Source organism: Streptacidiphilus sp. MAP12-16, from assembly GCF_041262165.1.
Taxonomy (GTDB): Bacteria; Actinomycetota; Actinomycetes; order Streptomycetales; family Streptomycetaceae; genus Streptacidiphilus.
Genome location: NZ_JBGCBY010000001.1, coordinates 114758 through 169751 on the forward strand (window position 1 = coordinate 114758; position 54994 = coordinate 169751).

Below are 54994 nucleotides of genomic sequence, written 5' to 3' on the forward strand. Positions count from 1 at the left end.
ATTCGCCCCGGACCAGGTTCAGCAGGCCGTCAGGGGTGAAGGCCTCGGGGGCGGCCGAGAGGCAGCGGGCGTAGGTGTCGTCCCAGGATGTGCCGGGCTTGATCTTGAGGGTCACGGTGGCGCTCCTGTCGGTGAGGGGAGAGGAGGTGCGCGTGCCGGGCAGAACGCTTCGAGGAGAACACGTCAGAAGGAACTTCAAGGGGAACACAGACTCGCACGGGCGGCGTCCGCGGCGGTATGGCGCCTGGCCGGCGTGTGGCCCTTCTCACGGAGGCCGGCCTTACGACCTGGGGGAGCGACAGGGCTCAGGCGCCTACCGCCCGGCACCTCCGCTTGCCGCGTTGCCGGCCCTGACATCAGCGGCCGGCGCCGCGGGCCCACGTAGCTCCGCTGCAAGGGCGTCCCGGCGCTCTGCCGTGTCGCTCCCCGGGTCGCTAGACCTCGGTCGTGGGCTTGCCGATGCGTTCGGCGATGTCCAGCGCGACGGTCAGGGCGACGGCCCTGCGAATGTCCTCGTCCGGGAGGTCGGGGAGCAGGGCGGGGTCCTCGGCGCAGGCCTCGGCGATGAACTGGGTCACGTTGATCGCCATCAGCGAGATCGCCGCGCGCACCCGGTCCTCGAAGGTCGGCTCCGGGCCCTGCATCAGCCGGGACAGGGTGATCATGCGCTCCTTGAACCGGGTGCCGACGCTGAGCTCGCGGATGGTCGGCTGGTTCTCGTGGAAGAACCGCAGCAGGGGCTGGCGGTCGGCCATGCCCTCTGCGAACCGGCGCACGATCTCGTCCCGGACGGCGGGGCTGTAGGGCTGCTGCTCGCCCCAGGCGATGGCTTCCTCGATCGGGGCGGACATGCTGTCCACGATCCCCGCGAGGATGTCCTCCTTGGTGCGGAAGTGGTAGTACAGCGCGGCCTTGGTGACGCCCAGGCGGTCCGCGATCTCCCGCAGCGAGGTCTTCTCGTACCCGTGCTCGGCGAAGAGCTCCAGGGCGATGTCGAGGATGCGCGCCCTGGTGTCTCCGCGAGGTGTCTGGGTGGTCATCGCTCCGCCTGTGTGCCTGTCCGGTGAGGGGGTGCTGCCGTGCTGTCGCGGTCGTTGTCGCAGGTCCCGCCGGGGGCGGCGAAAACCGGGTTGACGACCACTGGGAACTGAGCTTACCGTGCGGCTGACAAGGGTACTAGCCGGGCGGCAAGTAAGTTCGGGTGTGGGGAGAGTTCTGATGGCTCAGGACCAGGTTTCACGGCAGGGGCAGGGGCACGGAGAGGGGAGTCCGGCGGACGGTGGGACCGACGCCGATCCGGACGCCCAACTGATCCGGACGCCGCGCGAGATCCGGATCGTGCTCAGCGGTCTGCTGATCGCGATGCTGCTCGCCATGCTCGACAACATGATCGTGGGCACGGCCATGCCGACTATCGTCGGCGACCTGGGCGGCGTCAACCATCTCTCCTGGGTGGTCACCTCCTACATCCTGGCGACCACCGCCTCCACCCCCATCTGGGGCAAGCTCGGCGACCTCTACGGTCGCAAGGGCATCTTCATGGCCTCGATCGTGATCTTCCTGGCCGGATCCGCGCTGTCCGGGCTCTCCCAGAACATGAACGAGCTGATCGCCTTCCGCGCCGTCCAGGGCCTGGGCGCCGGCGGCCTGATCGTCGGCGTGATGTCGATCATGGGTGCGCTGGTCCCGCCGCGCGACCGCGGCAAGTACCAGGGCATGTTCGCCGCGGTGATGGCCGTCGCGATGATCGGCGGACCGCTGGTCGGCGGTGCCATCACCGACCACCTCAGCTGGCACTGGATCTTCTACATCAACCTGCCGCTGGGTGCGTTGGCCCTGGTCGTCATCGCCCTCACCCTGCATCTGCCGCAGTACCGGTCCAGCGCGCGGATCGACTACGCCGGGGCGGGACTGCTCACCGTCGGCATCGTCGCCCTGGTCCTGGTCACCACCTGGGGCGGCCAGACCTACTCCTGGGGGTCCTGGCAGATCGCCGGGCTGCTGGTGCTCGCGGCGGTGACCCTGGCCGGATTCCTGCGGGTGGAGCAGCGGGTGCAGCAGCGCGGCGAGGAGCCGGTGCTGCCGCTGCACGTGTTCCGCAGCCGCAACTTCAGCCTGATCTGCGGCCTCGGCTTCGTCGTGGGCTTCGTGATGTTCGGCGCGATCACCTTCCTGCCGCTGTATCAGCAGAGCGTTCAGGGTGCGTCCGCCACCAACTCCGGACTGCTGCTGATGCCGATGATGCTGGGGATGCTGGTGGTGTCGCTGGTCGTCGGCCAGGCCGTCACCCGCACCGGTCGCTACAAGATCTACCCGGTGGTCGGCACGCTGGTGATGACTGGCGGGATGCTGCTGCTGTCCCGACTGGACGTCGGCACCAGCCGCGTCGTCTCGGCGCTGTTCATGGTGGTGCTCGGGGCGGGGATGGGCTTCCTGATGCAGATCACCATGCTGGTGGCGCAGAACAGTGTCGCGCTCCGGGACATCGGCGTCGCCTCCAGCAGTTCCACCTTCTTCCGCACCATCGGCGGATCCTTCGGGGTGTCGCTGTTCGGCGCACTGTTCAGCTCGCGGGTGACCCACACCATGTCGGCGCGGCTGGGCACGGGCGGCGGCAAGGCCGTCGCCGGGCACGCGCAACTGACGCCCGCGATGCTCGGACACCTGCCGGCACCGGTACGGGACGCGTACAACCATGCTGTGGCGAGCGGGGTGCAGAGCATCTTCCTCTGGGGCGCGCTGATCAGCGCGGTGGGCATCGCGCTGGCGGTGTTCCTGGTGGAGGTGCCGCTGCGGTCCGCGCCCGAGCCGGCCGCGGACACCGTGCCGGTGGTCGCCACCGCGGAGGCATAGCCGGCCACAGGCAGCCGGGGACAGGCCGGGCTCACCCCTGCCTCAGCCCGGCAGGCGGTACACGCCGGGCCCGATCGGCTCGACCAGCCCGTCCGCGACCAGGCCGTCCAGGGCGCGGGCGCGCTGCACGGCGTCCGGCCAGACCGCGTCCAGCGCGGACTGCGGGACCTCGGCGTGTGCCTCGCGGAGTACCGCCAGCAGCTTGCCGCGCACCTGACGGTCCGTCCCCGCGTAGGTCTGGCCACGGCGCGGAGGACCGTCGTGCGCCGGGCGGCCGGCCAGCAGCCAGGCGCAGCTCGCCGCCACCGGGCAGCGGGCGCAGTCCGGCGTGCGGGCGGTGCAGACCAGCGCGCCCAGTTCCATGACGGCGACCGCCCAGGTCGCGGCGGTCTCCGGCTCCTCGGGCAGTAGCTCCGTCGCGGTACGGCGCTCGGCGGCCGTGGTCGCCGTGGAGGGGAACTCGCGGCCGTCGACCAGGCGGGCGAGGACGCGGCGGACGTTGGTGTCCAGGACGGTGTGCCGCTGCCGGTACGCGAACGAGGCCACGGCGGCGGCGGTGTACTCGCCGACGCCGGGCAGGTCGAGCAGCGCGGCGTGGTCGGTGGGGACCAGGCCGCCGTGCTGCTCGGTGATCGCCGTCGCGGCGGCGTGCAGCCGCAACGCGCGGCGCGGGTAGCCGAGGCGTCCCCACGCACGGACGGCCTCGCCCGGCGCCGCGGCGGCGAGCGCGGCCGGGGTGGGCCAGCGCTCCATCCAGTCCGCGTACATGGGCAGCACCCGCTTCACGGGGGTCTGCTGGAGCATGAACTCACTGACCATCACCGCCCAGGCGCCGGCGGCTGGCTCCCGCCAGGGAAGTTGCCGCGCGTTCGCGGCGTACCAGGCGAGAACTGTGCGATGGAGGCGTTGAGTCCCGGTCGAGGCTCGTGTCAGGGCTTCAGTCATGGCGACTCCGATCCTCGCACACGCGCGGTCAGTGCTCGGTGACCGGAATGGCCCTGGTAAACCATCCGAACGGACGATCCGCACGATCATGTGAAAGAAGGGGCCGCAGGTACGGCGGTGTTGCTCTGGCCGGGGGTTGATCTCTCGTAAGGTTTGCTCGTGCCTTCCTTGCGCAATCCCGTCGGGCCGCTGCCCTCGTCCATCTACTGGCGGCGGCGCCTTGTCGTGCTGGCGGTCTTCGCCGCCGTGCTGGCCCTGCTCGTGTGGCTGCTGACCGGCGGTGGCGGAAAGAAGTCCGGAGCGACCGCTCCGACGTCGCACCCGATCACCTCGATCACACCGGGGCCGACCGGCTCGGGCGGCGGTGGTTCCAGTGACGGGTCCACCTCGGCCGGAGCGGGCAGCAGCGGGAGCCCGTCCGCGAGCGCCTCGGCGAGCGCCCCGGCGGGGACCAACGGCGGCACCGTCGTCCCGGTGACCGGCGGCGGGTCCGGCGGCAGCGGTGGCACCGGCAGCACCGGCGGCGGCAGCACAACCAAGGGGAGTGGTGGCAGCGCGAGTGGCGGCAGCGGGTCCGCTCCGCCGGCGAACGCCGCCGGAACCATGAACCTGCCCGTCTGCGCCGCCGCCGACGTGGAGCTGTCGCTGACCAGCGCCGAGCAGACCTACAGCTCCTCCCAGTGGCCCACCTTCCAGCTGGCCATCACCAACACCAGCGGTGCGGCCTGCCGGGTCGACCTGGGCGCCAAGTCCGCGGTGATCACCGTCAGCAGCGACGCCAACAGCCATGTCTGGTCATCCGGGGACTGCCCGAAGGTGTCCGCGGCGCAGTGGTACGCCGTGCCCGCCTCCAGCACCCCGCTGACCGCGGTGTTCCAGTGGGCCCGCACCACCTCCGCCCCCGGCTGCGTGCCGGGTAGCGGTGGCAGCGCGGCGGGGGCCGGGACGTATGTCGCCCGGGTCGGCGTCCAGGGCGTGACGGTCCAGCCCTCGCACCAGTTCAAGCTCGCGCCGTTCGGCAGTTGACGCTCCCCGGATCGTCAGGTCCGCCGACCCCGGCGGCGGGACCTCCGCCGGGGTCGGCGGGACGTCAGACGTAACGCTCGAGGATCGACGACTCGGCGAGCCGCGACAGGCCCTCCCGCACCGAACGGGCCCGCGACTCGCCGACTCCCTCGACGGTCTGCAGATCGTCGATGCTGGCCGCGAGCAGCTTCTGCAGTCCGCCGAAGTGCTCGACCAGGCGCTCGATGACAGTGTTGGGGAGCCGGGGGACCTTCGCCAGCAGCCGGTAGCCGCGCGGGCTGACGGCGGAGTCCAGCGCTTCCGGGGTGCCCGGGTAGCCGAGGGCCTTCGCCACCGTCTGCAGCTCCAGCAGTTCGGTGTGGGTGAGCGCTTCCAGGCCGTCGAGGACCTCCTGGACGGTACGGCCGCGCTTGGCGGCGCGCTCGGGGAAGTAGTCGCGGGCGACGAGCTCACGCTCGGGCTCGACGCCGGCGATCAGCTCGTCGAGCTGGAGCGACAACAGCCGCCCGTCCGTGCCCAGTTCCAGGACGTAGCCCGCGATCTCGCCGGCGATCAGCCGGACCATCTCCAGCCGCTGTACCACCGCCGCCACATCACGGACCGTCACCAGGTCCTCGATCTCCAACGCGGACAGGGTGCCCGCGACCTCGTCGAGCCGCAGCTTGTACCGCTCCAGTGTGGCCAGCGCCTGGTTGGCGCGGGACAGGATCGCCGCTGAGTCCTCGATGACCCGGCGAACGCCGTTGACGTAGAGGGCGATCAACCGCATGGACTGGCTGACCGAGACGACCGGGAAGCCGGTCTGCTTGTTGACGCGTTCGGCGGTGCGGTGCCGAGTGCCGGTCTCCTCGGTGGGGATGGTGGCGTCCGGGACGAGCTGGACGCCCGCGCGGACGATTCGGGTGATGTCCTTGTCGAGGACGACCGCGCCGTCGAGCTTGCAGAGCTCGCGCAGTCGGGTCGCGGAGAACTCCACATCGAGGACAAAGCCGCCAGTGCTGAGCGACTCCACCGTCTTGTCGAAACCGACGACGATCAACCCGCCCGTACGGCCGCGCAGGACGCGCTCCAGGCCGTCGCGCAGGGGGGTGCCAGGGGCTACGGCGCTGAGCGAGGCTCGCATCAGGGCCTCCTCGCGGGAGGAGCGATCCGCCCGGTCGTTGGCTGCCACGGGGACGACTCCTCCGGTGGGGTGCGGTGTGCGCGTATGAGTTTACCGGTGGGTGCGCCGAGGCGTGCCTGGTTATTGACGTGAGCCTGCAGCGAGAGGTCAGACCGGGTCGATCGGGTCCCATCCGTTCATCAGTTCGGCGGCGTCGTCGGGGATGTCGGCGGCGACGTCGGCATAGGCGGCCACGGCGCGCTGGGCGGCGTCCTTCGGCCGTGCGCCGTTGCGTCCCCCCTCTGCCTTGGCGCGCGAGCGGGCCCGGCCGCCGCTGCCCGGGATCGCGGACAGGGCCTCGGCGATGTTGGCGACCTCGGTCACCCGCATTCCCGCGGGGACCTTGCCGGGCTCCGGTGGGACCAGGGCGTGCGTGAAGCCGAGCCGGGCCGCCTCGGCGAGCCGACGCTCCACCCCGGTGACCCGGCGCACTTCGCCCGCGAGGCCGACCTCGCCGATCGCGACCAGATTCGGCGGCAGGGGCGTGTCGGCGGCGGAACTGGCCACGGACAGGGCGATGGCCAGGTCGGCGGCGGGCTCGGTGAGCTTCACCCCGCCCACCGTCGCGGTGTAGATGTCGAGTTTGCCCACGCGGACCCCGCCGTGCCGCTCGACCACGGCCAGGATCATCGCGATCCGCGGCGACTCCAGACCCGAGGTGGTGCGCCGGGGGGACGGGATCTGCGAGTCCACCATCAGCGCCTGCACCTCGGCGACGAGCGGGCGGCGGCCCTCCAGAGTGACGGTCAGGCAGGTGCCGGGGACCGGTTTGTCACGCTTCGTCAGGAAAAGTCCGGACGGATCGGCGACACCGGTGATCCCGGAGTCGTGCAGCTCGAAGCAGCCGACCTCGTCCGTCGCCCCGTAGCGGTTCTTGACGCCCCGGATGATCCGCAGCCGGGCGTGTCGGTCGCCCTCGAAGTGCAGGACCACGTCCACCAGGTGCTCCAGTAGGCGCGGGCCGGCGATCGAGCCGTCCTTGGTGACGTGGCCGACCAGCAGCGTCGACATCGCACGGGCCTTGGACACCCGGATCAGCGCGGCGGTCACCTCGCGGATCTGGGCCGGGCCGCCGGGGGCGCTCTCCAGCTGGGCCGAGGAGATGGTCTGCACCGAGTCCAGGATCAGCAGCGAGGGCTGCACCTGTTCGATATGGCCGAGGACGGCGGCGAGGTCGGTCTCCGCCGCGAGGTAGAGGTGCGGGGAGAGGGCGTCGATCCGGTCCGCGCGCAGCCGGACCTGGCTCGCCGACTCCTCCCCGGTGATGTAGAGGGTGCGGTGGGCCTCGCTGGCGGCCTTCGCGGCGACGTCGAGCAGCAGCGTGGACTTGCCCACGCCCGGCTCGCCCGCGAGCAGCGCCACCGCCCCGGGGACCAGGCCGCCGCCGAGCACGCGGTCGAGCTCGTCGATGTTGGTCGGCCGGGAGGCGGCGACCCTCGCGTCCACCTGCCCGATCGGGCGCGCGGCACTGGTCACCGGACCGGCCGCGGTCGTCCGGACCGGCACCGCGCCGTACTCCTCGATGGTGCCCCAGGCATTGCACTCGGTGCAGCGACCGGTCCACTTGGGCGGCGTGGAGCCGCACTCCGTACAGCGGTACGAAGCGCGGGTCTTGGACGAGGACGATCGGGCTGCCATGCGCTGAACGCTACAGCCGACCACTGACATCGATGGCCGGTCACCCGAAAGGGGTATCCAGGACGCATCCGCCCATCAGCGCCCATGTTCCGCTCTAACGTCGAGGAGTGACCACCGACTCGCAGGCCAGAGCCGTTCCCCGGCCCCGCGCCCCACTCGCCCCGCCGAGCGGTGGCGGACCTGGCGGCGGCCTTCGGGACAGCCAGTACGGAACCGACCAGTACCGAACCGACCAGGACAGACGAGACCAGGACAGACGAGAGCACGACAGACGAGAGCACGACAGACGAGAGCACGGCAGAGCCGAGCAGAGAGCGGGGAGCCCGCGGTCGACCGGCGCCCGCGCCCTGGAGGAGGCATGGGAGCGGCTGGGCGACGCCCTCTTCACCTACTGCCTCTCGGTGCTCTGCGACCAGGACGAGGCGCTGTCCGCGGTCCGCGAGGTGCGGCAGCTGTCGGTCCGGCACCGCCGGCGGCTGCGCCGCCCCGAGCTCCAACGTGCCTGGCTGTACGCGCTGGCACGGCACGTCTGCCTGCTCCGGATGGAGGCCGAGCCGATCCGGGTCACGCCCGCACGGATGACGGGCCGTCACACCACGCAGCACTCGCGGCTCGCTCGCCTGTCCTGGCCCGAGGCCGCCGGGGTGGCCCCCGCGCAACGGGAGGCGCTGGAGCTCGCCGGACGGCATGGTCTGGACACCCATGAGCTGGCGGCCGTCGTCGACCTGCGCCCCGATCAGGCCGGCGCGCTGCTGGCGCAGGCGGTGTGCGAGCTGGAACGTACGGCGGCGGCACTGGCCGTGCTCAAGGCCGGGGACTGCCCGGAGCTGGCCCGGCTCGGCCGGGAGCGCGGCGCCGTGCTGGGGGCCGCGCTGCGCGGCGAGTTGGTGCGGCACGTGGACGACTGCCCGACCTGTCGGGGTACGGCGGAGCGGGCGGCGGCGGCCGGGCCCTGGCCCGGTACCTTCCGTGCGCCCGGAGCGCTGCGGCTGGTCGAGGCGCCTGCGGAGGCCTGGCAGCAGGAGGCCGCGGAGGGCTTCTTCGCCTCGCTGGGCGCGGGACGACTCGGCACGTCCTCCGGGGTACGGTCCGAGGCCGCGTCCGCAGCCGCCGAGCCGCGCTTTGACCGTCGTGGTTTTCCGGTCCACCGCACCGTCCGCTCGGAACGGGCGACGATGCTGAGGCAGCGGGCGATGACCAGCTCGGTCATCGCCATGGTGGTCGCCGCCCCGGTGGTCGCCATGTGGGCGACACATCACGGCCACGCGGGGGCGCAGGCCCCGGTGTCGCCGGTGTCCTCGGTGCGGGTCGACACCTCGGCGGCGGACAACCCGTCAGACGCCAGAGCACCGTACGGGAATGGAGCCGTGCTGCCGCCTGCCGGGCCGAGGTCGGCCCCGACGGTCCAGGGCCACCACGGGGCCGATCTCGGCCTGCCCGATCCCGGCGGGGCGACGGCCCCGGCCGGTTCCGCGGTTCCCCCCGCCGCCGGCCCCGGGCCGGTCGCAGCCGCTCCGGGACGGCTGACCGTCACCGCGGGCGAGATGGGCGGCCGCACGGTCATCACCCTCGTCAACACCGGTGGCACGGAGGTGAGCTGGCGGGCCGCCGCGACCGCGCGCTGGCTGCGGCTGAGCCGCGCCTCGGGGACGCTCGCGCCGGGCGAGCGGCTCACCCTCCTGGTCACCGTGGACGAGGCGGCCACACCCGCCGACCCCTGGTCCGCGCAGGTCACCATCGGACCGTCCGCCGGCCCCTCCACGGCCGTGGTCACACTCCAGGGGCCCGGTACGGGCGGTGGCCGCCGGGGAGTACCGCCGCCGACCGCGCCCCCCTCCACTGCTCCCCCCTCCGCCACACCCACACCGTCGCCCACCGACCCCTCCCCCTCCGGTTCGCCGACCCCCAGCACGCACCCGACGCCGACCCCCACCACTCCGGCGGGCACTCCCACGGCCGCCCCGACGCCGACGACCGCGGTCTCGCCGACCGATCGCGGACACCGCCCCGCGCATTGACCGCCCCGCGCATTGACCGTCCCGGGCATTGACCGTCCCGCGTATCGACCCACCCGCGCGTTCACGGGTCCGGTGACGAGAGGGGCGGCACGAGCGCCGGAGGTCACGGTCCCGTAACGGATGCGATCCTGGTGCAGCAGGGTGATGCCTTCTTCCGTCTGGTCGGGTGCGAGCCATGACCGATACGGGCTCCTGGCCCAGGGGGAGGACGCGATGCGTGCCACGGACATGGCCGAGTTCGCCGATTTCGTCCAGGCCAGGTCGTCCGCGCTGTTCCGGACCGGGCTGCTGCTGACCGGGAACCGGGACCAGGCTGACGACCTGGTGCAGTCCACCCTGGAACGGGTCTGCCGCCAGTGGGCGCGCGTCGGCCGGGCCGAGTCCCGGGACGCCTACGCGCGCCGGATCATGGTCAACCTGGCCAACGACCGCTGGCGGGGGCTGCGGGGGCGCCGGGAGGTCCCGCTCGACGAGACCGACGCCAGGCTGGCCCCCGGGACCGGAGTCGCCGGAGCTGCTGATCCGTACCGGCAGGTGCTCCTGCGGGACGAGTTGATGCGGGTGCTGCACACGCTTCCGGTGAAGATGCGGACCGTGCTGGTCCTGCGCTACTTCGACGACCTCTCCGACGAGAGCATCGCCGATCTGATGCACATCTCCACCTCCACGGTCCGCTCGCAGGCGACCAGGGGACTGGCCAAGCTCCGCGCCGCCGTCCACGGCACAACCGACAACAGGGAGGTGCCCAGTGAACGAACCCAGTGACTCCGGTACCGACGCGCTGGAAAGAGAGCTGGTCGTGGCCATGCACGAGTTCGCCGACAGCAGTCCGGCGCCCGCCTACGACGCCCGCCGGTGGACCGCGGCGCGGCGCCGCGCCCCGCAGCTGTGGGCCCTGGCAGCGGTCGTCGTCGCCGTGGCGGCGATCGGCACCGGGCTGGCGCTCCTGCCGGGGAGCGCGAGTCCTCGGCCGATCACCGCCCCGGTCGCCCGCCCGTCCGCGAGCGCGGCGTCGCCGACCTCTCCGGCCGGCGCCCTCGACGGGTACGCGGCCCAGCGGCTGGCCCTGCGCTCCGTGGTCACCGCGGCCGAGCTCTACGAGAACCCGGCGACGCGCGGCACGGTGAAACTCGGTCAGGTCGAAGCACGCTTCACGGACCGCGCGGCGTTCACCAGGGCGTGGGGGAAAGGCGGCCTCGGAGTGACCTGCGGCGCCGTCGCCAGCGGTGCGCTCAGCAGCGACGAGAGGAACGTCCTGCTCTACACCGGGGCGATCCCGCTCCCCCGGCACGCGACCTTCGCCTTCGACCCGGCCACGCACACGGTCACCGGCGTGACCTGCGGGACGGGCAGTACCGGCCACGGCGACCAGACCGTGGTGGCCTTCTACGGAGCGCAGGTGTCGGGCGGCAAGTCCGGTGACGGACTGCTGGGTCCGGCCGTCACCGGTACCGGTACCTGCGGCCAGGACCAGGCGAAGACCTGGTTCGCGGACACGCCGGGCGCCGGTGCCGGACTGGTCACCTGGCAGGTTGGCCTGGACGGCGGAAAGCCCTTCATCGTCGGCATCGACCGCACCGGACTCATCAGCCAGGTGACCTGCCCGGCGTGATCGGGCTGCCGGGCCTACCGGTAGACCTGGAACGAGTCCATGGAGAAGGCGAGGGCAGCGGCCGACGCGGGCGGGGGGTAGTTCGAGCCGTCGTCGACGGAGAGGCTGATCACGGGGTATGCCGCGAAGCTCCGGCCCACGCCGCGGTTGTCGTGCCAGACCGCCCGCATGCCGGCGCGGGTCGTGCCCACGTACCAGGTGACGTGGTCCGCGCCCAGGCGGACGCCCAGGTAGAGCCAGGCGCCGGGCGCGACCAGCGGCGAGGACCAGAGGTTCGCGGCACCGCGCTTGTGGTTGACGAACTCGAGCCGGTGCGGTGCGCCGGCGTGCCACTCGAAGAGATCGACCTCGTTGCCGCCTGCACGCCAGGACCACACAGCCGGCCATGCGCCTGCCCTGCCGTCCGGTAGCCGGACATGCGCGACGACCAGGTCACCGGTGCGCTCCAGGAAGCCGCTGCCGCCGGAGGTGCAGGAGTCACCGGTAGTCAGCAGACCGGTGTCCCAGTGCCGGTCGGACCGCGGCCTGGCCGTGATGGTGAGCACGCCGTCCCTCGTGGCCGCGGCGGCGCGGGTCAGATGGTCGAGCTTCTGCTGGCCCGGGTTGGTGACGCAGCTCGCGAACGCGGCGGTCTGCCAGCCCCACACCTGATGCGCCCCGATCGTCATCCGGTGGAAGTCGGCCTGGAAGACCACGCGTTGGCCCGCGACCGACGGTGGGGCGCCCGAGACCAGGACGGCGCGGGCGGCGGGCGCGACGGCACCGACGACACAGCAGAGCGCTGCGGTGAGTGCGGTCAGGAGGCAGCGCGCGCTGTTCATGTCTCCACGGTCGGCCCGTTGCCCGCGCCCCGCACGCCCGCGGCGGGATCCGCCGCTCGGACTACTCCGAACGGCGCCGGACGCACCCTCCTAGGACACCTCGTCGGCCGGGTGGGGGGCCACCGGTCCGCCGGGCGAGGCGAGGCGCTGCTCGCACAGCTCGGCCAGCACTGCGTAGCCGCCCGCGCCCATCAGCTCGACCAACTCCGGGCGGTAGCTGACGTACACCGGGTCGGGGCCGACGTGTGCGTCGGGGCTGCCGGTGCACCACCACTGGAGGTCGTGGCCGCCGGGGCCCCAGCCCCTGCGGTCGTACTCCCCGATGGTGACCTGGAGGTAGCGGGTGCCGTCGGGGCGGTCGATCCAGTCGTAGGTGCGGCGCACCGGAAGCTGCCAGCAGACGTCCGGCTTGGTCTCCAGCGGTTCGAGGCCCTCGGCCAGGGCGAGCGTGTGCAGGGAGCAACCCTCGCCGCCGGGGAAGCCGGGGCGGTTGAGGAAGATGCAGGCCCCGTCCACCCGGCGGGTGCGCAGATCGCCGTCCTCGTCGGGCTCGCTGATGCCCTTCGGGCCGGTGCCCTGCTTGTGGTACTGCCAGGTCTCGGGGGTGAGCCGGGCGGCGTGGCCGAGGACGCGCTTCTGGTCGTCCTCGTCGGACCAGTGCGCGCCGAGGGTGCAGCAGCCGTCACTGGCCCGGCCGGGACGGATGCCGTGGCAGCCCCGCCCGAAGATGCAGGTCCAGCGAGAGGTCAGCCAGGTCAGATCGCAGCGGAAGACCTGTTCGGCGTCCTCGGGGTCGGCGAACTCGACCCAGGCGCGGGCGAAGTCGAGCGGGACCTCGCGCTTGCGGGCCGCGGCGGCGGCCTTCTTCGCAGCCTTCTCGACTGTCTTGCGATCGGTGAGCGTCACGTCTACAGCTGGCACCTTTCCACCCTACGGCCTGCGCCGGGCTGACCTCGGCCGCTGCTGCTCCACCCGGCTCTCGAAGCGCGGCCCGACCCGCGGCCCGACTCGCTCGCCCTTCTGCTGCCCGAGCCACTACTACGGCGGGGGATGATCGGATTCGCCGGATCGCGTAGCGTGGCGAGGTATGCGACTCGGCGTACTCGACGTGGGATCAAACACCGTTCACTTCCTGGTGGTGGACGCGCATCCCGGTGCCGCTCCCCTGCCCGCGTACTCGCACAAGATCGAGCTGCGCCTGGCCGAACTCCTGGACGACACCGGTGCGCTCAGCGAGGAGGGCGTGGAGCGCCTTGTCGCCATGGTCGCGTCGTCGATGCGGGTCGCCGAGGACAAGGGCGTCGAGGAGGTCCTGCCCTTCGCCACCTCCGCCGTGCGGGAGGCCGCCAACGGCGAGGAGGTGCTCAAGCGGGTCCAGCGGGAGACCGACGTCGAGCTGCGGGTGCTGTCGGGCGGCGACGAGGCTCGGTTGACGTTCCTTGCGGCGCGCCGCTGGTACGGCTGGTCGGCCGGTCGACTGCTGCTGCTGGACATCGGTGGCGGCTCCTTGGAGATCGCCTGCGGCCTGGACGAGCAGCCGGACGCGGCGGTGTCGCTGCCGCTAGGCGCAGGCCGACTCACCGCGGGCTGGCTGCCCGGCGACCCGCCCGAGGAGGCCGACGTCCGCCGCCTGCGCCGCCACGTCCGGGCGGAGATCGCCCGCACCGTCGCGGAGGTCGTCAGGCTCGGATCGCCCGACCGGGTGGTCGGAACGTCCAAGACCTTCAAGCAGCTCGCGCGGATCACCGGAGCGGCGCGCGAGACCGAGGGTCCCTACGTGCCGCGCAAGTTGACCCGCAACTCGCTCGCGACCTGGATGCCCCGGCTGGCCGCGATGACCACCGAGCAGCGGGCGCTGCTGCCCGGCGTGTCGCCGGGTCGCGCGAGACAGCTGCTCGCGGGCGCGCTGGTCGCGGACGGCGCGATGGACTTGTTCGGAGTGAACGAGCTGGACATCTGCCCCTGGGCGCTGCGGGAGGGCGTCATTCTGCGGCGGCTGGACCAGATGTCGGCAGAGCAGTGACCGGTCGGAGCTGTCGTCTGAGCCGCCACGGCGTGCGGTGAGTCGTCCGGGAGCGTGTCTGGATGACGACGGGGAGCGCGGGGCATTGTGCCGCCAGGTGGCCGACACGCATACGCTGTCTCCCGTGGCGGAGCCAACGGACGAAGATGTGACCCCGGAGGACCGCGCCGAGGAGCCGGCCGCCTCGGGGCGGCCCCGCAGGGCGCGCGCGGCCAAGGCGACAGGTACGGGTGGTGGCGCGGGCGTGGGCGCCGCGAAGCGGGCCGTCGCGGTGAAGAAGGCGGCGGTGAAGAAGGCTGCGGGGACCAGCCGCAAGGCCGTCGCCAAGAAGGCCGCGGAGAAGACCGCCGCCCGCGCCGAGAAGGACAAGCAAGACCGCAAGGGCACGCAGGCGGCGCCGGCAACCGCATCCGCCAGACCGGCCGTCGCTGCTCCCGCTGCTCCCGCCGAGCCCTCGGTCCCCCACGCACCCACGCCGGCGGCACTCGCCGGCGCCCGCCCGCACCTCCAGCTGCCGGCCGGCCGGACTGCCCCGCTGCTCGTTCCGGATGCCAAGGTCGCCCTCTCCACCGCCTCCGTCTACCCGGAGAACACCGCCGCCGCCTTCGAGATCGCGGGTCGCCTCGGCTACGACGGCGTCGAGGTCATGGTGTGGACCGACCCGGTCAGCCAGGACCTGGAGGCGCTGCGGCGCCTCTCCGACTACCACGGTGTGCCGATCCTCGCGGTCCACGCGCCCTGCCTGCTGATCACCCAGCGGGTCTGGGGCACCGACCCGTGGTCCAAGCTGGTGCGGGCTCGAGCGGCCGCCGAGAAGCTGGGCGCGTCCACCGTGGTGGTCCACCCGCCGTTCCGCTGGCAGCGGCAGTACGCCCGCGACTTCGTCCAGGGCATCTGGCAGATGGCGGGCGAGACGGACGTCCGCTTCGCGGTGGAGAACATGTACCCCTGGCGCTACCGGGACCGGGAGGTCGCCGCGTACGCACCCGACTGGGACCCGACCACCGAGGACTACCGGCACTTCACCGTGGACCTGTCCCACGTCTCCACCTCCCGCACCGACGCCCTCGCCATGGTCGAGCGGATGGGCGACCGCCTCGCCCACGTCCACCTCGCCGACGGCTCCGGCTCCGCCAAGGACGAGCACCTGATTCCAGGGCGGGGCAATCAGCCCTGCGCCGAGTTGCTGGAGCGCCTCGCCCGGACCGGCTTCGCCGGCCATGTCGTGCTGGAGGTCAACACCCGCCGCGCCCCCGGACCGGTCGAACGCGAGGCCGACCTCGCGGAGGCGCTGGCCTTCACCCGGCTGCACCTGGCCGCCGCCGCCCACGTCGGCTCCGGGCGATGACAACCAACAAAGGCTGACACCCGGGCGGAGGGACGCCGCGACGCCGCCGTACCGCATTCCGGACGCGATGTCCGAGGGACGGGCGGGCGGCGTAGGCTCGTTCGTCACAGACGAAGGAGTTGAGCACAGTGCCCCAGCTGAGGTCTCGAACGGTCACCCACGGTCGCAACATGGCAGGGGCACGCGCCCTCCTCCGGGCCGCAGGCGTAGCCCGCGAGGACTTCGGCAAGCCGATCATCGCCGTCGCGAACAGCTTCACCGAATTCGTGCCGGGGCACACGCATCTCCAGCCGGTGGGCCGGATCGTCTCCGAGGCGATCCAGGCCGCAGGCGGCATCCCACGCGAGTTCAACACCATCGCGGTGGACGACGGCATCGCCATGGGCCACGCCGGGATGCTGTACTCGCTGCCGTCCCGCGACCTGATCGCCGACTCGGTCGAGTACATGGTCGAGGCCCACTGTGCGGACGCGCTGATCTGCATCTCCAATTGCGACAAGATCACCCCCGGGATGCTGATGGCCGCGCTGCGCCTCAACATCCCCACCGTGTTCGTCTCCGGCGGTCCGATGGAGGCCGGCAAGGCCACCCTGGTGGACGGCACCGTCCGCAAGCTGGACCTGGTCAACGCGATCTCCGACGCCGTCAACGAGAACGTCTCCGACGAGGACATCGCCCGGATCGAGGAGAACGCCTGTCCGACCTGCGGGTCGTGCTCGGGCATGTTCACCGCCAACTCGATGAACTGCCTCACCGAGGCCATCGGCCTCTCGCTCCCCGGCAACGGTTCGGTCCTGGCCACGCACACCGCCCGCAAGGCGCTGTACCAGGCGGCCGGACGCACCGTCGTCGAGATCACCAATCGCCACTACGGCCAGGACGACGAGACCGTCCTGCCGCGCAACGTCGCCACCTGCGCGGCGTTCGAGAACGCGGTCGCGCTGGACATCGCGATGGGCGGCTCCACCAACACGATCCTGCACCTGCTCGCCGCCGCGCAGGAGGCCGAACTCGACTTCGACATGGCCGACATCGACGCGCTGTCGCGCCGCCTGCCCTGCCTGTCCAAGGTCGCGCCCAACGGCTCGTACTACATGGAGGACGTGCACCGCGCGGGCGGCATCCCGGCCATCCTCGGCGAGCTGTACCGGGGCGGTCTGCTGAACGAGGACGTGCACACCGTGCACAGCGCCTCCATGGCCGACTGGCTGAAGACCTGGGACATCCGCGGCGGCTCGCCGTCCGCCGAGGCGGTGGAGATGTTCCACGCGGCGCCGGGCTGCGTGCGCTCCGCCAGTGCCTTCTCGCAGTCCGAGCGCTGGGAGACGCTGGACACCGACGCGGCCGGCGGCTGCATCCGCGACGTCGAGCACGCGTACTCCAAGGAGGGCGGCCTGGCCATCCTCTACGGCAACCTGGCGGTGGACGGCTGCGTGGTGAAGACGGCCGGTGTCGACGAGTCGATCTGGACCTTCCAGGGCCCGGCCGTCGTCGTCGAGTCGCAGGAGGACGCCGTCGAGGCGATCCTCACCAAGCGCGTCAAGGAGGGCGACGTCGTCGTCATCCGCTACGAGGGCCCCAAGGGCGGCCCCGGCATGCAGGAGATGCTCTACCCCACCTCTTACCTCAAGGGACGCGGTCTGGGCAAGGCGTGCGCGCTGGTCACCGACGGCCGCTTCTCCGGTGGCACCTCCGGCCTGTCGATCGGCCACGCCTCGCCCGAAGCGGCGTCCGGCGGCACGATCGCGCTGGTCGAGGACGGCGACCTGATCACCATCGACATCCCCGGGCGCTCGATCCGGCTGGAGGTCTCGGACCAGGACCTGGCCTCGCGCCGCGCCGCGCTGGAGGCGGGACCGGGCTACCGCCCGAAGACCCGCGACCGGAAGGTCTCGGCGGCGCTGCGGGCCTACGCGGCGATGGCGACCAGTGCCGACAAGGGCGCGGTGCGGGACGTGTCCCGACTCGGCTGACGGCGCGGGCACCAACGCCGGCGTGGGCGCAGGGCCGGCCGGCGGCGCGGGCTCGCGCTGCGGTCCGCCGGCGTGGGCGCAGGGCGGACTGCCGCATAATCGGAGGCGTGTCCGGAAACCCTGCGTCCACCCAGCCGTCCCAGAAGCCCGTCCCTGCCCCCGACCCCGTCCGGTTCTTCGGCACAGGGTGGGTCGAGCACGACCCCGCCTACTGGCTGCGGCGCGTCGGCGTGAGCGCGGGCGCGCTGGTCGCCATGGGCGCGGGGGCGGTGCTGATGCGCCTCGGGGTCCAGGGCGTGTTCACCTCCCAGGCCGGCTCGCTGATCAACCTGCTGCTGGTGGTCGCCGTCGCGATCTGCACAGCCGTCGCGGCCGTCCGCACCTGGAACCTGCTCAGCAAGGGCAGGGCGTCGCTGCGCGGCTGGATGGCGGACGAGAAGTCCGTCGGCCCGATGCTGCTGATCGGCTTCGTTGGCGCGCTGGCCGCCTACTTCATGCGCAGCCTGCTGGAGGCCCCGGGCGAGGGCGAGGCGCGCTCGCGCTACGAACTCGCCCTCGCCGCCCACGCCCGCCGCGCCCCCGCCCGTGCGGGCGCCCGAAGCGGCGGCCGCAAACGCCGCTGACGCGGAGTCAGGTACGGGAGAGCCGCCCGCAGGTTCCCGGTGCCTGGGTCGACGGCGCCCTGCTGCGGTCGTACGGGTCGCTGGCCGGGCCGGACGGCAGGATGCCGTTGCCCGTCCCCGCTCCGGCGGAGTCGGGGAACTGCGGGTTGACGTAGCCGTTGTAGACGCCGCAGGCGCTGTTGGCGATGTCCGGGTTCCACTGCTGGATCCACAGGGTGCCCGGAGTGTGCTGGTACGACTGCCCGTCAGGGATGTCGATGTCGATGACCCGGCGGACGATGCTCCGCGCAACGTTCGTGTCGTTGCCGTCGATCCGCCAGGAGGCCAGCTGTGCGGTGGCCGGGCCGGCGGCGGTCGGCATCGGGAGGTCGGGGTGCGGCCCCGGACGCAGCGGGTAGACGAAGGTGTAGTCGGCGTGGATCGCGAGGCCGCCCTTGCCGTCCCCCTTGAAGGTCATCTCGCCCTGGACCTTGATCACCGTCCCGTCGATCAGCGCCTGGTCCGGATTGAAGCGAGTGAACAGCTCGGTGCCGTCGCCGCCCTTCGCCGAGGGGCCGGCGATCTCCTTCTTGAGGGCGGAGACCAGGCTCTCCCGGGGGTCGATCAGGGCGAGCGCTGCGGTGGGGTATCCGCCTGCCAGAACCCGGGGATCGAGGTTGGAGTCGATCAGGAAGTCCCTGGTGTGCTGGAGATACGACGCGACCGAGGCGCTGCTGTAGACACCGACGGAACTGGCCGCGGGGACGTTGATGGCCTTGGCCCCCTCCGGCCAGGTCTCGGCGGGCGAGCCCGCGAAGGGGTGTGCGACGGTGGGGACGGCCGGGTCGGGCACGACCGAGGGTGCGACGCTGGGCGGCGCGGTCTCGGGAGCCTGCAGGCTCGGCTGCGCCTGCGGGGAACTCGGGGTGGTACCGCCGAGGTGGCCGCGCACCCAGCTGTTGACCGCGCCTGCGTTGAGACCGATCAGCACGAGCACGGCGGCGATCAGGACGATCAGCGGTGTCTGGAACCGGCCGCCGGACTTGGCGGTCCCGACCGCCGACAGCTCGGGCCGCCGCCGGTACCAGCGGCGCTTGGCGACCGGGGCGGGGCGGAAGGAGGTGTCGCCCGGAGGCTCGTGCTTCCACTTCTCGGCGAGCATCCGCGCGCGGGCGGAAGGCTCCTTCTGCTTCGCGCCACGCACGAAGTCCTCGTCCAGGACGAGCCCTTCGAAGGCGTCGGAATCGTCGGGGGCGGGGTCGTGTGGATCTTCCAGGGTCGGCACCGGAACAGTATCCCGACGGCCAAACGTGCATACGGCAAGAGTCCAGTAAGAGTGCGCGCGCTCCCGCCCGCTTGCGGCGGTTCTGCGGTGGTACCGGCAGCGGTCAGGCGTTGTCGCGGCGGCGGGCGCCGGCCACGGCCCCGACAACGCCGATCACGACACCGAGGATCGCGGCGTGCCACAGCCCCGTGAGGATGCTGGCGAAGACGCCGTCGCTGCTCAGCAGGAACTGGGTGATGGTGTTGGTGACGGCCAGGGCACCGGCCGGCGCGAGCGCCGTCTGCCACGGGTGCTCCGCCGCCCAGCGGCGCAGCCTGCGCTCGCCGCCCCTCCGGCCGACGACCGAGCCGACTCCGCCGACCAGGAAGAAGAGGAACAGGGCAATGCTCGCCGGGCCCGCCAGGATGCCCAGCGACCAGTGCAGGGTGATCAGGTCCACGCCGAGGGCGGCGGCACCGCCGACGACACCGACGGCACCAGCGGTACGCCACGGGCCGAGCGTGGCCGAGGCCACGGCGAGCTGGCGCGATTCGCGGGGCGAGACATCACTGCTAGTCATAGCTCAACGGTGCGCTTCTGACGTCCTGAACGCTATAGGGGACAACCCTGAGTTTCGGCCGTCCGTACTGCGCTCAACGCCTGCGCTCCGCCGCCCTCTGCGCGGCACGGCGACGGAACAGCCCGCCCCTCCTACGCTGAAGGCCAGTCCGGACGTGCATGTCAGGAGGCCGCCCCCATGTTGTCCCGTCAGTTGCTCCTGGCCGCCGCACGCAGCCCAGCCGCCCGCAGGGCCGTGCTGACCGCCCCGGTGAGCCGGGCCCTGGTGGAACGTTTCATCGCCGGGGAGGACCGCGAGGCCGCCGTACGGGTGACAGACGAGCTGATCGTGCGCGGGCTGCACGTCAGCGTCGACTACCTCGGCGAGGACACGACCGACCAGGCCCGGGCCGACGCCGTCCGCGACGAGTACACCGCCCTGCTCGCGCGCCTCGGCGCGGCCGGGATCGGGCGCCGTGCCGAGGTCTCGGTCAAGCTCTCCGCGCTCGGGGCGAACCTCGGCCCGGACGGCCGGGAGGCCGCCCTCGACCGCGCCCGCGAGGTCTGCGAGGCCGCCCGCTCCGCCGGCACCACGGTCACCCTCGACATGGAGGACCACACCACCAGCGACGACACCCTCGCCGCCACCGCCGAGCTGCGCGTCGACTTCCCCTGGGTGGGCGTCGTGCTGCAGTCCTACCTGCGGCGAACCGAGGGCGACTGCCGGGAGCTGCTGCACTCGGGCTCGCGGGTCCGGCTGGTGAAGGGCGCGTACGCCGAGCCGGAGACCGTGGCGTTCCGCGACAAGCTGGAGGTGGACCGCTCCTATGTGCGCTGCCTGCGACTGCTGATGGAGGGCCACGGCTATCCCATGGTCGCCACGCACGACCCCCGGCTGATCGAGATCGCCGGCGCGCTGGCGGTACGGGCCGGACGGGCGCAGGACACCTACGAGTTCCAGATGCTCTACGGCATCCGCGAGGAGGAGCAGCGCCGCCTCGCCGCCGCCGGGGAGACCGTGCGGGTGTACGTCCCCTACGGCGCGGACTGGTACGGCTACTTCATGCGGCGGCTCGCCGAACGCCCGGCGAACCTGGCCTTCTTCCTGCGCTCGCTGGGCCACGGCTGACCGGCTGGTGATGACCGGCTGTCGGCGACCGGCTGGTGGACGGATCGGCGGACCTGCCGGTACCCGGTGCGAGGATGTGGGCAGCACCAGTCAGCGCAGCTGCACGGAGGTCCCCATGACGCAACGAGTCGCCGTCCTCGGCACCGGCAAGATCGGCGAGGCCTTGGTCTCCGGGCTGCTTCGGGCCGGCAAGTCCCCGTCCGACGTGGTCGTCACCGCCCGCCGCCCCGAGCGCGCCGCGGAGCTGCGCGAGCGCTACGGCGTCGAGGCCGTCGGCAACGCCGAGGCGGCCAAGACCGCCGACACCCTCATCCTCACCGTGAAGCCCCAGGACATGGGCGCGCTGCTGGACGAACTCGCGGAGCATGTCTCCGCCGACCGCCTGGTGATCTCCGGTGCCGCCGGTGTGCCGACGGCCTGGTTCGAGGAGCGCCTCGCGGCCGGAACCCCCGTCGTCCGGGTGATGACCAACACCCCGGTCCTGGTCGACGAGGCCATGAGCGTGATCTCGGCTGGCTCGTACGCCACCGAGGAGCACCTGCTCCGTACCGAGGAGATCTTCAAACCGGTCGGCAAGACCCTGCGCGTCCCCGAGTCGCAGCAGGACGCGGCCACGGCGCTGTCCGGCTCGGGACCGGCGTACTTCTACTTCCTGGTGGAGGCGATGACGGACGCGGGCATCCTGCTCGGACTGCCCCGCGCGGTCGCCCACGACATGATCGTCCAGGCTGCGGTGGGCGCCTCGGTGATGCTGCGCGACTCCGGCGAGCACCCGGTGAAGCTCCGCGAGGCCGTCACCTCCCCCGCGGGCACCACGATCTCCGCGATCCGCGAGCTGGAGAACCACGGAGTGCGGGCCGCGTTGCTCTCCGCGCTGGAAGCGGCCCGCAACCGCTCGCAGGAGCTGGCCTCCGGCGGGAAGTGAGACAGCCATAGGGTGGGCGTGTGCGCTACGACCTGGTGATCTTTGACAATGACGGTGTGCTCGTGGACAGCGAGCCGATCTCCAACCGGCTGCTCGCCGACTACCTGACCGAGCTGGGCTTCCCCACCACGATCGAGGACTCCTACCGGGACTACATGGGTGCGGCGGCCCACACCGTGCATGACGTGATCGCCGAGCGCCACGGCGGTGCTCGGCTGCACGACAGCTTCGACGAGGACTTCCACGCCCGCGTCTTCGCGGCCTTCCGAGAGCAGCTCACCCCGGTCCCCGGCGCGGCGGATCTGCTGAAGCGGGTCAGCGAGTCGGGGGTGCGCTACTGCGTCGCGTCCTCGGCGCACCACAGCTGGATCCGCACGGCGCTGGAGACGTGCGGGCTCTCCTCGTTCTTCGCGGAGGAGCAGCTGTTCAGCGCGCAGGACGTGGGTCGGGGCAAGCCCGCTCCCGATCTGTTCCTGCACGCGGCTCTGACGATGGGCGTGCGGCCGGAGCGCTGCGTCGTCCTGGAGGACAGCCCCCTCGGCGTCGCGGCCGCTCGCGCGGCGGGGATGGACGTCTTCGGCTACACCGCCCTGACGCCGCGCGAACGCCTCGCCGGTGCGACCGGTCTCTACGCCGACTCGGCTGAGGTGGCGGAGCTGATCGGCCTGCGTTGAGCGCCTGAACGGCGTCGGTCTTAGTCCGGGAGGACGAGGCGTCGGCCGCGCAGCGGATCGCCGCGGAGCCCGGTGAGGCGGAAGGGCAGTCCCACGCCGCCGCCGGGGGCGGCCTGTGAGGTACGGGTCTCGGCACGGAGGTGGAGGGCGGGCTCGGCGCCGTCGCCGGAGTCGCCGACGGCGGCGACGGGCGTACCCGCCGTGACGTGCTGGCCGCGCCGCACCCGGACGCTGTCCTGGCGCAGCCAGCAGAGCACGATCAGGGCCCGGCCGGTGTCGATGGCGACGTGGTTCCCCTCCGGATGCTCGACGGAGGGAGCGTAGGGGTCGTGGTCGGGCAGGCCGTCCACGGCAGCGACGACCACGCCGTCGCAGGGGCTCAGCACGGGATGCCCGAAGATCGCGTAGCGCTCGTTGGTGGCCGGTGCCAGACCCAGCGCCCGCCGGCCGCGCCACTGCGGGCCGTCGCCGAGCTGGACGAGGTCGACGGCGTAGCGGCGGTGGCGGTGGGAACCGGGCGTCAGCGACTCCTGCGCGTACCGGTTCACGGCCGGTCCGCCGCCCTCGACGAGGGTGAAACAGCCGCCGCGCAGGGGTGGACCGAGCGTCAGCGGGTGCGCACTCGGGGAGGGCTGGATCGGTCTGGTGCGCCGGTAGGTCCAGCCGGCGAGGCCGAGCACGGCGGCGAAGAGGACGATCTCCAGCAGCCCTGGCATCGTCCAGGGCAGCCCGGGTCCGAACGCGGGCAGCGCGCGCAGCCCGGCCAGGACGGCGAGGCCGACGGCGACCAGCGGCAGCACGCGGAACCAGGGCGGGAGCGCGTGGGTGGGTCCGGTGCGCAGCGCGTACCAGGCCAGCGCGGGCGTGGTCGCGGTGAGCAGCAGCCAACCGGTCGCGGTGCCGGTGAGATACGGCAGCAGCGCGGCGGCGAGGGCGGCGGCGAAGTACCCGGCGGTGAGGCGCTGCAGCGCGACGGCGCTGGGGGCGCGCGGCGCGCGGGCCACGGACGCCACCGCGGCGGGCGGGGGTGGGGGCAGGGGCGGAATGGTGGGCGGATACGTGGGGCGGGGCGGCACCAGCAGCTCGGCGACAGCCTCGACGGTGGTGGCAACGGCGGCCCTGGCGGGTGTGGTGGTGGCACCGCTGGTGGCCCGTGCGGCGCTGTCACTGGCGTTGGTGGCACCGGCGGTGGCGGGTGCGGCGCTGGCTCCGACAGCGCTGGCATTGGCGTTGGTGGCACCGGCGGTGGCGCGTGTGGCGCTGGCTCCGGCGGCGGCACCGGCCCTGGAGGGTGCGGTGCTGGCATCGGCCCTGGCGGGGGCGTGGGCGGCTCCGGCGGTGGCACCTGCGGCTGGCGCGAGGGGGCCGACACCGGTCGGTGCGGCGACGGCCGCGGGTACGCCCGCTGACGCCGCGTCAACCGCGTCCGCCGTATTCGCCACGTCCACCACGTCCACCTCGTCCACCACGTCCAGCCGGGTCTGTGACGGCACCGCGCCCGCGCTCTGACGTGCCGTCAGTGCGCCGGGCCCGGTGACCAGCGTGGTCAGCCGCCCGGCCGTGTCGGTCCGCGCCCAGACCAGCTCCGCGCCCTGCGCGAACTGCAGCCGGTACAGCTCCCGCTGCGGCCGAACGCCCCGCAGTTTGCCGTGGCGGTCTCGGAGTGCGTCCACCGTCGCCTGCAGCCGGTCCAGCGGTACGCGGACGAGCAGCTCGGGGCCAAAGGCGTCGGCGCTGAGCAGCTGCCTGCCGAACACCACCGCCAGCGCCCGCGCCGTGGGGTCCTGGGGCGCGCTGCGGCGGAGCGCGTTGCGGCGGAGCGGGAAGAGGAGTCGGTCGCGCGTACCCATCAGTTCCCCTTTCTGGGGTGTGCCTGCGTACGGGTCGGCAGCGGTGGCCCCCTGCTGTCGACGGCCACCCGCTCTCACGGTAGGCAACGAGTCGGGCGGGGAGCGGGACCGACGTGGGTTGCGGGTTGCGATCTTTTCCCCGGAGGGGGTTCCCGTCCGCGAGCGGAGTCCGTACGCTCGCGCCAATCGTTCGAGTACTGGCCAGTAAGGGCGTGCGGGGATGTCAGCAGGGATCGCGCACACATCGGCGCAGATGCCGTCACGGCTGCGGCAGGCGCGCCTGGCGCTGCTGGTCAGCTATGTCGCCCAGGGAACAGTCTTCGCCCTGCTGGTGACCCGGATCCCGGACATCCAGACGCAGTACGGCATCAGCGACGGCACCCTGCCGATCTTCCTGGCCGCTGTTCCCGTGCTCGCCGGAGTCGGCAGCATCTCGATGGAGTGGGTCGTCAAGCGCACCTCGCCCAGGGCGGTGCTGCGCATCGTCCAGCCGGTGGTGTGCCTGACCCTCGCGGGCGTCGGCGCCGGCGACCGGATGTGGGAGGCCGCCGTGGCGCTGGCAGCCTTCGGTCTGATGGTGGGCGGGCTGGACGCCAGCCAGGCGATGTCCGCCGTCGCCCTGCAGCACCGCTTCGGCCGCAGCATCATGCAGGGCTTCTACGCCGCGTTCAGCCTCGGCGGCATCCTCGGTGCGCTGCTCGCCTGGGCCGGCGCCAACTGGCACATCAGCCAACTGGCGCTGCTGGGGACGACCGCGCTGGTGACGATCCCGATCGTGGCCGCGGCCGGGCTCCGCTACGCCGGTCCCGCCGAGCTGGGGGACGCGGTGGAGGAGGCCGTGGCGGCGGCTGCCCGCTCGATCCCCTGGAAGCCGTTGCTGCCGCTCTGCCTGGCCATGTGCGTCGCCTACATCGCCGACGCGACGGTCTCCAACTGGAGCGCCAAGTACATGCAGGACCTGCTGCACAGCTCCGCCCGGATGCACTCGATGCCCTACGCCGCCTACATGGTGGTGATGCTGCTCGGCCGGCTGTTCGGCGACGGCCGGGTGCAGCGCTGGGGCAGCGTCCGCACGGTGCAGCTGGGCGCGGTGGTGTGCGCGGTGGGCTTCCTGCTGGTCGCGCTCGCCCCCGGTGACTGGACCGCCGTGGTGGCGTTCGCCGTCGTCGGTCTGGGCATCAGCGTGGTCGTGCCGCAGGTCTTCGCGGCCGGTGGACGGCTGTTCCCCGGTGCGTCGGACGCGGCCGTCGCCCGCCTCAACATCTTCAACTACGTCGGCTTCCTGGTCGGCTCGCCGCTGGTCGGCGCACTCGCGGGCGGCCTCAGCTACCGGATCGCGATGCTGGTGCCGATGGTGCTGGTGCTGGCGATCCTCGCGGTCAGCAAGGCGTTCGGGGCACCGGCGGTCGTTCCGGCTGAGGCCGATACCGTTGCGGTATGACATCGCAGCCCTCCTCTGAGCACTCCTCACCTGCACCGCTGCAGCTCCAGTGGGACGACGCCGTCACCCGTTACGACTTCGGCCCGGACCACCCCATGGACCCGGTGCGGCTGTCGCTGACGATGTCGCTGGTCCGCTCCTTCGGCCTGGACCGGCTGCCCAACGTCACCGTCCACGCCGCCCCGGCGGCAGGCGACTCGACCCTCGCGCTCGTCCACGACCCGGCGTACGTGGCGGCGGTCCGGCAGGTCGCGGCGACCGGCGTCCCCGACCTGGCACGGGGACTGGGCACCGAGGACAACCCGGCGTTCGATGCCATGCACGATGCGTCGGCGCTGATCGCAGGTCAGTCGGTGGCGGCGGCGGAGGCGGTCTGGAGAGGCGGCAGAGCCGTAAACTTCGCGGGCGGGCTGCACCACGCAATGCCCGGCAGCGCCTCCGGCTTCTGCGTCTACAACGACGCCGCGCTCGCCGTCGCCCGCCTGCTGGAACTCGGCGCGGAGCGGGTCGCCTACGTGGACGTCGACGTCCACCACGGAGACGGAGTCGAGCGTGTCTTCTGGAACGACCCCCGGGTGCTCACCATCTCCCTGCACGAGCACCCCCGCACCCTGTTCCCGCAGACCGGCTGGTCCGAGGAGATCGGCGGTCCGGAGGCGGCGGGCACCGCGGTGAACCTGCCGCTACCCGCCGGCACCGGCGACGCCGGATGGCTGCGCGCGTTCCACGCCGTCGTCCCCGAGCTCCTCGCCGCCTTCCGCCCGCAGGCCCTGGTCACCCAGCACGGCGCGGACACCCACATCGAGGACCCGCTGGCCCACCTCGCCGTCAGCCTGGACGCGCAGCGCACCGTCGCCGCCGCCCTCGCCCGACTCGCGGACGAACATGCCCAGGGCCGCTGGCTGGCCCTCGGCGGCGGCGGGTACGCGGTGGCCGACGTCGTCCCCCGCTCCTGGACCCACCTGGTCGCCATCGCCGCAGGCCACCCCGTCGCGCCGGAACAGGAGACCCCCGAGGACTGGCGGGCCGAGGTGCTCCGCCGCACCCGGCAGCACGCTCCCGAGCGGATGACCGACGGCATGCCGGCCCTGTGGAAGGACTTCGACGGCGGCTACGACCCGGCCGACCGCCTCGACCAGGCCGTCCTGGCGACCCGCCGCGCCGTCTTCCCCCACCACGGCCTGCTGCCCTGACCCGGCCGTACCGACTCGCCCGCACGGCGGCCGCATCGCTGCGACACTGGCGGCGTGATCGATGCCGAGGAGCTGTACGCCCATATCGTGGCCAACCGCATCGCCGGGCAGGTCGCCACGCCCCGCGAGGACAACCTCAGCAAGTACGCCCGGTTCGCGCGCCGCGACCCCGAGGTGCTGTTCGGCCTCGACCCGGAGGGCGAGTGGACCGAAACGGACGTGCTGGCCCTGATGGCGGAGCGCTGCGGAGTGTCCCCGGACCCGGCGCACCGGCACGGTCAGGACGTCATCGACCCGGAGTTGACGATCCGTGCCCTCGACGCCCTCGCCGAAGTCGTGGCCAGGACGGCCGCCCGCGGCGGCTCGGTCCTTCTCGGTACGGGGCACCCCAGCCGACTGCTCGAATTCCACGCCGCCATCGGCGAGGGCCTGCGCTCCGCCGGCTGCGCCCTGCTCACTCCGGCGCGCAACAGCCCCTTCCTGATGCACTCCGCTCGCGGCACGCGCGCCTGCGCGCTCGACTACGTGCAGCGCGTGGGAGTCGTGAGGGTGTATGAAGGGGCGCCCCCGAATGGAGCGCGGGACTCCGCCGCGGCCGACCCGGGGGCCCTGTCCGAGCCGGTGCACACCCATTCGCCGCAGCCGGTCAGGATCGCCCTCGCGGCACTCGCCGAGAGCGGCGAACCCCTGCCTGACCTGGTGCTCGGCGACCACGGCTGGGCCTGCGGGGCGGGCCGGATGGGCGTGCCGGCGGTCGGTCTCGCCGACTCCAACGACCCGGGCGTGTTCGTCGGGGAGGCGGAGGGGGAGGTCGAAGTGGCCGTCCCGCTCGACGACGGTGTGCGATCGGACTGCTACGGATTGCTGAGTGCCTACGTACTGCAACAGGCTGGTATGTCTCGGTAGTGCTGGGTCGCTCCCCCCTCTTCCCACTAGTACCACCCGCACCTACTCTGGGTATACGCGTGTGCTGGCTGGAGTCACCGGAGGGGAAGCCGGTGCCCGTCACACGGATAAGGGTCGGTGTTGTCATGGCGTCTGGAGAGCGGCCTCTGAACGAGGTCAACTTCCTCACCGTGGCGGAAGTCGCCTCGGTGATGCGAGTGTCGAAGATGACCGTGTACCGCCTGGTGCACAGCAGTGAGCTGCCCGCGATTCGTGTGGGCCGCTCCTTCCGGGTTCCGGAGCAGGCGGTCCACGACTATCTTCGCGAGTCCTACGTGGGACGGGAGACCGCGTAGGCACGAGTAGCCGGTCGGGCGGCCGAACGGCCGGGCCGATCAGGACGAGAGCACAGCGCCAAGCGGTCCGGTCGGGGGTGCAGACTCCCGGCCGGACCGCTGTTCTGAACACGGATTACGCCCTGGGGCCAGGTTTCGGTACGCTGGTGGCTTACGTCAGTCGTTTGGACTCTGACTCCCGCTCCTGCGGGTTTGTCCAGTGAGTGAGGGTTGTCAGTGGGTTCCGTAATTAAGAAGCGCCGCAAGCGTATGGCCAAGAAGAAGCACCGCAAGCTTCTCAAGCGCACGCGCGTTCAGCGTCGCAACAAGAAGTAGGACCCCCAGGGGTCGCCGCCGCCCGCTCCGACGCTACTGTCGGAGCGGGCGGCGGCGTTTGCGAGTGTCGTGCGGGCAACGCGCAGGTGACGTAACCGCACACAGACTCACGTCGACCTGACATTCTCAGGCAACAGGCGCGATGTAGCCTCAGCCCTTGAGAGGTCTCGAGAGGTCTCGGAGCCTCCGCGCCTCAGGCGGGAAGGGACTGTCCGTTGGGAAAAGTCGTGCTCGTGACCGGGGTCGCCCGGCATCTGGGAAGCCGCTTCGTCCAGGCGATCCGCAGGCAGCCGGGAGTCGACCTGGTCGTCGGCGTCGACCTGCAGCCCTCCACGCACGACCTGGCCGGGACGGCCGACGGCGCGCCGCTCGCCGACTACATATTCGTACGCGCCGACATCCGCCGCCCGACCGTGGCCCGCTTCATCGCGGAACACGTCGTCGATACCGTGGTCCACCTGAACGTCAGCACCACCACGCTCGGCTCCACCAGCCGTTCCACGGTGAAGGAGACCAACGTCATCGGCACCATGCAGCTGCTCGCTGCGGTGCAGAAGGCGTCCAGCGTGCAGCGCCTCGTCGTGAAGTCGACCACCAGCGTGTACGGTTCGGCGCCCCGCGACCCGGCGGTGTTCCACGAGCGGATGCAGCCCAAGGTGTTCCCCACCGGCGGCTTCGCCAAGGACGCGGTCGAGGTCGAGGGCTACGTACGCGGTTTCTCCCGGCGCCGCCCGGACGTGGCCGTCAGCGTGCTGCGCTTCGCCAACATCGTGGGCCCGCACGCCGACACGCCCCTCAACGAGTACTTTGCGCTGCCCGTGCTGCCGACGGTGCTCGGCTACGACCCCAGGCTCCAGTTCATACACGAGGACGACGCGGTCGAGGTGCTCCGGCTCGCCGCCATGGAGCCCAGGCGCGGCACGACCAACAGCGGCACCTTCAACGTCGCGGGCGAAGGTGTGATGGTGCTGTCGCAGGCGGCACGCCGACTCGGCCGCCCCACCGTGCCGATGCTGCTGCCGGCCGTGAGCTGGGTCGCCGGAATGGCAAGGCAGACCCGGCTGCTGGACTTCTCGCCGGAGCAGATGCGGCTGCTCACCCACGGCCGGGTGGTCGACACGACCATGCTGCGGGAGACCTTCGGCTACACCCCCGGCTACACCACCGAAGAGGCACTGGCCGATCTGGCCCGCAGCACCCGTTCGGGCCTGCTGCCTCCGGGGCAGGTGGCCAGATGGACATCAAGGGTGGCGGAACTGCTGCCGATCAGCGGAGGGAAGAGGCGATGAGCTCGGCGAGGGAGCAGGCCGGTACGGGCAAGGCCGGTACCGGGAAGGCGGGGCGCGGCAAGGGCGGCAGGCGCCGCACCGCCGCGGCTGCGACCGTGGACGACGGCCGGGCCAAGGTGATCCCGATCGGTGCCGGACGTGTCGGCAGTGCCCCGGCGCGGACCCGTGGCGGGAGTGACGCGGCGGACCTCGCGCCGACGCCGCCGGTCCCGCTGCGACCGGCTCCCGTCGCCCGGGCCGCCGGCGACGAGCCGTCCGTCCCGCCCGCGCGCGCTGCTGACAGCGGTGCCGGAGCCGGTGGCGGCGTCGGTGGCGGCGTCGGCGTCGGCGATGGCGCTGGTGCGGCAGAGGCTCCGCAGGCGCACCGCGGGGTCGCCGACGCCGTCGCGGGAGCGGTCGGCCACGCGCTCGCGGGGCCGCTCGGCGGGATCGCCGGCCGGCTTCTCGGCAAGGGCTGGGAGGAGCGGGCCGCCGGCGGGCTGGAGTTCCTGCGGCGCCGGCTCACCGGCGAGTACGAGGTGGACGAGTTCGGCTTCGACTCGGAGCTGACCGAGAAGGTGCTGCTCACGGCGGTGCGTCCGCTCGCCGAGAAGTACTTCCGGCTGGAGGTGCGCGGAGCGGAGAACCTGCCCACCAGCGGGGGTGCGCTGGTCGTCGCCAACCACTCCGGGGTCCTGCCGCTGGACGCCCTGATGACGCAGATCGCGATCCACGACCACACCCCGACGCAGCGTCATCTGCGGATGCTCGCCGCGGACCTGGTGTTCGTGCTGCCCGGCGTCAACGAGCTGGCCCGGAAGGCCGGCCACACCCTCGCCTGCAACGAGGACGCGCAACGGCTGCTGGAGCTCGGCGAGATCGTGGGGGTGTGGCCGGAGGGCTTCAAGGGCATCGGCAAGCCCTTCGCCGACCGCTACAAGCTGCAGCGCTTTGGCCGGGGCGGCTTCGTCTCCTCGGCGCTGCGTGCCGGGGTGCCGATCGTGCCGTGCTCCATCGTGGGCGCGGAGGAGATCTATCCGATGATCGGCAACGCCAAGACGCTGGCCCGGGTGCTCGGCCTGCCCTATGTGCCGATCACGCCGACCTTCCCGTGGTTGGGGCCGCTCGGTGCGGTGCCGCTGCCGACGAAGTGGACCATCCAGTTCGGCGAGCCGATCCCGACGGACAGCTATCCGCCGGAGGCGGCGGACGACCCGATGCTGCTGTTCAACCTCACCGACGAGGTCCGCGAGACGGTGCAGCACACGCTCTACAAGCTGCTGGTCCAACGGCGTTCGGTGTTCTTCTGACGCAGTGAGAGGCGGGGCCCGCTACCGGGCCCCGCCTCTCGCGTACGCGCACGCTCAGCCGACGTTCAGTCGGCGTTCAGCCGCCGATCAGACCGATGCCGATGCTCGGCAGCAGCCCCGGGATGAGCGGCGGCACGGTGACGCCGTTGCCGCCGCCCGGGGTCGCCGAGGGACTCCCGCCGCCCGCACCCGCGGAGGTCCCCGCCGAGGGTGTGCTGGAGGGTGTGCTGTTGCTGCCGAGCAGGCCGCCGGTCAGGCCGCCCACCAGTGCGCCGTTGCCGCCCCCGGTCGGACTGGCGCCCGGTGCGTTGCCGTGCAGGGTGCCGGTGCCGGTCGTGGTGCCGCCCTGGGGAGTGCTGCCGGTGCCCTGCACGGAGCCGTCGGCGCCACCGGTGGCGGACGCCGAGCCGTCGCCACTGGGCTGGGCCGACGTCGAGTCGCTCACGCTCGGCGCGGGGGTCAGGTGCAGCGGTGCCAGATCCGCGCTTATCCCGGAGAGCAGGCTCTCCACCCGGCCGGCCACCGGGTCGAGCTGGGCGTCGAGCTTGGGTTCGATCGCGGCGAGACGCTGCTGCTGGGAGTCGGCGAAGTCGGCGAGCTGCCGCAGCGGGGCCAGCGAGTGGTTCTGCTGGTAGATCGCCCTGAGCAGGTCGCGCCCCTGGGAGCCCTCGGTGTTCATGTCCGTGAGCGCCCGGGAGACTTCGGCGACCATGTGCGGACTGAGCGCCTGCCCCGGCTGCTGATGGGACATCAGCAGCTGCGCCTCGGACATACGCTGGGTCGCGTGGTCGAGCAGCAGCCGACCCCGTTCCTCGTCGGAGCCGGCGAAGTTGAGCTGCCAGTCCTCGAGGCCGCGCTTCATGCCGTAGAGGGAGTCCCCGGGGACGGACGAGGAACTGGCCGCGGCGACACCGCCGAGCGCGCCCATGGCCATCCCGGCGGCCAGGCCGCCGACGGCCAGCCGACGGCCCCAGCGGGAGTTCGGGCGGAACCTGCGAGCGGCCTCGGTCGCGCGGTGGGCGCCGCGGCGGCGCTGCTCGGGGACTGCGGCCCCGCCGCCGCCGGCGAAGGCACGTTCGAACTCGGCCATGAGCTGCGCGCGTTGGGTGAGCTTCACGGCGGCGTCGAACACGGGCACCGGAACGGCGCCCAGCGCGTCCACCGCCGCCATCATCGGTGCGAACTGGCCCTCGGACAGGGCTCCTTCGGTTGAGGGCCCCTGGGGGGCCGCAGTGCTGGGGCGGTCCTCCACAGCGTCAGCGAAGGCTCTCGCCCTGCGGTGCTCGAGCACGTTGGCTGTCATGGGCAGCACCTCCTCTCGTCGTTGTCGACAACTCGGCCGACCGGACGGTTGCGCAGTCGTGCCTGGGACCACCCCAAAGGGTGACGCTCGGCCCCGAAGGGGCTTTGCACTCTGCGCAACGAGCGGCGGGGATGCTCGGTTACGCACGCGCGATCATGAATGGGTGCGTGAGGGTGACAGGTCATGGGTTGGGTTGACTACCTGGCGTCGCTCGGAAGGAGCCGGGCCAGGGTGCGGACGGCCCGGTACTGGAGGGTCTTGATGGCGCCCTCGTTCTTGCCCATGATCCGTGCGGTCTCGGCGACCGACAGGCCCTGCAGGAAGCGCAGTCGTACGCACTCCTGCTGCTGCGGATTGAGCCGGTGGACCGCGTCCAGCAGTGCGGCGTTGGACAGCGACTCCAGGACCGAGTCCTCCGGACTGCGCTCGCACTCGTTGGAGTCGAGCATCTCGCCGGTGGTGACCTCCAGCCGGAAGCGGCTGGACTTGAAGTGGTCGGCGACCAGGTTACGGGCGATGGTGACCAGCCAGGCCCCGAAGTCCCGGCCCTGCCAGGTGAAGGTGCCGATCCGGCGCAGCGCGCGCAGGAAGGTCTCGCTGGTCAGGTCCTCGGCGGTGGCTCTGCTGCCGACCCGGTAGTAGATGTACCGGTAGACGGTGTCGGAGTAGTGGTCGTAGAGCCGACCGAAGGACTCGCTGTCACCCTCCTGGGCCCGTTCGACCAGCTTCATGATCGGGTTGTCGGCGCTGGTGGCGGTCTCGTCCCGGTCCCAGGAGGAGTTCCGGGTACGGGAGGAGGCCGGGGAGGTGCGGGTGCGCAGCGCGACCGAGGTGCGTGGCGGGCGGGCGGCGACCGTGGGGCGGAGCGGGCCGTCCACCCCTCCGGCGACGGCGAGGGCGTTGAGGGGGGACAACTGCTCGCGTACCAGGGTGCGCAGCAGCTCCAGGCCGCCGGCGGTGCCGTCGGGGGCCAGGGAGGGTGCAGGCGCGTCGTTCCGGACGTGTGGGTACACGGGACTCCCAGAGGCAGAACTGTTTACGTGCAGTGCGGGCCCGCTCGCCCAACGTGGGACACCTGGGCTCCGGCGTGCGTCTGACGAGAATAACGCTTCGTGCAACAACAGCTACACCCTGTTGCTGAATTCGCCGCTTGAGTCACATCAGTTACGGGTTGGTGGCACTATGTGATCGGCTGTGCCCAGCAGAATGATCACTCATCCGCCGCGGTTTGATCACTTGTCAGCGAACGGTGAACGATCGGTTGACGTTTCCCTCGCGCCGACGCGCCAACCCACGAATTCAGGACGCCTCGAGGCGATCAGAAACGGTCAGCCCGCCCGATCGGGCCGCTCTGATCGGGCCGCCCTGATCAGCTCAACCCTTGATCAGCTCAACCCTGGATGAGCTCGGCCCCTGATCGGATCCGGCCCCGTCGGCTCCGCCCCGATCAGCTCCGGCGGTGGTGGGCGCGGTTGCGGTACAGCGCCAGCGCCGCCGCGGTGCCGCCGGCCGCCGCCCCCAGACCGGCCGCGGCGGGGATGCCCACCCTCGCGGCCTTGCGCCCGGTGCGGAAGTCGCGCACCCGCCAGCCCTGCTCGCGGGCGTGTCGGCGCAGCTCCGCGTCCGGGTTGATCACATACGGGTAGCCCACCAGGGACAACATGGGGATGTCGTTGGAGGAGTCGCTGTACGCCGCACAGCGGTCCAGGTCCAGGCCCTCCTGCGCGGCCAGTGCCTTCATCGCCTCCGCCTTGGCGGGACCGTGCAGCGGCTCGCCGACCAGTCGCCCGGTGTACACGCCGCCCAGTGCCTCGGCGACCGTGCCCAGCGCGCCGGTCATCCCCAGCCGCTTGGCGATCACCCTCGCCGCCTCCTGCGGTGCGGCCGTCACCAGCCACACTCGCTGCCCGGCCTCCAGGTGCATCTTCACCAGAGCCCGGGTGCCCGGCCAGATCTTCTCGGCGATGTACTCCTCGAAGACCTCCTCGCAGATCGCCTCCAGGTCGGCCACCCGGTGGCCCTGGACGATCGAGAGGGCGCTCTCCTTGGCGTCCGCCATGTGCCCCGCGTTCTCCGCGCCGTGCAGCCGGAAGTAGGCCTGCTGCCAGGCGAAGCGCAGCAGCTCGCGGTGGCTGAAGAACTTGCGCTTGTACAGGCCGCGACCCAGGTAGAAGATCGCCGCGCCCTGCACGATGGTGTTGTCGCAGTCGAAGAACGCGGCCGCGTGCGGGTCCGGCGCCAGGTCGGACGGCGGAGCGGCCCGCCCGGTGTCGGGGCCCGTCCCGGTCGAGACCGAGGCGGCCGAGTCCGCCTCGGCCGCCTGCGCGGCGGCCGTACCCGCCAACACGGCGGAGGAACGCTTCTCCTGGGGGAGCTTTCGCAGCCTGGACATACGGCGAGCATAGCCAGCGGAGCGTTGCGGGCAGGCATCGGCAGCGAGGCAGAATGGGGAGCGTGAGCCCTCTGCTGCGCCGTGAACCCAGGAAGAGCCCCGCCGACCATCTGATCACGCTGATCGGCAAACCCGACTGCCACCTCTGCGAGGACGCCCGCGCGGTGGTGGCCCGCCTCGCCGACGAGCTCGGCTTCAGCTGGGAGGAACGGGACATCAACCAGGACAAGGAGCTGTTCGACGAGTACGCGGAGCAGATCCCGGTCACCCTGATCGACGGCAGGCAGCACGACTTCTGGCGGGTCGACGAGAGCCGGCTGCGCAAGGCGCTCGGGGCCTGAGAGGCCTGCTGGGGCCCCTGAGGGACCTGAAGGGCCCCGAGCTGACTCCGCAGTCGCTTTATGGGATCTGCTGGTTGTCTGCTTAGCATCGAGATGTTGTGTGCCAAGGGGGGCGGAGCACGTCACACCGGACGTGCTCCCCGAACCCGAGGAGTGGAAGCGTGTCCCCCTTGCCGGACCCCCCTCCGGGCCTGATCGCCGCCGCCCCCGTCGTCGCCCTCCTCGACGTCGCCGCGGCCCACCCGGAAGCGACGCGCGGCACCCTGACGGGGTGTGCGTGATGCGCGTCACTCAGCGGGGACAAATCGGACACCATCTTTGTGCACACGTTCACAAACGCATAGCCTGGCGTTCGCAGCCCAGCTTCACCCACAGGAGCACCGTGGCAACTGGACGTTCCACCCCAGCCTCACCGCCCCCGGGCGGCGCCCAACGGCGCGTCCGCGGACGCGGGATTCCCGACGCGACGGTCGCGCGGTTGCCGCTGTACCTGCGCGCGCTGACGGCGCTCTCCGAGCGGTCGGTGCCGACGGTCTCCTCGGAGGAGCTCGCCGCCGCCGCCGGGGTCAACTCGGCCAAGCTGCGCAAGGACTTCTCCTACCTCGGGTCGTACGGCACCAGGGGCGTCGGCTACGACGTCGAGTACCTCGTCTACCAGATCTCCCGCGAGCTCGGCCTGACCCAGGACTGGCCGGTCGTCATCGTCGGCATCGGGAACCTGGGCCACGCCCTCGCCAACTACGGCGGTTTCGCCTCCCGCGGCTTCCGGGTCGCCGCCCTGCTGGACGCCGATCCGGCCCTGGCCGGGCAGACGGCGGCCGGGCTGCCGGTGCGGCACATGGACGAGCTCGAGGACATCATCCAGTCCGAGCACGTCTCCATCGGCGTGATCACCACGCCGCCCGGCGCCGCCCAGCAGGTCTGCGACCGCCTGGTCGCGGCCGGGGTCACCAGCATCCTCAACTTCGCGCCTACTGTGCTCTCCGTGCCCGACGGCGTGGACGTGCGCAAGGTCGACCTGTCGATCGAGCTGCAGATCCTCGCCTTCCACGAGCAGCGAAAGTCCGGTGAGGACCACCTCGTGGACGAGCCGCCGGCAGTAGTCTCACGGCCTGGGTCCGGAGCGAAGGCGGTCGCCGCCGCGGCCGCCCGCAGCGTGTCCCGGGCCCGACGGGGCAGGGCGCCCGCCTCGTCGGAGGCGGACCGCGGCGAGGACGGCGAGCTGCCGGCGGTGATGCCGGCATGACTCCGGTGGAGAGAGCAAGCGCAGCGAGTGGGGCGAGCACGGTGAACCTGGGAAGCGAGGCAGAAGCATGAGCCTGCTGGTACTGGGCCTCAGCCACCGCACGGCCCCGGTCGGGCTGCTGGAGCGGGCCTCGCTCACCGGGGACGCGCCGGAACGGCTGTTGCACGCCGCCGCCGCGGCCGTGCCGGTCGGCGAGGCCGCGCTGGTCGCCACCTGCAACCGGATCGAGCTGTACGCGGACGTGGACAAGTTCCACGCCGGCGTCGCCGACCTGTCCGTGCTGCTGGCCGAGCACAGCGGAGTCGACCTGGAGGAGCTGACCGCCCACCTCTACGTCCACTACGAGGACCGCGCCGTGCACCATCTGTTCTCGGTGGCGTGCGGGCTGGACTCGATGGTGGTCGGCGAGGGGCAGATCCTGGGCCAGCTGCGGGACGCGCTGTCCCTGGCACAGGAGCAGCACACCGCCGGGCGCGGGCTCAACGAGCTGTTCCAGCAGGCGCTGCGGGTCGGCAAGCGGGCACACAGCGAGACCGACATCGACAAGGCCGGGCAGTCCCTGGTCACCTTCGGCCTGGAGCGGATCGCCGAGGGTGCGGGTCCGATCGAGGGCCGACGCGCGCTGGTCGTCGGCGCCGGGTCGATGAGCTCCCTGGCAGCGGCGACGCTCGCCCGCGCCGGCGTCGGAGAACTGGTCATCGCCAACCGCACACCTGAGCGGGCGGAACGGCTGGCGGCGACGCTGGCCGAGTTCGGCGCGCGCACCGTCCCGTTCGCCGAGGTGGCGACCGCGCTCGCCGAGGCGGACGTGGTCATTTCCTGCACCGGGGCGGCCGGGATCGTGCTGTCCGCGCAGGACATCGCCGCAGCGGCGGCCAAGCGCGCGGGGAGTACCCCGCTGGCGGTGCTGGACCTGGCCCTGCCACGGGACGTCGACACCGCCGCGCACGGCCTCGACGGCGTGCACCTGGTGGACCTGGAGACTCTCGCCGAGGCGGCGCAGCACAACGACGACGCCGCCGGGGCGCTGGACGTCGACGCGGTCCGCCGCATCGTCGGCGCCGAGGTCGACGCCTTCGGCGCGGCCCAGCGCGCCGCCGCGATCACCCCGACCGTGGTCGCCCTGCGCGCCATGGCCTCCGAGGTGGTCAGCTCCGAGCTGGAACGCCTCGACGGCCGGCTTCCGGAGCTGGGGCCCCGGGCCCGCGCAGAGCTGGCGCAGACCGTCCGGCGCGTCGTGGACAAGCTGCTGCACTCGCCCACTGTGCGGGTGAAACAGCTGGCCGGGGAACCCGGTGGGGCCTCGTACGCGGAGGCGCTGCGCGAGCTCTTCGACCTCGACCCGGGGGCGGTCCAGGCTGTCGCGGAAGCCCCCGCGAGACTGCCGCTGCAGCCGACGGCCGGCGGTGATTCGGCGTGACGGATCGTCAGCAACAGGGCGGCGAACGGCTGTCGGCGAGGCAGCCGACGCCGTTCGGAGGCCTGCCCAGCACGCTAGCAGTGGGCCCGCGCGGAGCCGTCGGCGGGGGTCCGCCCACGCCGTCCGCACAGCAGGACCCGCAGAACATCCGAACCGAGCACGACCGGGATGATCATGTCATGAGTGGCCAACTCAGCACCGCAGCACCATCCGAGACGGGAACGAGCGGACCCCCGCTCCGCCTCGGCACCCGTCGCAGCGCCCTCGCGACCGCCCAGTCCGGGCAGGTCGCCGAGGCGGTCTCGGATGCCACCGGCCGCCGGGTCGAGCTGGTGGAGATCACCACCTACGGCGACACCTCGCGCGAGCACCTGGCGCAGATCGGTGGCACCGGGGTGTTCGTCTCCGCGCTGCGGGACGCCCTGCTCGCCGGCACGATCGACTTCGCCGTCCACTCGCTCAAGGACCTGCCGACCGCCGCGCCGCAGGGCCTCGCGCTCGCTGCCGTGCCCCCGCGTGAGGACGCCAGGGACGCGCTGGTCGCCCGGGACGGGCTGACCCTGGAGGAACTGGTCGAGAAGCACTCGTCCGGTCCCGCCAAGGCCCGGATCGGCACCGGCTCCCCGCGCCGGACGGCCCAGCTCAACGCCTGGGCGGCGGCGAACGGCGTGGAGCTGGAGACCGTGCCGATACGCGGCAACGTCGACACCCGGATCGGCTACGTCCGGTCCGGCGAGCTCGACGCCGTCGTCCTCGCCGCCGCCGGGCTCACCCGGCTCGGGCGGCTCGGCGACGCGACCCAGATCCTGGACAGCACGCTGATGCTGCCCGCCCCCGGACAGGGAGCGCTGGCCATCGAGTGCCGGGCGGACGACGCGGAACTGGTCGCCGCCCTCGCCGTCCTCGACGACAGGTCCACCCGGGCCGCCGTCACCGCCGAGCGCGCCCTGCTGGCCGCGCTGGAGGCGGGCTGTTCCGCCCCCGTGGGCGCCCTGGCCGAGGTGCAGCGTCGCACCGAAGGTCCGAACGGCCCCGCCGACGAGCTGTTCCTGCGAGCACTCGTCGGCACCGTTGACGGCTCGTCCGTCGTGCAGTTGTCCGCCACCGGCGCCTTCGGGCCCGAGGCGGCGTCCGAGCAGGCAGCGGCGGCCCTGGGCCGCGAGCTGGCGGCGCGGATGCTCGCCGAGGGCGCGGCCGGTCTGATGGGGGAGCGAGCCAAGTGAGCCCCGCTAAGCATTCCGTCGTCCCGAAGGGCACCCGCCCGGTCGGCCAGGTCACCTTCCTCGGAGCCGGTCCCGGCGACCCGGGCCTGCTCACGCTGCGTGCGGTCGAGGTGCTGTCGTCCGCGGACGTGCTGGTCGCCGACCCGCTCACGGCGGCGGCGGTTCGCGTCCACTGCCCCAGCGGAGTGGAGCTGCACGACGCCGACGCGCTGCCGGAGACCTTCGTCCTGGACGGAGACGGCTACGTCGACAGCAACGCCGCACTCACCCGGCTCTTCCCGTCGGTCCAGGCGGGCCGGCACGTGGTGCGCACCGTCGACGGCGACCCCGGCCTGGACGGGCGGGCCGCCGAGGAGATGCTGGCCTGCGCGCAGGCGGGCATCCCGTTCCAGGTGGTACCCGGCGTGGCCCAGTCCGTGGGCGTCCCCGCGTACGCGGGCGTGATGCTGCGGGCCGGCCGCCCGGCCGCCGACGTCCGCTTCGTCGACGCCTCGCACTGCGCGCCCGAGTCCTACGACTGGGCCAACCTGGGCGTCTGCGACGCCACCCTGGTCGTCCGCACCCGGCTCGGCTCGCTACCCGGCTCGGCGACGGCGCTGGTCGCGCAGGGCCGCAAGCCGGACACCCCGGTGTCGGTGACCCTGGAGGGCACCACTACCCGGCAGCGCACCTACACCGCCACCCTGGGCACCCTGGCCGCCGAGCTGAAGGCGGCGCGGGTGCTGCCCTCGCCGGTGTCGGCTCCGGTCAACCCGGCCAGCAGCGTGATAGCCGTGGTCGGCGAGCAGGTGGCTCAGCGGTCCTCGCTGTCCTGGTTCGAGACCAAGCCGCTGTTCGGCTGGAACGTGCTGGTTCCGCGCACCAAGGACCAGGCGGGGGCGCTCTCCGAGCAGTTGCGCTCCTACGGCGCGGTGCCGTCGGAGGTGCCGACCATCGCCGTCGAGCCGCCGCGCACCCCGCAGCAGATGGAGCGCGCGATCAAGGGCCTGGTGACGGGCCGCTACGAATGGATCGCTTTCACCTCCGTGAACGCCGTCAAGGCGGTCCGGGAGAAGTTCGAGGAGTACGGACTCGACGCCCGCGCCTTCGCCGGGATCAAGGTCGCGGCCGTCGGCGAGACCACCTCGCAGGCGCTGGTCGACTTCGGCGTCAAGCCCGACCTGGTGCCGAGCGGCGAGCAGTCCGCCGCCGGACTGCTGGAGGACTGGCCGCTGTACGACCCGGTCTTCGACCCGATCGACCGGGTGCTGCTGCCGCGCGCCGACATCGCCACCGAGACCCTGGTCGCCGGGCTGGTCGAACTCGGTTGGGAGGTCGACGACGTGACGGCCTACCGGACCGTGCGCGCCTCGCCGCCACCGGTCGAGACCCGCGAGGCGATCAAGGGCGGCGGCTTCGACGCGGTGATCTTCACCTCGTCCTCGACCGTCCGCAACCTGGTCGGCATCGCGGGCAAGCCGCACAACGTCACCGTCATCGCCTGCATCGGCCCGGCGACGGCCAAGACCGCGGAGGAGCACGGGCTGCGGGTGGACGTGCTCGCGCCCGCGCCTTCGGTCGCCGCGCTCGCCGAAGCACTGGCAGACTTCGGAGCGGCCCGCCGCGACGCAGCGACCCAGGCGGGTGAGCAGGTGTACCGCCCGAGCGAGCGTCGCCCGGGCTCGCGTAGGAAGGCCCGCTAACGCCATGTCAGGTGAGCGCATGTCTGCTGACTCCTCCCGTGACCACTCCCGGTCGGTTGAGACCCCGGTCGTCCGTCCGCGACGCCTGCGCACGACCCCGGCCGTGCGCCGCCTGGTCGCGGAGACCCGGCTGCACCCGGCCGAGCTGATCCTGCCGCTGTTTGTCCGCGAGGGCGTGAGCGCGCCGGTGCCGATCAGCGCCATGCCCGGCGTGGTCCAGCACACCAGGGACACTCTGCGGAAGGCGGCCGTCGAGGCGGCCGAGGCGGGCGTCGGCGGCCTGATGCTCTTCGGCATCCCCGCGGTGCAGGACGCGACCGGCTCCGAGGGCACCAACCCGGACGGCATCCTGCAGCAGGCCATCCGTGACGTGGTCGCCGAAGTCGGCGACCAGGTCGTGATCATGTCCGACCTCTGCCTGGACGAGTACACCGACCACGGCCACTGCGGCGTGCTCGCCGCGGACGGCTCGGTGGACAACGACGCGACCCTGGAGCGCTACGCCGAGATGGCCGTGGTGCAGGCCGACGCGGGCGTCCACATGGTCGGGCCCTCCGGCATGATGGACGGCCAGATCGCGGTCGTGCGAACGGCGCTGGATGCGGCGGGCCACCAGGACGTGGCCGTTCTCGCGTATACCGCGAAGTACGCCTCCGCCTTCTTCGGCCCGTTCCGGGAGGCCGTCGGCTCCTCGCTCAAGGGCGACCGCAAGAGCTACCAGCAGGACCCGGCGAACGCCCGGGAGGCGCTGCGCGAGCTGGAGTTGGACCTCGCCGAGGGTGCGGACCTGGTGATGGTGAAGCCGGCCATGGCCTACCTGGACATCCTGCGTCAGGTCGCCGACCTGAGCCCGGTGCCGGTGGCCGCCTACCAGGTGTCCGGCGAGTACTCCATGGTCGAGGCCGCCGCTGCCAACGGCTGGATCGACCGTGAGCGCGCGATCATGGAGACGCTGACCTCCATCCGCCGCGCCGGAGCCAACCAGGTGCTCACCTACTGGGCCGTCGAGGCGGCCGAGTTGCTGCGGCGCCGCTAACGACCAGGTCGTAACGCCCGTCGTAACCGCGCGGGCCATCGCGCGTCCTCAGCGGCAGCGGCGCAGCAGAGACGACGAGCGGGCCGGGGACGATGTCCCCGGCCCGCTGTGCACTTCTCGGAGGGTCGGTGAAGCCTCGGCGCTGCGTCAGCCGATGAGGTGCGAGACGCCCGAGTCGCCGGTGCCCTGGGTGGTCTGGCCGACGTCGCAGATCTGCTTCGGGGTGCTGTTCAGGATCGGAACCTCGACCGGGACAGCGACACCGATGACGGCCACGGCGATGTTGTGGACCTCGGGCAGGCAGATGTTCGGGTTGTCAATGGTGTGGAAGTTGGGGCTGTGGTCGCCCCAGGTGCCGGTGACGTTGGTGCCGCCGGGGCCCTGGAGGGAGCTGGTCGAGCCGTCGGAGTTGCTGATGGCCGAGGCCGGGCTGGCAACCATGGCGATACCGGCCGCGGCAACGCCGACAGCGGCGAGAGCCTTCTTGTACATGGGGGGATTCCTCTCGTTGTGTGTGGGTTGTGCCCTGAAGCAGTGCGTCAGCCGATGACGTGCGAGACGCCCGAGTCGCCGGTGCCCTGGGTGGACTGGCCGACAGCGCAGTACTGCTTCGGCTGGCTGTTGAGGACCGGAACCTCGACCGGGACAGCGACACCCAGAACCGCCACCGCGATGTTGTGGACCTCGGGCAGGCAGATGTTCGGGTTGTCCAGGAAGTGGAAGTTGGGGCTGTGGTCGCCCCAGGTGCCGGTGACGTTGGTGCCGCCCGCGCCCTGAGCCGACATCGTCGAGCCGTCGCTGTCGGAGATCGCGGAGGCGGGAGCGGAGGTCATCGCGAGTGCGGCGGCGGCGACACCGGCGGCGGCGAGAGCCTGCTTGAACATGTGAATCCTTCTCTGCTGGGTGCGTTCTTTACCGGCTGGGTCGTTTTCTTCAACGAATCCCAAGGCTTCTGGTTGCGCATCCATCGGGGCGAATCCCAGTGATTTCGCGCGAGACTCGAAGCCGGGGACCCGCTTGGATCTCGACTGCCCGAAGCGGAGGATGCAACAAAATGAACGACGACCTTTGCCGACGGAAACGATGATTGCTCCGAATGGGTTGCGGAACGACTCGGATCGTCAGCCCGGTGCCGTGCTACTGCTCTCTTCGAGTGGATTTGCGCATTCTCTGGGTTCGCTCGGTCGTTGAAACGAGGGTGCCCGATGTCCGATTGGCGACGGGCGGTGGCTCATCCACTCGCGGGTGAATTCCCTGCGACGGGTTCCGGATGGACGGGAAAGTCTTGAAAATCTTCTCCAGGCGAGCGACGGTGATTGCCCTCGCCACGTGTGTCTCTGCTGTCTCTGCGGGCTCTGTGGCCGGTGCGGCCTCCGCTGCGTCGCTCACGCCGGACCAGGTGGACGGCGTCGAGCAGGCGGCCTCGGCGATGCAGGTGCCGTTCGCAGTACCGATGGGCCCGCTGGTGCATTCGTTGACCGGCAAGGACTCGACCGCATCGGTCACCGGCACGCTGCCCGCCTCGCCGCTGGCTCCGCCCTCGGCGCAGCAGGTGCAGGACCACCAGCTCATCCCGGACCCCCTCGTGCCGGCCCTCAACACCGCGCGTCAGACGCCCTCGGTCGCGGTCTCGGCTCCGGTTCCGGACGCGGACGGCTCGCCCCGGGACGGGGCGCTGGGCATGGGGCTGCCGAGCGCCCCGCTCAAGGCGGTCGGATCGGCTCTCTCCCTGGGACATCCGCTGTCCTGGACCGGTCCTCAGCAGGGCGCGGCCGCGGCGGACCCGAGCGACCACAGCCGGATCGACCTGGGGGACGTCAACCCGACCCTCACCTCGCCCGAGCTGCAGACCGCGCCCGGTGGCCGGATCGACCTGGACCAGGGGCACTCGGGGCGCCCACTCGTCGGCAAGGTGAGCGACCTGCTCGCTACGGCGGCGGCGGCCGGTCAGGAACTCAAGGGCTGATTCGCTCCCATACCGACAGGTGCCCTGCGGCTGCTGTGGTCCGGCTGCCGCAGGGCACCTGTCGTCCGAGCCGGACCCCCCGGCTCGGACGACTGAGCTGGCGATCTCCGCTGTGTCGATCTCCACTGTGCTGATCTCCGTTGTGCCGACCGGTGGGTGACGGTCAGTTGGGGGCGGAGGGAGCGATGGCCCCGACGAGGGGGAGGCTGCCCAGTCCGCCGCCGGCGCTCAGGGGCGCGGTCACCGCGGTCGTGGAGATCGGCGCCATCCCCGGGTTGTCCGGCTGGAGCGCGAGGCCGTTCGCCAGCGGGTCGGCGGCGGAGTCGGCCATCGGGTCCAGCCGCAGGTTCTTCGCCGGGGCGATCGCCTCGACCAGGCCGGTGCCGAGGCCGGTCAGCGCCGGATCCGCCTGCGGGCTCTGCAGCGTCGCGACCCCGTGGTTCGTGGGGCTCGCCGGTCTCGGACCGCTCGCGTTCTCGGCAGCCCAGACCGGGGTCTGCGCGGACAGTCCGCCCAGGAGGAGGACCAACGCGGTGGTGGTGTAGCGCTTCTTCAGGGACAGGGCCATGGGTGGCTCCTCGTCTGTGACGAACAGCGATGCTGCCCCTCGGGCTACGGGCACCGAGGGGCAGCATCATGGATGGTGCGGACCGATCAGCAGTCCGATTCGTTGATGCAGGTGTTGCCGAACGCCGGGTTCAGAGCGCCGATGACGTTGACGCTGTCACCGCAGACGTTGACCGGGACGTGCACGGGGACCTGGAGCAGGTTGCCGGACAGCACGCCCGGGGAGTGCTCGGCCTCGCCAGTGGCGTTGGCGTTGGCAGCGGCGGAGCCCGCGCCGGCCACGAGCAGGCCGAGGCTGGCCATGGAGAGGGCTGCGGTCTTCTTGGCGTTGAGCAAGACGGATCTCCTGAGTCGCATGGGAGCGGAGGGTGTGCCGCAGGCCGGCACACCCGGGACCGCTAGGTCACTTGTTGATGCAGGTGTTGCCGAAGGCGGGGTTCAGCAGAGCGATCACGTTGACCGTGTTGCCACAGACGTTGACCGGGACGTGGATCGGAACCTGGACCATGTTGCCGGACAGGAAGCCAGGGGAACCCTCGGCCTCACCGTTGGCGGTGGAGTCGGCGATCGCGGTACCCGCGCCGGCCAGGGCGAGACCTGCCGCCGCGACCGAGAGAACCAGGGCCTGCTTCACGTTGCGCATGAGTGAATCCTCCGTGTTCTGTCCGTCCGCTGCGGATCGGACACATGTCAAACGAGCGTCGCTAATGGGGAGATACGCGTCGGCGTGGACAACCACCCGAGTAGCCGACGGCCCGCGGGGACGGCGTTGTCAGCCGGCGTTGGTGCAGGTGTTGCCGAAGGCGGGGTTCAGGGCGCCGATGACGTCCACGGAGTCGCCGCAGACGTTGACCGGGACGTGCACGGGGACCTGGATCAGGTTGCCGGACAGGACGCCGGGGGAGTGCTCGGCCTCGCCCTGCGCGCCACTGCTGGCGGCGGCAACGCCAGCACTGCCCGCGATCATCCCGACTGCGGCGATCGCGACCAGCGCGCTCCGCTTGGTGTTCTGCATGGCGTTTTCCTCTCGTCGTTCCGTTGTCCTGGCGGACCTACCTCCCGAGAACGAGCGCCGTTGGGGCGAGGGAACGGCATGAACGGAATGATCACCCGAATGACGTCAGGGCAGGCGGGGCTGATGCGTTCGGGTGACATCCCGGGCGCACCCGAACCCTCGGCGGTGGCAGCGGCGTTGAGCCGCCTGTCCATGCCTGCGTGGCTTCACCACGTGGGCAGACGTACGTACGTATGGAGATAGTCATGAACAACGCTGTCAAGGGTGCCCTCGTCACGATCGCCGCAGCCGGCGCTCTCGCGGGTGGCGCCGGTGCTGCCTTCGCCAGCGCCCACGCCTCCGGTGACGCGGAGCGTTCCCCGGGTGTCGCCTCGGGCAACGACATCCAGGTCCCGGTGCACGTGCCGGTCAATGCCTGTGGTCTCACCGGCAACCTGATCGGTGTTCTCAACCCCAGCTTCGGCAACACCTGCGTCAACGAGGGCTGACGGTCCGTCCGGTCGAACGGGTCGAACACGTCGGACAAGAGCGGCGGGCGGCCGTCCTACCTTCTGGGGTAGGACGGCCGCCCGCCGCAGTGCTGTCGCGGAGGAACTGCCGGCGGATCAGGGGCAGTCGTCGTCCGCCGCCTCGGGCTGCCAGCCGAAGTGGTGCCAGCTCGGGTGGTGCTGCCACGTGAAGTGGTGCGTCACCGGGCTCGCGCTGCTGCCGCCAACGTTCACGCAGGTGTTGCCGAAGCTGGGGTTGAGCAGCCCGATGACATTGATCGAGTTGCCGCAGACGTTCACGGGGATGTCCACCGGCACCTGGATCAGGTTTCCGGAGAGGACGCCCGGCGAGTCGGCCGCGATCCCCTCTGCGGTCGCGTCAGCCGACGCGGTTCCGGCGCCGGCGAAGGCGATGCCACCGATCATGACGGCCACGGCTAGTGCTTTACGCATGTTGATCATGCTCGTCCTTCTGCGATTGACTTCGGTCTGGATCCGGTGGGACGAGGATCGGAAAACCCGATCGGCGTTCACCGGAATATCCACTCGTCGTCATCCTCGGGTGGAGGAGTGTTGGCCGCATCACGAGGTCACCCGGACAGCCGCGCCGAGAGATGCCCAAGCAGGGGAGACGGCCGAGCTGAGATATACTCAGAAAGACGCCTCCGGCGGCCGTTGACCTCCTTGACGGCCGCAGGTGGCGATTCTGTTTCGACGAAGTCCGGGCTTATGGTCCGTCAAGCCGAATGGGCGAATATCGCATATTCGTGACCGATGGAGTGCGGCGGGCGCAGCAGCGCCGTCAGAGGAGCGTCATAGGAGCGTCAGCGGCGGGTCAGCGGCGGGTCAAAGGCGTTGCTGGGGCACCCAGCGGGGAGGCGTGCGGCGGCGCCGCGGCTTCGCGGCGACCAGCTCCTCCCATTCCGGGTCGGCCGCCCCGGGGACCGCGCGGCCCGTCGCCCGCCACTGTGCGGCCAGGGCGTCGAACACGGGCGTCTCGGCGGGACGGATCGTTCCTGCGTCGCGAGGCTGCGCGTGGACCGATGGCTCCTCGCTGCTCATGTATGGAAAACGAGCCCGCAGTGGATTGGGAATCGCCCCCGGCCGCTGATGCATCCGACCGGGTGAGGCGAATCCTGGTCCGCTCGTGCGGTAGCCCCCGACGAGTCGGGGGCTACCGGCGCCGGGAACGCCCGGCAGTACGCCGCACCCCGCCCAGGGCGACTGGCGTACGGGGCAACCCTGCCGGACCGGCATCGACCCGCGCAAGATCGTTAGGCCATAGGAACGACGCCCGGATAGCCGTCCCAGGGCCTCCGGGGGGGCGTCCGGGACGCCCGGCGGCGTCGGTCCCCGGCCCGCTCAAGGGCCCCAGTAGTCCGGTCCCCAGGCCACTCCGGTCAGCGCCGCCGCAGTCCGCTTGGTGAGATTCGCCCGAGTGTCCCCTGCGGGGCGCGGTTCTGCTCCGGTGCGCAGTCCGAACGGCTTCTCGGCCGGTCGGCCGTGGTCCGAGAGTTCCCTGCGCCGGCGCGGGCTCTGGTCTGCGGAGCCGTTCTCGGAGGTCCCAGGAGTGATGTGAGTCATCCTCCCACCATTGCCGGACTCGGCACCCGCAGCAGCCCGACAGCGCAACGGACGCGGGGACAGCCACCCCCTTGGTCGATCCGCCGGGCGACGAGCGCGATAATGCCGGATATGCGATCCCGAGGCACCCTCCCCCGCGTGGCACGGCCTGCCGTGCTCGCCGCCGTCCTGCTGGCGCTCGCCACCGGCTGCTCGGCGGGCGGTTCCGCCGGCGTCCAGCGGGCCGCGCCCGGGGCCGCGCAGACGACGATGCGGACGGGCGCCGACGGGGTCTCGCTCAGTATGAAGGCCCGCAACGTCGACCTGGAGATCACCGGGGCGACGGTGCGCTTCGACCCGTCGGGGACGGCGCGGCTCGACCTCACCGTCCACAACCAGGGGCCGGTGACCGAACACCTGGCGCTGGTGTCCCTGCCCGGCGGCGGCCAGGCCACCCTGCAGGGCGGCACCGCACCGTCCGGCTCGCTGTCCACGGCGGGAGTGCGGCTGGACGCGGGCAGCAGCACGGCCTTCGGTGCGAAGGCGCCGTCGATCGTGCTGCCGCCCGTCAAGGACCTCAGGGCGGGAGGCACCCTGCGGGTGATGCTGATGTTCGGCATCGCCGGACTGGTCGATCTGGACGTCCCGGTCCGCGCCGCCTGAACGGGGACGCTAGCCGAGCGTCAGATCGTCCGCGTAGACGTTGCCCTGCGCGTACCAGCCGTGGATGTAGACGGTCACGGTGCCGTTCGCGCCGGTGCTGAAGGGCACCGTCAGCTTGGTCCAACTGCTGCCGCTGGTCCAGGTGCTGGCCGAGGCCCCGCCGCTGACACCCAGGTAGCTGTAGTTGCCCTGGACCCACCCGCTCAGCGTGTAGCTGTGGTTCGGGGTGAGCGTCAGAGTCTGGTCGCACTCGCCGGTCTGCGACGAGGTCGGCGCGACCAGGAGTGCGTGGCTGCCGGAGTGGACCGGCGAACTGACGACCGCGCCGCCGGGCTGGCAGGTCCACGGGCTGAGGCTGCCGGTCTCGAAGGTGCCGTTGACCAGTGCGCCCGAACCACCGCCGCCGCTCCCGGTCACCGTCAGGGTGTAGGTCGCGGTGTGGCTGCCCGAGGCGGCGCTGCCGGTGAGGGTGATCGGGTAGGTCCCGGCCGCCGCGGAGCTGGATGCCGTGACGGTGAGCGTGGCGCTGCCGCCTGCGGTCACCGAGGTCGGGCTCACGGAGACGGAGACGCCGCTCGGTGCGCCGCTCGCGGTGAGGCTGACGGACTGCGCGCTGCCGGAGGTGACGGCGGTGCTGACATTCGCCGTGGCCGAGCCGCCGGGAGCGACCGAGGCCGAGCTGGGGGCAACCGACAGCGAGAAGTCGTTGCTCGGGACGCCGCCGCCACCGCCGGTGAAGGGCTCCAGGGCCTTGCTGAAGTCCCAGGTGCCCTGGGCGATTCCGGAGCAGCTGTCCGAGCCGCCGGTGCCGACACAGCCGCCGTTGTCACGCTGCAGCGCCCAGAAGGAGAGGCTGGCCAGGCCCTTGCCGGCGGCCCAGCTCTCGACGGAGTGCGCGTCCGCGACCGTGGTGGTCTCGCCCACGCCGAAGTCGTCGATGCCGGGCATCAGGGTGATCCCGATCATGCCCCAGAGCTGCGAGGCGCTCTTGGACGGGTAGAGCGAGGCGAGCTGGCCGTAGAGGCCGGTGGCGGCGCTCTCGGCGTCGTTCGCCATCTCATGGCTCGCGCCGTCGTAGTAGTCGAAGGTCATGATGTTGGCGACGTCGACGCGAGCGTTGTTCTGCACCGCGTTCTGCAGCACCGCCAGCCCGCTGGCGGCGAGCCCGCTGGTCGTCGTCGGCAGGGTGTAGGAGAACTGCACGGTCCGGCCGGTGCTCGCCGCCCACGACTCGACCTGGGCGATGGCCTTGTTGCGGCGGTCGATCCCGGCGGAGTTGGTGAGGGAGTTGTCCTCGGTGTCGAGGTCGATCCGGGTCACCCCGTAGGTGGTGACCACGCTCTCGTACGCCGCGGCGATCGAGCTGACGTTGGTGCAGCTGTCGGCGATCTCGGTGCCGGTGTTGTCGGCGGTGTAGCCGCCGAACGAGGGCACGACGTCGCCGCCCCGGCCCTGGATGGTGCTGATGTCGCTGCCGAAGTTGGCGGAGGTGATGGGCTTGCTGCTGTCCCCGTTCCAGTACGGCGTGCAGGAGCCCTTGGTGGAGGCCTGGATGAACGCCATGCTGAGGTACTTGGCGCCGGACTGGCTGGACAGTGTCGCCGCACTGTCGCCGTTGTACGCCTCGAAGTACGGCGCGAAGACATGCGTGGGCAGTGGCGTGGCGGCGTGCGCGGCCGTCGTTCCGGTGGCCACCAGGCTCGCCGAGGCGGCGACGGTGACCAGGCCGGTGAGCAGGGCGCGGAGGGAGCGGGGATGTCTCATGCGGGGCTCTCCTGTGGGGGTGTGACTGGTGGAGACCTGTGGCTGGACATCGACAATCTTTGGACTAGACCAATAAACTGTCAAGAGTCCTTACAGTTCCCGCGCCGCCCCCTGCGACGCCCCTCCGCTGCCCCTCCGTACCGGCCCCACTCCGCCCTCTGCGGGTCCTCCCTCCGCCCCACTCCGCCCTGCTGTCGTTCCGTCAGTCCCGGTACTCGGCCGCGCTTCGCTCCACGCAGAACTCGTTGCCCTCGATGTCCGCCATGACGGCCCAGCCCGCGCCGTCCGGCCGGCGGAGGTCGGCGACCATGGTCGCGCCCAGGGCGAGCAGGCGCTCGACCTCCTCATCGCGGGTGCGGTCCTGCGGCCGGAGGTCGAGGTGCAGCCGGTTCTTGGTCGACTTCGGTTCGGGAACGGTGATGAAGAGCAGCCCCACGCCGGGAGTTGCGAGCAGTGCCTCGGGGTCGCCGGGATGGTCGTCCTCGGCCAGTTCGGCGTCGAGCACCTCCGCCCAGAAGCTGCCGAGGGCATAGGCGTCGGCACAGTCGATCGTCAGGTGTCGCACAAGGGAAGCCATGGGCGCCACTATGCGGGCCGCGACGCCGCCCGGTCCAGCAGGTTGTGGCTCGCGCGCGCCGGGTTCGGACGGCGGCGGAACAGCCAGTCCAGAAAGCCCCGGCGCGGGCCGCGGACGGTGATGTTGCCGCTGCGCACGCTGCCCGAAACGCTGATCTGCAGCCTGATCGGCGCACCGGGCTCACGGCGGACGCGCTGGCGCACGTTGCCGCTCCGCACCGCGACGCTGTCCATGTCCACCGCCACCTCGGGCGGCACGATCAGTGTCAGGTTTCCGCTGCGCACCGCGACGGTGAGATCCAGGGTGGGGCGGCTGACGACGGCCTCCGTGAAGTCGATGACCGCGTTGCCGGCGGTGGCCTCCACCTCCAGGCGTCGGGGCACGGACCACGGTCCGATCCGCTCGATGTTGCCGTGGCGGGACTCCAGCCGGACGAGCTCCTTGGGCGCCGGGGCCAGGCTCGACGTCAGCCGGGGAGTCGCCGGGCCAGGAGTCGCAGCCCTGGCCGGTGCGTACCCGGCGCCGGGTGCGGCCGGCAGGTCGTGCAGCAGCAGCGCCAGCTCGCCGTAGGTGCGCGCGGTCAGCGCGATTTCGAGGCGTTCGTCCAGCTCGTCCGGGGTGAGCCGGCCGTCGCCCGCGGCGACCCGAAGCTGTTCCACGGCCTGGTCGCGGTCCTCGTGCGAAGCGCGCAGGGCGCGGCCATCCGGAACCAAATCTTGAGACATATCTCGTACTGTAACGCGTAATATGTCGCGAGACGAGAGTGCAAACCGGTCGATTGTGGCGTCGAGCACTCTGGCAGGCAGATTCTTGCTCCGCTCGGCCGGTCCGTGTGAATGTGGAGAAACCGGGCGGCCAACCGCCCGGTGGAGAGAACGGCCAGAACCGGCCGCCGCGCGAGCACGTTGTGCCGAGAACGCGGTGACGCCACCCCGCCGACCGGTGCCTACGGCCCTACAGGCTGCCCTTCCTCCGTGATCGACCCTGCCCGCAGCGTTCGCGCCGGGCTGGTCGTGCGACTCAGTTCGTCCCGAGCGGTCACTGAGCGCTGTCCGGCTGCCCTTTTGACCCTTGGAGTGACATGCAGTTCAACGCCCGCACGCCCGCAGGTCTGACCGCATACCTGGTGATCGCGTCGACCGCGGCCTTCGGATCGGTGGTGGCGATCAACGCCGCCGACGCGAGTGCTACCGGACACAAGCCCGCGGTGGCCGAGCGAATACCCGCGGCCACGCCGGCGAAGGCTGTGATCCCCGCCACCCGCCCCGCCACCCGCCTCGCCGCCAAGCCGGCCAAGCCGGCCCAACCGGCCAAGCACGCGCAGCCGGCCAAGCCCGCGCAGCCGGCGAAGAAGACCTACGCGAACGACTTGAACGGTTGGGTTGCCCAGGCGCGCGACCTGTTGGCCCAGCACGGAGACGCCGTCCCCTCCGCCGGCGCGATCGAGGCACGCGCGCTCACCGAGTCCTCCGGCAACCCGCGCGCGGAGAACCACTGGGACGGGAACCAGGCGCTGTACGGCGGCACCTACGGCCTGATCCAGACGATTCGACCCACCTTCGAGGAGTGGAGCCTTCCGGGCCACAAGGACATCCTCAACCCGGTCGACTCCATCATCGCCGGCGTCCGCTACGCGAACGACCGCTACGGCTCGTTCGACAACATCGCCTACGGCAAGCAGGGCTACTGACCGCCCTCCCCCGTCCGGCGTCCAGGACCGCCGCGCGCCGACACCTCGGCGACCTCCGCGCGCAGGCGCTGCATACGTCGTCCGCACGCGACTACGCGAGTTCCTCGCGCAGACGCCGGAACTCCGCCGCTATGCCGTCCAGCGTGTAGTGCGCGTTCAGCCCGCTGGGATTGGGCAGCACCCACACCTCGGTGTCGCCCAACCCGACCGGCTGCCGACCCACCGCCGCGCGCGGGGTACGGAAGGCCGTCCGGTACGCCCCGATGCCCAGCACCGCCAGCGCGCGGGGCCGCAACCGCTCGACCCGCTGGACCAGTTCCTCCCCGCCCGCGCGGAACTCCTCCGCCGTCAGTTCGTCCGCCTTCGCTGTGGCGCGGGCCACGACATTGGTGATGCCGAGCCCGAGGCCGAGCAACTCCGACTGCTCGTCAGGACGCAGTTGGCGGGGGGTGAACCCGGACCGGTGCAGCGCAGGCCAGAAGCGGTTCCCCGGCCGCGCGAAGTGCAGCCCCGTCGCCCCCGACCACAGCCCGGGGTTGATCCCGCAGAACAGCACGCGGAGCCCCGGCGCCGAGACGTCGGGGATGCTCACGCCGTGGGCCGCGGCCAACTGCTCGGCGTTGGGCTTCCCGGTGACGAAGGACTTCGCGAATGAATTCTGCACCGCCCCAGTCTGCCTCCACCGGTCACCGGCAGGGTCAGCCCTCGGCGAAGGACAGTCGGCAGTAGGACACCACGGCCGGCTGGGATCTCCTCAGAGCTCCGCTGTCTGTGGGATAGCGCACCCTTGCAGAGTAGGTGGCTCCGCCCCTGAGTACGTCCGATGAGGCTCAACCAGCTCGCGGCAACTTCGGGCGGTGGAGCCGGTTCCCGGCGTTGTGGAGGTGGGGCCCGGAACGTCCGGTGGTGGATCGTGGGGCCCGCCCGCCCTGTCGCCAGCAGTGGGTGGTTGAGGGTTACGTCCCCGTCGGTAGTACTGCCGCACCCTGGGTGTGCCGATCGCGAGGTTGAAGAAGAGCACCGCCATGCCCAGCGGCATCCACCATGTATCGAACGTGTGCATTACCGTCAGCCGCTGTGCCGCGGCAGCCTGCGAGTAGACGGAGTTCAGCAGCAGCGAGTTTCCGATATAGGCGAGCGTGGGCGCCAAGGGCAGCAGGGTAAGCGCCGCCCGTACCCGGAAGGAATCGTCGAAGGCCAGCTGCTGGTGCGAAGCGGACGCCTGACGGCCGTTCAGGATGGCCAGCTGTCGACCCTCCACCCCGCGCAGGAACAGCAGCGTGGCAAGAGCGCCGCTCCGAAGACATAGGGAGAGAACTCGTGCGCCACCCCCTGGCGCCGCACCTCCCACAGCACCGCGACCGCCAGCAGCGCCGGAGCGACGGCGAGCACCCTTGCCGCCCACAGGGCCGACTCGGGTATCGCCATACGCAGAGCGATCGGCCACGGCCGGACGACTCGCTCTCCAGGCGCGCGCTGCTCCCGCCTAAGCCCCCAGAGCTGCCCCAGGGCGCTCATCACGATCGTGACGGCCATGCACAGCAGTGCGAACGCCGGCCCGTGCAGTAGTGACCTGCTTGGAAGGCTCGACGCGAAGAAACGCCACGTCGACAGCGCGAAGACCGGGATCCCGAGCAGCGCCATCAGCGCGAACTGCACCAGGGTCTGCTGCCGCACCCGCGCAGCCAGCGGCTCGACCAGGTCCGGCGGAAGGGCCAGGTCGACCTCCTTCGCCCAGCGGTCAGCCCGGAGCAGCCGCAGCCGCTCACTGTCCCGCCGCCAGACGAGCGCCGACCACCCCAGCACGACAAGCATCGCCCCGGCTGTGACCAGCCCCATCACCGCAGCACCGCTCATGACGCGCACTCCCAACAGCATCCATGTGCGGCGCATCCTCGCAGGCCACCCCCGGTACCTCGGCGCCACCCCCACGGCCCTGGGGCGCGCCCCGACGACGAACCTGCGGCCGAGGGCGGCGCCCCGTTCACGCGTGCCCGTAACGACCCCTTTCTCAGCTGCCGTCGCAGAGGCGGGCGTGGCGGAAGAAGCTCAGACCGCGATGAGGCGGACGTCCTGGGCGTTCAGCGCTGACAGGTAGGCGCCGATGTCGTCGGGATCACTGGTGAAGACGACAGCGCTGCCATGGCGGACCGCCGTTATGGCCACCAGGGCGTCGACCACGTCGGGGCGTTTCTTGGCCGGCAGAATCGCCGTGGCCAGGGCTCCGCCGATCCGGTGCCACCCGGCCAGGTCCAGGGCTGTGTTGCACATCAGGCATACGGGTTCTCCGGCAACTGTCGGACGCAGTGCGCTGGGGGAGCTTCGCGCGTGCGGGATGGTGCAGTCTTTAAGCACAGTTGCAAGTGCGTGAACGGTACTTGGCGCAGGGCGCCAGACCTGTGCCAGGACCGGGCCGGGCACGACCGCGCGGTGCGGTGTTGCCCTCATGCCTTCGTGGAGGCGGACTGCCTTGGCTTTGCGATCGGCGAGCGCGATCAGCATGCCGGTGTCGTAGACGGGGACGCGAGCGCTCATGCCGCGTGGCCGGGCCGATTCTGTCGCCCTCGGGTCGAGGGGCGGGCGGCTGGCTGCTGCGCGGGTTGATCGGAGCCGTAGACGAGCCTCATTGCGTCCTCGACCTCGCGTCGCTCCTGCTCGGTGAGGTCGTCCTCGGCCACGTCGGGCAACGCGGGCAGTGCGGCGGCTTCGGCTTCTGCCGCGGCGATCACCGCGTCGATGGAAGCGAACTGTGCTTCCAGCGCGTCGGTCTCGGCCATCTGCCGAGTGGCGGCATTGACGAGGTAGGCCGAGACGTCCATCCCGGCCCGGACGGCGTGGGCTCTGATCTGCTCGGCGTGCTCGGCATCGA

57 protein-coding genes and 1 pseudogene (2 of these 58 cut by a window edge) are annotated in these 54994 nt (G+C 71.7%); 29 read left to right on the forward strand and 29 right to left on the reverse strand.

Annotated elements, in window-relative coordinates:
- Both ABIA33_RS00490 and ABIA33_RS00495 read right to left on the reverse strand, forming a co-directional pair.
- Window positions 1–115: the start of an aldehyde dehydrogenase family protein gene (locus tag ABIA33_RS00490; protein WP_370075658.1), read on the reverse strand. 1448 nt of this gene lie to the left of the window's left edge; only the first 115 of its 1563 coding nucleotides appear in the window; its start codon is at window positions 113–115; its stop codon lies beyond the left edge, outside the window.
- Window positions 116–434: 319 nt separating this feature from the next.
- Window positions 435–1040 (reverse strand): TetR/AcrR family transcriptional regulator, encoded by a 606-nt coding sequence (locus ABIA33_RS00495; protein WP_370075660.1) that lies wholly within the window; start codon window positions 1038–1040, stop codon window positions 435–437.
- A gap of 178 nt (window positions 1041–1218) precedes the next feature.
- On the opposite strand from ABIA33_RS00495, the gene ABIA33_RS00500 reads away from it, so the two are divergent.
- Window positions 1219–2853, forward strand: a complete 1635-nt coding sequence (locus ABIA33_RS00500) for an MDR family MFS transporter (protein WP_370075662.1) — start codon at window positions 1219–1221, stop codon at window positions 2851–2853.
- Between the two features lie 42 nt (window positions 2854–2895).
- Here the strand turns inward: ABIA33_RS00500 and ABIA33_RS00505 are convergent, their stop codons facing one another.
- On the reverse strand, window positions 2896–3798 hold the full coding sequence (locus ABIA33_RS00505) for an A/G-specific adenine glycosylase (protein WP_370075664.1): 903 nt from the start codon (window positions 3796–3798) through the stop codon (window positions 2896–2898).
- Window positions 3799–3957: 159 nt separating this feature from the next.
- Between ABIA33_RS00505 and ABIA33_RS00510 the strand changes: the two genes are divergently transcribed.
- Window positions 3958–4824, forward strand: a complete 867-nt coding sequence (locus ABIA33_RS00510; RefSeq protein ID WP_370075666.1) for a hypothetical protein — start codon at window positions 3958–3960, stop codon at window positions 4822–4824.
- A 64-nt stretch (window positions 4825–4888) separates the two neighbouring features.
- On the opposite strand, the gene disA is transcribed toward ABIA33_RS00510, so the two are convergent.
- Together disA and radA are read right to left on the reverse strand one after the other, a co-directional pair.
- A complete protein-coding gene (gene disA, locus ABIA33_RS00515) occupies window positions 4889–5947 on the reverse strand; it encodes a DNA integrity scanning diadenylate cyclase DisA (protein ID WP_370076216.1) in 1059 nt (352 codons plus the stop codon).
- 147 nt (window positions 5948–6094) lie between these two features.
- Window positions 6095–7624, reverse strand: a complete 1530-nt coding sequence (gene radA, locus ABIA33_RS00520) for a DNA repair protein RadA (RefSeq protein WP_370075668.1) — start codon at window positions 7622–7624, stop codon at window positions 6095–6097.
- A 107-nt stretch (window positions 7625–7731) separates the two neighbouring features.
- Here radA and ABIA33_RS00525 point away from each other — a divergent pair, with 107 nt between their 5' ends.
- The 3 genes from ABIA33_RS00525 (at window position 7732) to ABIA33_RS00535 (ending at window position 11254) form a co-directional block, all read left to right on the forward strand.
- A complete protein-coding gene (locus ABIA33_RS00525) occupies window positions 7732–9642 on the forward strand; it encodes a sigma-70 family RNA polymerase sigma factor (protein ID WP_370075670.1) in 1911 nt (636 codons plus the stop codon).
- Between the two features lie 213 nt (window positions 9643–9855).
- Window positions 9856–10407, forward strand: a complete 552-nt coding sequence (locus ABIA33_RS00530; protein ID WP_370075672.1) for a SigE family RNA polymerase sigma factor — start codon at window positions 9856–9858, stop codon at window positions 10405–10407.
- On the forward strand, window positions 10391–11254 hold the full coding sequence (locus tag ABIA33_RS00535) for a hypothetical protein (RefSeq protein ID WP_370075674.1): 864 nt from the start codon (window positions 10391–10393) through the stop codon (window positions 11252–11254). Before ABIA33_RS00530 ends, ABIA33_RS00535 begins: the two co-directional genes overlap by 17 nt.
- A gap of 14 nt (window positions 11255–11268) precedes the next feature.
- Here the strand turns inward: ABIA33_RS00535 and ABIA33_RS00540 are convergent, their stop codons facing one another.
- Window positions 11269–12075 carry a beta-glucanase gene (locus ABIA33_RS00540; protein WP_370075676.1) on the reverse strand — a complete coding sequence of 269 codons (807 nt, stop codon included), beginning with the start codon at window positions 12073–12075 and terminating at the stop codon, window positions 11269–11271.
- A gap of 90 nt (window positions 12076–12165) precedes the next feature.
- Complete coding sequence (locus ABIA33_RS00545; protein WP_370076218.1) at window positions 12166–12981, reverse strand: hypothetical protein; 816 nt, start codon at window positions 12979–12981, stop codon at window positions 12166–12168.
- Window positions 12982–13162: 181 nt separating this feature from the next.
- On the opposite strand from ABIA33_RS00545, the gene ABIA33_RS00550 reads away from it, so the two are divergent.
- From ABIA33_RS00550 to ABIA33_RS00565, 4 genes are all read left to right on the forward strand, one after another.
- Complete coding sequence (locus ABIA33_RS00550) at window positions 13163–14098, forward strand: Ppx/GppA family phosphatase (RefSeq protein ID WP_370075678.1); 936 nt, start codon at window positions 13163–13165, stop codon at window positions 14096–14098.
- Between the two features lie 535 nt (window positions 14099–14633).
- Window positions 14634–15446 carry a sugar phosphate isomerase/epimerase family protein gene (locus ABIA33_RS00555; protein ID WP_370076220.1) on the forward strand — a complete coding sequence of 271 codons (813 nt, stop codon included), beginning with the start codon at window positions 14634–14636 and terminating at the stop codon, window positions 15444–15446.
- A gap of 128 nt (window positions 15447–15574) precedes the next feature.
- On the forward strand, window positions 15575–17419 hold the full coding sequence (gene ilvD / locus ABIA33_RS00560) for a dihydroxy-acid dehydratase (protein ID WP_370075680.1): 1845 nt from the start codon (window positions 15575–15577) through the stop codon (window positions 17417–17419).
- Window positions 17420–17526: 107 nt separating this feature from the next.
- Window positions 17527–18042 carry a hypothetical protein gene (locus tag ABIA33_RS00565; protein ID WP_370075682.1) on the forward strand — a complete coding sequence of 172 codons (516 nt, stop codon included), beginning with the start codon at window positions 17527–17529 and terminating at the stop codon, window positions 18040–18042.
- A 7-nt stretch (window positions 18043–18049) separates the two neighbouring features.
- Here ABIA33_RS00565 and ABIA33_RS00570 read toward each other — a convergent pair whose 3' ends face one another.
- Both ABIA33_RS00570 and ABIA33_RS00575 read right to left on the reverse strand, forming a co-directional pair.
- A complete protein-coding gene (locus tag ABIA33_RS00570; protein WP_370075684.1) occupies window positions 18050–19306 on the reverse strand; it encodes a hypothetical protein in 1257 nt (418 codons plus the stop codon).
- Window positions 19307–19409: 103 nt separating this feature from the next.
- Complete coding sequence (locus ABIA33_RS00575; RefSeq protein WP_370075686.1) at window positions 19410–19865, reverse strand: hypothetical protein; 456 nt, start codon at window positions 19863–19865, stop codon at window positions 19410–19412.
- A gap of 177 nt (window positions 19866–20042) precedes the next feature.
- Here ABIA33_RS00575 and ABIA33_RS00580 point away from each other — a divergent pair, with 177 nt between their 5' ends.
- The 3 genes from ABIA33_RS00580 to ABIA33_RS00590 all read left to right on the forward strand — a co-directional run bounded on the left by ABIA33_RS00580 (window position 20043) and on the right by ABIA33_RS00590 (window position 22571).
- Window positions 20043–20972, forward strand: coding sequence for a proline dehydrogenase family protein (locus tag ABIA33_RS00580; protein ID WP_370075688.1), 930 nt, complete (start codon window positions 20043–20045; stop codon window positions 20970–20972).
- 115 nt (window positions 20973–21087) lie between these two features.
- Window positions 21088–21897 (forward strand): pyrroline-5-carboxylate reductase, encoded by an 810-nt coding sequence (gene proC / locus ABIA33_RS00585; RefSeq protein WP_370075690.1) that lies wholly within the window; start codon window positions 21088–21090, stop codon window positions 21895–21897.
- 20 nt (window positions 21898–21917) lie between these two features.
- Complete coding sequence (locus ABIA33_RS00590) at window positions 21918–22571, forward strand: HAD family hydrolase (protein ID WP_370075692.1); 654 nt, start codon at window positions 21918–21920, stop codon at window positions 22569–22571.
- A gap of 20 nt (window positions 22572–22591) precedes the next feature.
- On the opposite strand, the gene ABIA33_RS00595 is transcribed toward ABIA33_RS00590, so the two are convergent.
- Window positions 22592–24421, reverse strand: a complete 1830-nt coding sequence (locus tag ABIA33_RS00595) for a M23 family metallopeptidase (protein WP_370075694.1) — start codon at window positions 24419–24421, stop codon at window positions 22592–22594.
- Between the two features lie 220 nt (window positions 24422–24641).
- On the opposite strand from ABIA33_RS00595, the gene ABIA33_RS00600 reads away from it, so the two are divergent.
- From ABIA33_RS00600 to ABIA33_RS00630, 7 genes are all read left to right on the forward strand, one after another.
- Window positions 24642–25862, forward strand: a complete 1221-nt coding sequence (locus ABIA33_RS00600; RefSeq protein WP_370075696.1) for an MFS transporter — start codon at window positions 24642–24644, stop codon at window positions 25860–25862.
- Complete coding sequence (locus ABIA33_RS00605) at window positions 25859–27055, forward strand: acetoin utilization protein AcuC (protein WP_370075698.1); 1197 nt, start codon at window positions 25859–25861, stop codon at window positions 27053–27055. The genes ABIA33_RS00600 and ABIA33_RS00605 overlap by 4 nt, the downstream gene beginning before the upstream one ends.
- A 54-nt stretch (window positions 27056–27109) precedes the next feature.
- Complete coding sequence (locus ABIA33_RS00610; protein ID WP_370075700.1) at window positions 27110–27961, forward strand: phosphatase; 852 nt, start codon at window positions 27110–27112, stop codon at window positions 27959–27961.
- Window positions 27962–28086: 125 nt separating this feature from the next.
- Window positions 28087–28296, forward strand: coding sequence for a helix-turn-helix domain-containing protein (locus ABIA33_RS00615; RefSeq protein ID WP_030261033.1), 210 nt, complete (start codon window positions 28087–28089; stop codon window positions 28294–28296).
- 216 nt (window positions 28297–28512) lie between these two features.
- On the forward strand, window positions 28513–28611 hold the full coding sequence (locus ABIA33_RS00620) for a 30S ribosomal protein bS22 (RefSeq protein ID WP_003948845.1): 99 nt from the start codon (window positions 28513–28515) through the stop codon (window positions 28609–28611).
- 215 nt (window positions 28612–28826) lie between these two features.
- Window positions 28827–29900 carry an NAD-dependent epimerase/dehydratase family protein gene (locus tag ABIA33_RS00625; RefSeq protein WP_370075702.1) on the forward strand — a complete coding sequence of 358 codons (1074 nt, stop codon included), beginning with the start codon at window positions 28827–28829 and terminating at the stop codon, window positions 29898–29900.
- Window positions 29897–31189 carry a lysophospholipid acyltransferase family protein gene (locus ABIA33_RS00630; RefSeq protein WP_370075704.1) on the forward strand — a complete coding sequence of 431 codons (1293 nt, stop codon included), beginning with the start codon at window positions 29897–29899 and terminating at the stop codon, window positions 31187–31189. The genes ABIA33_RS00625 and ABIA33_RS00630 overlap by 4 nt, the downstream gene beginning before the upstream one ends.
- A 76-nt stretch (window positions 31190–31265) precedes the next feature.
- On the opposite strand, the gene ABIA33_RS00635 is transcribed toward ABIA33_RS00630, so the two are convergent.
- From ABIA33_RS00635 to ABIA33_RS00645, 3 genes are all read right to left on the reverse strand, one after another.
- Window positions 31266–32492 (reverse strand): DUF5667 domain-containing protein, encoded by a 1227-nt coding sequence (locus ABIA33_RS00635; RefSeq protein WP_370075706.1) that lies wholly within the window; start codon window positions 32490–32492, stop codon window positions 31266–31268.
- 197 nt (window positions 32493–32689) lie between these two features.
- Window positions 32690–33505: an ECF subfamily RNA polymerase sigma factor, BldN family gene (locus ABIA33_RS00640; RefSeq protein ID WP_370075708.1), complete on the reverse strand. Its 816-nt coding sequence runs from the start codon at window positions 33503–33505 to the stop codon at window positions 32690–32692.
- Window positions 33506–33939: 434 nt separating this feature from the next.
- On the reverse strand, window positions 33940–34884 hold the full coding sequence (locus ABIA33_RS00645) for an HAD family hydrolase (protein ID WP_370075710.1): 945 nt from the start codon (window positions 34882–34884) through the stop codon (window positions 33940–33942).
- A gap of 62 nt (window positions 34885–34946) precedes the next feature.
- Here ABIA33_RS00645 and ABIA33_RS00650 point away from each other — a divergent pair, with 62 nt between their 5' ends.
- From ABIA33_RS00650 to hemB, 6 genes are all read left to right on the forward strand, one after another.
- Complete coding sequence (locus ABIA33_RS00650) at window positions 34947–35225, forward strand: glutaredoxin family protein (protein WP_370075712.1); 279 nt, start codon at window positions 34947–34949, stop codon at window positions 35223–35225.
- A 382-nt stretch (window positions 35226–35607) separates the two neighbouring features.
- Entirely contained in the window at window positions 35608–36471 is an 864-nt protein-coding gene (locus tag ABIA33_RS00655; RefSeq protein ID WP_370075714.1) for a redox-sensing transcriptional repressor Rex, read from the forward strand.
- A gap of 67 nt (window positions 36472–36538) precedes the next feature.
- A complete protein-coding gene (locus ABIA33_RS00660; RefSeq protein WP_370075716.1) occupies window positions 36539–37891 on the forward strand; it encodes a glutamyl-tRNA reductase in 1353 nt (450 codons plus the stop codon).
- Between the two features lie 179 nt (window positions 37892–38070).
- Entirely contained in the window at window positions 38071–39114 is a 1044-nt protein-coding gene (hemC, locus tag ABIA33_RS00665; protein WP_370075718.1) for a hydroxymethylbilane synthase, read from the forward strand.
- A complete protein-coding gene (locus tag ABIA33_RS00670; RefSeq protein ID WP_370075720.1) occupies window positions 39111–40796 on the forward strand; it encodes a uroporphyrinogen-III synthase in 1686 nt (561 codons plus the stop codon). The genes hemC and ABIA33_RS00670 overlap by 4 nt, the downstream gene beginning before the upstream one ends.
- A gap of 19 nt (window positions 40797–40815) precedes the next feature.
- Window positions 40816–41832, forward strand: a complete 1017-nt coding sequence (hemB, locus tag ABIA33_RS00675; RefSeq protein ID WP_370075722.1) for a porphobilinogen synthase — start codon at window positions 40816–40818, stop codon at window positions 41830–41832.
- 147 nt (window positions 41833–41979) lie between these two features.
- Here the strand turns inward: hemB and ABIA33_RS00680 are convergent, their stop codons facing one another.
- The gene (locus tag ABIA33_RS00680) at window positions 41980–42324 is read right to left on the reverse strand and encodes a rodlet layer protein (protein WP_370075724.1); all 345 of its coding nucleotides are present in this window, start codon (window positions 42322–42324) and stop codon (window positions 41980–41982) included.
- A gap of 47 nt (window positions 42325–42371) precedes the next feature.
- Window positions 42372–42716 carry a rodlet layer protein gene (locus ABIA33_RS00685; protein WP_370075726.1) on the reverse strand — a complete coding sequence of 115 codons (345 nt, stop codon included), beginning with the start codon at window positions 42714–42716 and terminating at the stop codon, window positions 42372–42374.
- A 515-nt stretch (window positions 42717–43231) separates the two neighbouring features.
- Between ABIA33_RS00685 and ABIA33_RS00690 the strand changes: the two genes are divergently transcribed.
- Complete coding sequence (locus ABIA33_RS00690) at window positions 43232–43798, forward strand: hypothetical protein (protein WP_370075728.1); 567 nt, start codon at window positions 43232–43234, stop codon at window positions 43796–43798.
- Window positions 43799–43961: 163 nt separating this feature from the next.
- On the opposite strand, the gene ABIA33_RS00695 is transcribed toward ABIA33_RS00690, so the two are convergent.
- The 4 genes from ABIA33_RS00695 to ABIA33_RS00710 all read right to left on the reverse strand — a co-directional run bounded on the left by ABIA33_RS00695 (window position 43962) and on the right by ABIA33_RS00710 (window position 45380).
- Window positions 43962–44366 (reverse strand): hypothetical protein, encoded by a 405-nt coding sequence (locus ABIA33_RS00695; protein WP_370075730.1) that lies wholly within the window; start codon window positions 44364–44366, stop codon window positions 43962–43964.
- 86 nt (window positions 44367–44452) lie between these two features.
- Window positions 44453–44668, reverse strand: coding sequence for a chaplin (locus tag ABIA33_RS00700; RefSeq protein WP_370076222.1), 216 nt, complete (start codon window positions 44666–44668; stop codon window positions 44453–44455).
- Between the two features lie 100 nt (window positions 44669–44768).
- Window positions 44769–45008, reverse strand: coding sequence for a chaplin (locus ABIA33_RS00705; RefSeq protein WP_370075732.1), 240 nt, complete (start codon window positions 45006–45008; stop codon window positions 44769–44771).
- A 129-nt stretch (window positions 45009–45137) separates the two neighbouring features.
- Entirely contained in the window at window positions 45138–45380 is a 243-nt protein-coding gene (locus tag ABIA33_RS00710; protein ID WP_370075734.1) for a chaplin, read from the reverse strand.
- A 245-nt stretch (window positions 45381–45625) separates the two neighbouring features.
- Between ABIA33_RS00710 and ABIA33_RS00715 the strand changes: the two genes are divergently transcribed.
- A complete protein-coding gene (locus ABIA33_RS00715) occupies window positions 45626–45868 on the forward strand; it encodes a chaplin (protein WP_370075736.1) in 243 nt (80 codons plus the stop codon).
- Between the two features lie 117 nt (window positions 45869–45985).
- Here the strand turns inward: ABIA33_RS00715 and ABIA33_RS00720 are convergent, their stop codons facing one another.
- The 3 genes from ABIA33_RS00720 to ABIA33_RS00730 all read right to left on the reverse strand — a co-directional run bounded on the left by ABIA33_RS00720 (window position 45986) and on the right by ABIA33_RS00730 (window position 47452).
- Window positions 45986–46321: a chaplin gene (locus ABIA33_RS00720; protein WP_370075738.1), complete on the reverse strand. Its 336-nt coding sequence runs from the start codon at window positions 46319–46321 to the stop codon at window positions 45986–45988.
- Window positions 46322–46714: 393 nt separating this feature from the next.
- The gene (locus tag ABIA33_RS00725) at window positions 46715–46930 is read right to left on the reverse strand and encodes a hypothetical protein (RefSeq protein ID WP_370075740.1); all 216 of its coding nucleotides are present in this window, start codon (window positions 46928–46930) and stop codon (window positions 46715–46717) included.
- A gap of 300 nt (window positions 46931–47230) precedes the next feature.
- Entirely contained in the window at window positions 47231–47452 is a 222-nt protein-coding gene (locus ABIA33_RS00730) for a hypothetical protein (protein ID WP_370075742.1), read from the reverse strand.
- Between the two features lie 138 nt (window positions 47453–47590).
- Between ABIA33_RS00730 and ABIA33_RS00735 the strand changes: the two genes are divergently transcribed.
- A complete protein-coding gene (locus ABIA33_RS00735; RefSeq protein WP_370075744.1) occupies window positions 47591–48094 on the forward strand; it encodes a hypothetical protein in 504 nt (167 codons plus the stop codon).
- A gap of 9 nt (window positions 48095–48103) precedes the next feature.
- Here the strand turns inward: ABIA33_RS00735 and ABIA33_RS00740 are convergent, their stop codons facing one another.
- The 3 genes and pseudogenes from ABIA33_RS00740 to ABIA33_RS00750 all read right to left on the reverse strand — a co-directional run bounded on the left by ABIA33_RS00740 (window position 48104) and on the right by ABIA33_RS00750 (window position 51160).
- Window positions 48104–49858, reverse strand: coding sequence for a carbohydrate binding domain-containing protein (locus ABIA33_RS00740; RefSeq protein WP_370075746.1), 1755 nt, complete (start codon window positions 49856–49858; stop codon window positions 48104–48106).
- Between the two features lie 214 nt (window positions 49859–50072).
- Window positions 50073–50435 (reverse strand): annotated as a pseudogene (locus tag ABIA33_RS00745) (VOC family protein); the annotation flags it as partial.
- An 8-nt stretch (window positions 50436–50443) separates the two neighbouring features.
- Window positions 50444–51160, reverse strand: a complete 717-nt coding sequence (locus ABIA33_RS00750) for a DUF1707 domain-containing protein (protein WP_370075748.1) — start codon at window positions 51158–51160, stop codon at window positions 50444–50446.
- A gap of 356 nt (window positions 51161–51516) precedes the next feature.
- Here ABIA33_RS00750 and ABIA33_RS00755 point away from each other — a divergent pair, with 356 nt between their 5' ends.
- Window positions 51517–52125, forward strand: a complete 609-nt coding sequence (locus ABIA33_RS00755; protein ID WP_370075750.1) for a transglycosylase SLT domain-containing protein — start codon at window positions 51517–51519, stop codon at window positions 52123–52125.
- Between the two features lie 91 nt (window positions 52126–52216).
- On the opposite strand, the gene mug is transcribed toward ABIA33_RS00755, so the two are convergent.
- The 4 genes from mug to ABIA33_RS00775 all read right to left on the reverse strand — a co-directional run.
- Window positions 52217–52789, reverse strand: coding sequence for a G/U mismatch-specific DNA glycosylase (gene mug, locus ABIA33_RS00760; protein WP_370075752.1), 573 nt, complete (start codon window positions 52787–52789; stop codon window positions 52217–52219).
- A gap of 569 nt (window positions 52790–53358) precedes the next feature.
- Window positions 53359–53982 (reverse strand): hypothetical protein, encoded by a 624-nt coding sequence (locus tag ABIA33_RS00765; RefSeq protein WP_370075754.1) that lies wholly within the window; start codon window positions 53980–53982, stop codon window positions 53359–53361.
- 192 nt (window positions 53983–54174) lie between these two features.
- Window positions 54175–54396, reverse strand: coding sequence for a hypothetical protein (locus tag ABIA33_RS00770; RefSeq protein WP_370075756.1), 222 nt, complete (start codon window positions 54394–54396; stop codon window positions 54175–54177).
- Window positions 54397–54656: 260 nt separating this feature from the next.
- Window positions 54657–54994, reverse strand: partial view of a hypothetical protein gene (locus ABIA33_RS00775; RefSeq protein ID WP_370075758.1) — the 3' portion only. It continues 28 nt past the right edge of the window; only the last 338 of its 366 coding nucleotides appear in the window; its start codon lies off the right edge, out of view — the gene reads right to left on this strand; its stop codon occupies window positions 54657–54659.

Excerpts from the sequence above, each read along its gene's own strand:
- ABIA33_RS00630 (WP_370075704.1), top strand. The coding sequence starts at position 29,897 with ATGAGCTCGGCGAGGGAGCAGGCCGGTACGGGCAAGGCCGGTACCGGG.
- ABIA33_RS00755 (WP_370075750.1), top strand. The coding sequence starts at position 51,517 with ATGCAGTTCAACGCCCGCACGCCCGCAGGTCTGACCGCATACCTGGTG.
- ABIA33_RS00685 (WP_370075726.1), bottom strand. The coding sequence starts at position 42,716 with ATGTTCAAGCAGGCTCTCGCCGCCGCCGGTGTCGCCGCCGCCGCACTC.
- ABIA33_RS00765 (WP_370075754.1), bottom strand. The coding sequence starts at position 53,982 with ATGAGCGGTGCTGCGGTGATGGGGCTGGTCACAGCCGGGGCGATGCTT.
- ABIA33_RS00660 (WP_370075716.1), top strand. The coding sequence starts at position 36,539 with ATGAGCCTGCTGGTACTGGGCCTCAGCCACCGCACGGCCCCGGTCGGG.
- proC (WP_370075690.1), top strand. The coding sequence starts at position 21,088 with ATGACGCAACGAGTCGCCGTCCTCGGCACCGGCAAGATCGGCGAGGCC.
- ABIA33_RS00495 (WP_370075660.1), bottom strand. The coding sequence starts at position 1,040 with ATGACCACCCAGACACCTCGCGGAGACACCAGGGCGCGCATCCTCGAC.
- ABIA33_RS00645 (WP_370075710.1), bottom strand. The coding sequence starts at position 34,884 with ATGTCCAGGCTGCGAAAGCTCCCCCAGGAGAAGCGTTCCTCCGCCGTG.
- ABIA33_RS00725 (WP_370075740.1), bottom strand. The coding sequence starts at position 46,930 with ATGAGCAGCGAGGAGCCATCGGTCCACGCGCAGCCTCGCGACGCAGGA.
- ABIA33_RS00575 (WP_370075686.1), bottom strand. The coding sequence starts at position 19,865 with ATGACTAGCAGTGATGTCTCGCCCCGCGAATCGCGCCAGCTCGCCGTG.
- ABIA33_RS00505 (WP_370075664.1), bottom strand. The coding sequence starts at position 3,798 with ATGACTGAAGCCCTGACACGAGCCTCGACCGGGACTCAACGCCTCCAT.
- ABIA33_RS00540 (WP_370075676.1), bottom strand. The coding sequence starts at position 12,075 with ATGAACAGCGCGCGCTGCCTCCTGACCGCACTCACCGCAGCGCTCTGC.
- ABIA33_RS00530 (WP_370075672.1), top strand. The coding sequence starts at position 9,856 with ATGCGTGCCACGGACATGGCCGAGTTCGCCGATTTCGTCCAGGCCAGG.
- disA (WP_370076216.1), bottom strand. The coding sequence starts at position 5,947 with ATGCGAGCCTCGCTCAGCGCCGTAGCCCCTGGCACCCCCCTGCGCGAC.
- ABIA33_RS00695 (WP_370075730.1), bottom strand. The coding sequence starts at position 44,366 with ATGGCCCTGTCCCTGAAGAAGCGCTACACCACCACCGCGTTGGTCCTC.
- ABIA33_RS00730 (WP_370075742.1), bottom strand. The coding sequence starts at position 47,452 with ATGACTCACATCACTCCTGGGACCTCCGAGAACGGCTCCGCAGACCAG.
- ABIA33_RS00705 (WP_370075732.1), bottom strand. The coding sequence starts at position 45,008 with ATGCGCAACGTGAAGCAGGCCCTGGTTCTCTCGGTCGCGGCGGCAGGT.
- ABIA33_RS00580 (WP_370075688.1), top strand. The coding sequence starts at position 20,043 with ATGTTGTCCCGTCAGTTGCTCCTGGCCGCCGCACGCAGCCCAGCCGCC.
- ABIA33_RS00715 (WP_370075736.1), top strand. The coding sequence starts at position 45,626 with ATGAACAACGCTGTCAAGGGTGCCCTCGTCACGATCGCCGCAGCCGGC.
- ABIA33_RS00600 (WP_370075696.1), top strand. The coding sequence starts at position 24,642 with ATGTCAGCAGGGATCGCGCACACATCGGCGCAGATGCCGTCACGGCTG.
- ABIA33_RS00750 (WP_370075748.1), bottom strand. The coding sequence starts at position 51,160 with ATGTCTCAAGATTTGGTTCCGGATGGCCGCGCCCTGCGCGCTTCGCAC.
- ABIA33_RS00500 (WP_370075662.1), top strand. The coding sequence starts at position 1,219 with ATGGCTCAGGACCAGGTTTCACGGCAGGGGCAGGGGCACGGAGAGGGG.
- hemB (WP_370075722.1), top strand. The coding sequence starts at position 40,816 with ATGTCTGCTGACTCCTCCCGTGACCACTCCCGGTCGGTTGAGACCCCG.
- ABIA33_RS00740 (WP_370075746.1), bottom strand. The coding sequence starts at position 49,858 with ATGAGACATCCCCGCTCCCTCCGCGCCCTGCTCACCGGCCTGGTCACC.
- ABIA33_RS00550 (WP_370075678.1), top strand. The coding sequence starts at position 13,163 with ATGCGACTCGGCGTACTCGACGTGGGATCAAACACCGTTCACTTCCTG.
- ABIA33_RS00720 (WP_370075738.1), bottom strand. The coding sequence starts at position 46,321 with ATGCGTAAAGCACTAGCCGTGGCCGTCATGATCGGTGGCATCGCCTTC.
- ABIA33_RS00710 (WP_370075734.1), bottom strand. The coding sequence starts at position 45,380 with ATGCAGAACACCAAGCGGAGCGCGCTGGTCGCGATCGCCGCAGTCGGG.
- ABIA33_RS00635 (WP_370075706.1), bottom strand. The coding sequence starts at position 32,492 with ATGACAGCCAACGTGCTCGAGCACCGCAGGGCGAGAGCCTTCGCTGAC.
- hemC (WP_370075718.1), top strand. The coding sequence starts at position 38,071 with ATGAGTGGCCAACTCAGCACCGCAGCACCATCCGAGACGGGAACGAGC.
- ABIA33_RS00680 (WP_370075724.1), bottom strand. The coding sequence starts at position 42,324 with ATGTACAAGAAGGCTCTCGCCGCTGTCGGCGTTGCCGCGGCCGGTATC.
- ABIA33_RS00700 (WP_370076222.1), bottom strand. The coding sequence starts at position 44,668 with ATGGCCAGCCTCGGCCTGCTCGTGGCCGGCGCGGGCTCCGCCGCTGCC.
- ABIA33_RS00770 (WP_370075756.1), bottom strand. The coding sequence starts at position 54,396 with ATGTGCAACACAGCCCTGGACCTGGCCGGGTGGCACCGGATCGGCGGA.
- radA (WP_370075668.1), bottom strand. The coding sequence starts at position 7,624 with ATGGCAGCCCGATCGTCCTCGTCCAAGACCCGCGCTTCGTACCGCTGT.
- ABIA33_RS00615 (WP_030261033.1), top strand. The coding sequence starts at position 28,087 with ATGGCGTCTGGAGAGCGGCCTCTGAACGAGGTCAACTTCCTCACCGTG.
- ABIA33_RS00605 (WP_370075698.1), top strand. The coding sequence starts at position 25,859 with ATGACATCGCAGCCCTCCTCTGAGCACTCCTCACCTGCACCGCTGCAG.
- ABIA33_RS00595 (WP_370075694.1), bottom strand. The coding sequence starts at position 24,421 with ATGGGTACGCGCGACCGACTCCTCTTCCCGCTCCGCCGCAACGCGCTC.